Source organism: Pseudomonas aestuarii (genome assembly GCF_027988105.1).
GTDB classification, from domain to species: Bacteria; Pseudomonadota; Gammaproteobacteria; order Pseudomonadales; family Pseudomonadaceae; genus Aquipseudomonas; species Aquipseudomonas aestuarii.
This window is the reverse complement of the sequence record NZ_JAQJZJ010000008.1, coordinates 57,672-112,918: the sequence shown is the minus strand read 5'-3', so window position 1 is coordinate 112,918 and position 55,247 is coordinate 57,672. Positions and strand designations below refer to the sequence as shown.

Here is a 55,247-nt window from a genome sequence, read left to right as displayed (position 1 = left end):
TGCATGCGCTCGCTGAGCTCCGGTGCCAGTTCCTTGTCCATCAGCACGGCCGCCGCTTCGCGGGCGATGCTTACGGCGCTCCAGAGGATGTAGAAGGCAATGCCGATCCCGAACAGCGCATCCAGTTGCGGCCAGCCGAAGCTGGCCAGCAGCAGGGCGAGCAGGATGCTGCTGTTGAGCAGCAAGTCGGAGCGGTAATGCAGCGAGTCCGCGCGGATCGCGGTGGAGCCGGTTTCGCGCACCACATGACTCTGGAACAGCAGCAGGGCGGCGGTCAGTGCCAGCGACAGCAGCATCACCACCACGCCCAGGGTCGCGGCGCCGAGTGGTTGCGGATTGAGCAGGCGATCCACGCCATGCATGCCGACCACGCCCGCACTGATGCCGATAAACAGCGCCTGGCCCAGTCCGGCCAGCGCCTCGGCCTTGCCGTGTCCGTAACGATGGTCTTCGTCCGCCGGGCGCAAGGCATAGTGCACGGCGATCAGGTTGAGCAGCGAGGCGGCGCCATCCAGCAGTGAGTCGGTGAGGCCGGCCAACAGGCTGACCGAGCCGCTCAGCCACCAGGCGAAGGCCTTGGCCAGTGCCAGGGTCAAGGCCACGGCCAGCGCGGCAAAGGTGGCCTGGCGCATCAGGCGGGCATGCTGCGGTGGTATGGTCACAAAAACTTGCTCTCGGTGTCAGGCCTGGCTCAGCGAGCTAGGCCAGGTGTGGTGGGGCGGGTGGGGTGGCAGGCGCTTAAGCCGCCGGCTGCAGGCCATAGGCCGCCAGTTGCTCGGCGCTGGCGCTGCTGTGGCTCAGGCGCGGGTCATCGAGCGGCAGGCTGTGGCCGGTGTGCTGCTCGATCAGGGCCTTGAGCCGGGCGTTATCGATCTTGCCTTCGGCATCCACCGCCTTGTTCAGCTCTTGCGGGTCGACTTGGGCATGTTGTCCGTTTGGCAGGTAGATGGCGCCGGTGGCGAAGTCGATGCCGAAGGCGATCAGGCCGGGGATCACGTAAAACAGGATGCCGACCGCATTCAGTGCCGCCACCACCGGGTCGATCCGGCCTTCGATCTGGCCGCGTCGATCGGGAAAGAACAGGGTGCCGCAGGCACTCAACTGGGTGAGCAGGGTGACGGCGAGAGTGCCGCCGATAACGCGGTATGGGGTGCGCATCGAATACCTCCGGATAGTAAGTGGCGCAACTATAGCAAGCCGGCTGGGGCAAAACTGCGGCGCATTGCTACGACCACGCTAAGACCGACAGAGTCCGCTGGTGGTTCGCCGCTATAATCGCCGGCCAGATTGGAGCCTTCATGAATTCCTTGCCTATCGATGTCCTGCTACCTGCGCTGCGCCAAGCCCTGGCGAGCCGCCATGAGGCCGTTCTGGAGGCCCCGCCCGGCGCCGGCAAGACCACCCGCGTGCCGCTGGCCCTGCTCGACGAACCCTGGCTGGCCGGGCAACGCATCATCATGCTCGAGCCGCGCCGCCTGGCCGCGCGCGCCGCCGCCGAACGCCTGGCCAGCCAGCTGGGCGAGGCGGTTGGCGAGACCGTCGGCTACCGTATCCGCCTGGACAGCAAGGTCGGCCCGCGCACCCGCATCGAGGTGGTCACCGAGGGCATTCTCGCCCGCCGTCTGCAGGACGACCCGGCGCTGGAGGGGGTCGGCCTGGTGATCTTCGATGAATTCCACGAACGCAGCCTGGACGCCGACCTGGCCCTGGCCCTGTGTCTCAACGGTCGCAGCATGTTGCGCGGCGAGGACTCCGGCGAGCCGGCGCTCAAGGTGCTGCTGATGTCGGCCACCCTGGAAGGCGAGAAACTGGCCGCGCTGCTCGACGATGCGCCGGTGCTGCGCAGCGAGGGTCGCATGTTCCCGGTGGAGCAGCGCTGGGGCGCGCCTTATCAACCCGGCGAGTGGCTCGAACCCAGAGTGGTGCAGACGGTGTTGCAGGCCCTGGCCGACGAACAGGGCAGCCTGCTGGTCTTTCTCCCCGGGCAGGCGGAGATTCGCCGGGTCAATGAGCAGTTGGCCGAGGCCTTGGCCGGGCGCAGCGAGATCCTCCTCTGTCCGCTGCACGGCGAGCTCGACCTCAGTGCCCAGCGCGCGGCCATCGAGCCGGCGCCGGCCGGCACGCGCAAGGTGGTGCTGGCGACCAACATCGCCGAGACCAGCCTGACCATCGACGGCGTGCGCGTGGTGGTGGATGCCGGTCTGGCGCGGGTGCCGCGTTTCGATCCGGGCAGCGGCATGACCCGCCTGGACACCCAGCGGATTTCCCGTGCCAGCGCCACCCAGCGTGCCGGTCGCGCCGGGCGCCTGCAGCCGGGGAGCTGTTACCGCCTGTGGTCGCAACACCAGCACGAGCAGCTCGCCGCCTATGCCGCGGCGGAAATCCTCCAGGCCGATCTGGCCGGCCTGGCCCTGCAGTTGGCGCGCTGGGGCGTGACCCCGGCGGAACTGGCCTGGCTCGACCCGCCGCCGGCGGCGGCTTATGCCCAGGCCGTTGATCTGCTGACCCGCCTGGGCGCGCTGGATGAGCGCGGAGTACTGACGCGCCATGGCCAGGCCATGGCCGAACTGCCGGCGCACCCGCGCATCGCCCACCTGCTGCTGCGCGGCCAGGCGTTGGGCTTGGGGGCGCTGGCCTGCGACCTGGCCGCCTTGCTCGGCGAACGCGATATCTTGCGCGGGGCAGGAGCAGACTTGCACAGTCGACTGGCGCTGCTCTGCGGCGCGAGCAAGGCCACGCGTGGAGCCCAAGGCGGAGTGCAGCGGGCCCGCCAGTTGGCCCGGCAGTTCCACGGCTATCTCAAGCGCAGCCCGGTAAGCACGCCGGTGGCCGATCCCGACCATCCGCGCTGGCTCGGCGCCCTGTTGGCGTTCGCCTACCCGGACCGGGTCGCCCAGCAGCGCCGCGCGGGAGGCGGCGAGTACCGTCTGGCCAATGGCCGCGCCGCGCTGTTCGCCGAGGCCGATGCGCTGATGAAGCATGAGTGGCTGGTGCTGGCCGATCTCGGCAGCCGCCAGGGCCAGCGCGAGGAACGCATCTACCTGGCCGCCGACCTCGATCCGCTGCTGTTCGAGACGGTGCTGGCCGAACAGGTCAGCGTGCATGAGGAGCTGGACTGGGACGAGCGCGAAGGCGTGCTGCGCGCCGAACGCCAGCGCAAGGTCGGCGAATTGGTCCTCGAACGCGAGCCCTTGACCGGCCTGGATGAAGCCGCGCGCAGCCGTGCCTTGCTCGGCCTGGTGCGGCGCAAGGGCCTGGCGCTGCTGCCCTGGACCCCGGAGCTGCGCCAGTGGCAGGCGCGGGTGGCCTTGCTGCGCACGCTGGACCTGACCGCCAAGGGCGCCAGCCAGTGGCCGGATGTCAGCGATGCGGCGCTGCTCGCCAGCCTGGAAGACTGGTTGCAACCCTACCTGGGCAAGGTCAAGCGCCTCAGTCATTTCGCCAATCTGGATTTGCCCGGTTTGCTCAAGAACCTGTTGCCCTGGCCGCTGCCGCAGCGCCTCGACGAACTGGCGCCGCGCAGCCTGCAGGTGCCGTCCGGTTCGCGCATCGGCCTGGATTACAGCGAGCAGCCGCCGGTGCTGGCGGTGCGTCTGCAGGAGCTGTTCGGCCTGGCCGATACGCCGCGCATCGCCGGCGGCCGGCAAGTGGTCAAGCTGCACCTGCTGTCGCCGGCACGTCGCCCGGTGCAGGTGACCCAGGACCTGGGCAACTTCTGGCGCAGCACCTACAGCGAGGTGAAGAAGGACCTCAAGGGCCGCTATCCCAAGCACTACTGGCCGGACGACCCGCTGATCGCCGAACCCACCGCGCGGGCCAAGCCGCGCAAGTAACGGGTACAGGCCGGCGCCTTGGGCAGCTGCAGATACTCAGCGGATGCCTGCCCGTGCTCGTAGTTCGGCGCCAGGTGCGTGGCGCGAGACGATCATGCCGCTGCACATGGGCCAGTCCGCCCACGCCCAACCGGCGCCGGCCGCCGTTGCAGCATTCCAGGCCAGGGCAAGGAGTGCCTGGACTATGCTGAAAAAACCAGGAGGCTGGCATGCCACTGCCGGGTGAGGCGCTGTGCCGTCGATCTGGCTGCTGTGGATTCGTATGCTGACCTGAGGAGTGAGCAATGACCGAGCCGCTGATTGCCCAGCGAGGTCCCTTTGCCGTTGAGGTGCAGGCCGGCAAAGACTATTTCTGGTGTCGTTGCGGGCGCAGCGCCAGCCAGCCGTTTTGCGATGGCAGCCATAAAGGCACGGGCATCACGCCGCTGAAATACCATGCCGAACAGCGCGACACCCTGTACTTTTGCGGTTGCAAGCATACCCAGACGCCGCCCTGTTGCGACGGTAGTCATAACAAGCTGTAGTACCAGCAGCCACGCACAGCCGGGGGGCAAACCATGTACCGCAAGGTCTTCGCCAGTAAAATATTCGATCGCAAAGTGGTGTTGATCAGCGGTGGCTGCGCCGGTATCGGCCGCGCCCTGGCCGTGCGCCTGGCCCAGGCCGGCGCGCGCCTGGTGATCCTGGACCTGCAGCAGCCGGCGTTGGACAGCCTGGTGCAACACCTGGCCGATCATCACAACGCCGAGGCCCTGGGGCTGGTCTGCGATGTCGCCGACGCCGAGGCGGTGCAGCGTGCCGTGGCCCTGGCCGTCGAGCGCTTCGGCGGGATCGACGTGCTGGTCAACAACGCCGGCATCACTCACCGCAGCAGCTTCGCCGACACCGAACTGGCGGTGTTCCAGCGGGTCATGGCGGTCAACTATTTCGGCGCCCTGCATTGCACCAAGGCGGCCCTGCCCAGCCTGCTGGCCCGTGGCGGCCAGATCATCGTGCTCAGCTCGCTGTCCGGGTTCTCCCCGTTGCTCTATCGCAGTGCCTACAACGCCAGCAAGCATGCCCTGCATGGCCTGTTCGAGACCCTGCGCTACGAACTGAAGGACAGCGGGGTCGGCGTGATGCTGGTGTGCCCCGGCTTTACCGCCACCGACCTGCGCAAGAACGCCCTGGTCGGCGACGGTTCGGTGGCCGCGCAGCCACCGCTGGCGATGGGCAAGGTCGCCTCGCCGCAGGATGTCGCCGAAGCCATCTACCTGGCGGCGCTCAAGCGCAAGCGCTTGTTGATCCTGAACAACGTCGACTGGCGCGCGCGCATCCTGGCGCGCTTCTTCCCACGGCTGTTCGAGCGGATACTGCTGCCGCGCCTGTCCGGCATGAAGCCGCAAGCCTCGCGCCGTGGTTGAACCGCGGGGGTGAACGATGGCCATCGTGGCGTACCGCTGAACCGTCAGTGCACGGCCTGCGGCGAGCCTTCAGAGATCGCGGGCCGCACCCGCATCTGCGCTGCGCCGCCCGGATTCATTCCACTGACGGCAGGGTGGCGCGCAACATGAACAGGCGGAACAGCACCACGGTGGCGAACAATTGCAGGAAGCCGTTGGCACTGTCGAGCAGCAGGCTGAGCAGCACATCCGCTTGCGCGCCCTCGGCCGGCTGGCTGACCCAGGCCAGCAGCCACAGCGGCAGCATGACGCACAGCACGCAGGTCAGAATCTGCCAGAAGTAGCCGCTGGTTATCTCGAAACTTTCATGCAACGCCTTGATCGGGCTCAGCCCGCGCAGTACCAGCAGGTACTCGGCGAATGCCAGCTTGATCATCAGCCACAAGCCCGGCAGGACGAACAGCGAGGCGCCGAGCATGATCGCCAGGGTGCTCAGGCCAGCCAGCAGGGCAAAGCTCGGCCACAGACGCAGGCTGGCGGCGAGCAGGTCGCGGCTGGCGGGCGCTTCGCCCCGGCTGCGCGCATCGAGGAACAGGATCAGCGCCGCGGTGTACAGCGGATAGAACAGCAGGCCCACCAGAATGCCGTAAACCGCCGCTTCGCTCCCGGTCTGCGCGCTGACCCACTGCTGCACTACAGCTTCGAGTACCACCAGGGGCAAGCACAGGCGGGCGATTGCCAGCAGGTTGTGGCTGAAGAAAAACCAGGCATCGCGCAGGACGTGAAACGCATTCATGGGCAGGGATCGCGATCGAGTGAGCAGGGCGCCACTCTAGCCGATCGCGGCCATGCGCTCCAAATTCAGCGCGCACGGGTTGCGCAGGCGGGCAAGTGAACCGGGTGGATCTGGCATACTGGCCGGCGTTTGTTACCCCAAGAGGATTACCGGTGAAGAAAATCGCCGTATTCGCCGATGTACAGAACCTCTATTACACCGTGCGCCAGGCCTATGGCTGCCACTTCGACTACGCCGCGCTCTGGGCCGACATCAGCCGGCACGGGCAGATCGTCGAGGCCTATGCCTATGCCATCGACCGTGGTGACGCCAAGCAGCAGCAGTTCCAGCAGATCCTGCGCAACCTCGGCTTTACCGTGAAGCTCAAGCCCTATATCCAGCGCAGCGACGGCTCGGCCAAGGGCGACTGGGATGTGGGCATCACCATCGACATCATGGACACCGCGCCGCGGGTCGACGAGGTGGTGCTGGCGTCCGGCGATGGCGATTTCGACCTGCTGCTGGAGAAGATCCGCAGCAGTCACGGGATCGAGGCCGTGGCCTATGGCGTGCCGGGGCTGACGGCGCAATCGCTGGTGCGTGCGGCCAGTCGTTATGTGCCGATTGAAGGCGCGCTGTTGTTGCGAAATTGATAGTCGTTGAGAACCTGATAAATGCTCGAAGCTCCGATAGCCGTCCTCGATTTTGAAACCACTGGCATGTCGCCGGCGCAGCAGGCCCGCGCCACCGAGATCGGCGTGGTCATCGTCGAAGGCGGGCAGATAGTGGCGCGTTACCAGAGTCTGATGAACAGCGGTGCCTGGGTGCCGCCCTTTATCGAACAGCTCACCGGGATCAGCAACGCCATGCTGCGTAACGCCCCGCCGGCGGCGCAGGTGATGAACGAGGTGGCCGATTTCGTCGGCGACATTCCCTTGCTGGCGCATAACGCCTCCTTCGACCAGAAGTTCTGGGATGCCGAGCTGGCGCTGATCCGGCGCACGCGGGTGCAGCCGTTCGCCTGCTCGTTGCTGCTGGCGCGCCGCCTGTTGCCGCAGGCGCCTAATCACAAGCTCGGCACCCTGAATCGCTGGGCGCAACTGCCGGACACCGGCCAGGCGCACCGTGCGCTGGCCGATGCGGAAATGGCGGCCAACCTGACCTGCTTCATGGCTGCGCTATTGCGCGAGCGGCATGGTCTCGCCGGGGTTTCCCATGCGTTGCTGTGCAGCCTGCAGAAGGTCCCCGCGGCCAAGATGATGCAGACGCTACAGCGCTTGCGTGAGGGCTAGCTAGGCTGTTTGTTAGTTCACTTGTCGCTTGAACCGGAACCCGACAGCAACACTTCGAGGGTCTGGCTCGCCTATTAGGTCGAATACAGGGTTAGCAACATGGTGATAGACGAGCTCATTCAACTGGTTGACGACATTGTCCAGACCGCCCGTGCGGCATTTGCCCAGCCGGAGATCTATACGCAAATTGGCATTGTGCTGGCGATCTACCTGGTGGCCTGGGTACTGGCTAATCGCATCAGGAAATATGCCCCCTTCCTCGATGTAAGTCAGGAAGAGGCGGCCGCACATCCGGCGCGTAAATTCATTGGCAAGGTAGGCGGTTTGATTTTTCCGGTACTCGCGATCTTGATGTTGCGAATATCCGTTGAGGTGAGTGAGAGCGTATTGCATCAGGGCTGGCTGGTGCAGTCAGCGCTGACGGTTGCCATCTTGCTGCTGTTTTATTCGGTCATCGGTAACTTTGTGCAGAACCGGGTGGCGGCCGGGGTCTTCAAATGGCTGGGGATGCCGCTGTTGTTTCTGCACCTGCTCGGTGTCCTGGGTGGCTTGATCGCCATACTCGAGTCCATCTCGGTAAACATCGGCAATATTGAAATTTCAGCTTACGGCATTGCCCGCGTTGCCATTTTCGGTTCGCTGCTGTTCTGGCTGGGGCGCATCAGCAGCAAAACCGGGCGAACATTCATCGCCCATCAGGAAAGCCTCGATATACGCACCCGCGAAGTGGCCGCGAAACTGTTCGAGGTGGCGATATTCTTCCTGATCTCCCTGTTGATCCTGCAGGTCATGGGCATCAACCTGACCACGCTCGCGGTGTTTGGCGGGGCGATTGGTGTCGGTATTGGCTTAGGGTTGCAGGCCATTGCGTCCAACTTCATATCCGGGATCATCATCCTGCTGGATCGCTCCGTGTCCATTGGCGACTATGTCGAACTGGATGACGGTCGCACCGGTATTGTGCGCGAGTTGAATATGCGCTCGACCACGCTGGAAACCTTCGATGGCAAAGATATTGTGGTGCCGAACGAAAAGTTCATCGCCGAAATATTTACCAACTGGACGCACAAGGACAAGAGCCAACGTTATCGGGTGGATTTTTCAGTCGCTTATCATTCCGATATCAGGAAGCTGGTCGAGATTATCAAGGCGGTAGTTGCCAGCCACCCGCAGGTGTTTAGCGGCGACGCCGTGCCGTTCGAAGAACGTCCCGATTGTGAGATCGACAGCTTTGGCGATTCCGGCATCAACATGTTCGTCGAGTTCTGGATGGAGGGCATCGACGACGGCAAGAACCGGGTGGGCGGTGACCTGCTGTTGATGATTCTGGAAGCGCTACAAGAACATGGTTATGAAATACCCTTCCCGCAGCGAGAAGTTCGGGTGGTCAATAAAGACTTCTCAATCAATCGCAAGCCGGGCGATTGAACCGTCTCGGATAAAAGAGCGAGCGGTTGATGTATTTAACGCGCGCTCTTTTATCCGAGGCCCGGCAGCAGCGCCTCGATAGCCTGAATGACTCAGGGCAGGATCACCAGATGGTTGGGCAGTTCGTTGCGTTCGTGGGTGGCCGGCACGTGCTGCTTGAGCTGCTCGCCGCAGGCCTGGATGCAGCCGAGAAAACCTTCCAGGGTCTGGCCCTGTTTCACCCGCTGGGTGAAGTCCGCGACTATGGCCTGCCAGGTGGCGTCGGGCAGCCGGCTGGAAATGCCGCGGTCGACCAGGATCTCCACATAGTGTTCGGCCTCCGAAACGAAGATCAGCATGCCGGTCGCCCCGGTCGTGTGGTGCAGGTTGTGCTCGAGAAACTGCCGGCGCGCCAGGTTGGAGGCGCGCCAGTGGCGCACGGCGCGGGGGATCAGGCGGGTGGTCAGCGCCGGAATGCGCAGCAGCAGGCTGACGCCGGCAAAGGTCAGCCACTGCACCAGCAGCAGCTCCTGGGCGTTCATCCAGGCGAGAAAATAATTCAGCGCGCCGGGCAGCAGCAGGGCCACCAGGCAGGCCCAGAGTAGCGGGATGTAGGTGTAGTCGTCTGCCTGGGCCGCCAGCACGGTAATCAGTTCGGCATCGGTCTCGCGCTCGAGTGCGTTGATCGCCTCGGCGACCTGGCGCTGTTCGCTTTCATTCAGTAAAGCCATGGGATCTGTCTACTCGTTGAATTGAATTACCAGCCGCCGGAAGCGCCGCCGCCACCGAAACCACCGCCGCCACCGCCAAAGCCGCCACCGCCGCCGAAGCCGCCGCCGCGCGAACCGCCACTGGCCATGCCGGCAGCCAGCAGTCCGCCGAGCAGTAGTCCGCGCCGGCCGCCGCGTCCGCCACCGAGCAAGGCCATGACGATCAGCAGCAAGACGAAGAAGGGGATCGCCTTGGGCTTTTTCTCCGGCTCGGCACTGGCGGCCAGGGGTTGACCGCCGAGCACCTGGAGGATCGCCGCCACGCCGTCGCTGATGCCCTTGGCGTAATCGCCGGCCTTGAAGGCCGGGGTGATGATCTGATTGATGATCACCGAAGATTGCGCATCGGTCAGGCGGCCCTCGAGGCCGTAACCGACCTCGATGCGCAGCTTGCGTTCGTCGCGGGCGACCAGCAGCAAGGCGCCGTTGTCCTTGCCTTTCTGGCCTATGCCCCAGTGCCGGCCCAGCTGGTAGCCGAAGTCCTCGATGGCAACGCCCTGCAGGTTCGCCAGGGTGACCACCACCACTTGCTCGCTGGTGGCTTGTTCATGCGCCGCCAGCAGTTGGCTCAGGCGCGCTTCGGTTGGCGCATCGAGCAGCTCGGCCTGATCGACCACCCGCCCGCTGAGTGGCGGAAACTCGGGTTCCTGCGCCTGGGCCATCCAGGCCCAGGCGCACAGCAGCAAGAACAGCGGCAGGCGTAGCGTGACTGCCATCAGAATTTCACTTCCGGGGCTTTTTCCGCGTCCGGGGTGGTCGCCTCGAAGTTCTCGCGCAGCGGCATGTCGCTGTACATCAGGCTATGCCAGATGCGTCCGGGAAAGGTGCGGATCTCGGTGTTGTAACGCTCGACCGAGGTGATGAAGTCGCGCCGGGCCACGGCGATGCGGTTTTCCGTGCCTTCCAGCTGGGACTGCAATGCCAGGAAGTTCTGGTTGGACTTCAGGTCCGGGTAACGCTCGGAGACCGCCATCAGCCGGCTCAGGGCGCCGGTCAGCTGTTCCTGGGCCTGCTGGAACTGGCGCATCTTTTCCGGATTGTCCAGGGTGCTGGCATCGACCTGGATGGAGGTGGCCTTGGAACGCGCCTCGATCACCGCGACCAGGGTCTCCTGCTCCTGCTTGGCGAAGCCCTTGACGGTTTCCACCAGGTTGGGGACCAGGTCGGCCCGCCGCTGGTACTGGTTCTCCACCTGGGACCAGGCGGCCTTGACCTGCTCGTCATAGGTGGGAATGTTGTTGATGCCGCAGCCGCTGAGCAGCGTAGCCATGACCAGCAAGGCGGCCACTCGCGCGCTGAATCCGTATCTCGATGTTATCTGCATGGTCCGTTGATTTCCGTTTTCGCTCATAAATAGGGGTTAACCCTACCTGTCCGCCGGCCCATAAGCCAATCGCGACCCGTGCAAGAGAAACGCGATAGCCGATCCCGGGCAGGGTAAACTGCGCGCATTCGCACATTCGTGTCCCACGTTCTGGTTACCCTCATGAGCTTCGTTTCCCTCGGCCTGATCGATCCCCTGCTGCGCACCCTCGATGGCCTCGGCTATGCCACGCCCACCCCGGTGCAGGCCCAGGCCATCCCGCCGATCCTCAAGGGTCAAGACCTGATGGCCGCGGCGCAGACCGGCACCGGCAAGACCGCCGGCTTCGCCCTGCCGCTGTTGCAGCGCTTGATGATGGAAGGGCCTGTGGTTGCCAGCAACTCGGTGCGCGCCCTGGTGCTGGTGCCGACCCGCGAACTGGCCGAGCAGGTGCAGCAGAGCTTTCTGACCTACGGCCAGAACCTGCCGCTGCGCAGCTATGCGGTGTACGGCGGGGTCAGCATCAACCCGCAGATGATGAAGCTGCGCAAAGGCCTCGACGTGCTGGTCGCCACCCCTGGGCGGCTGCTCGACCTGTACCGGCAGAACGCGGTGAAGTTCAACCAGCTGCAGGTGCTGGTGCTGGACGAGGCCGACCGCATGCTCGACCTGGGTTTTGCCCGCGAGCTGCAGGACGTATTCGCCGCGCTGCCGAAGAAGCGCCAGACCCTGCTGTTTTCCGCAACCTTCTCCGACGCCATTCGTGACATGGCCAGCGAGATGCTGCACGAGCCGCTGAGTATCTCGGTCAGCCCGCGCAACGCCGCGGCCAAGTCGGTCAAGCAGTGGCTGACGCCGGTGGACAAGAAGCGCAAGAGCGAGCTGTTCCTGCACCTGTACCAGAGCAAGCGCTGGAGCCAGGCGCTGGTGTTCGTCAAAACCCGCAAGGGCGTCGATGAGCTGGAAGGGGAATTGCAGCGCCATGGCATCAGCGCCGATGCGATCCACGGTGACAAGCCGCAGGCCACCCGCCAGCGCGCCCTGCAACGCTTCAAGGATGGCGAGGTCAAGGTGCTGGTGGCCACCGACGTGGCGGCCCGCGGCCTGGATATCGACGACATGCCGCTGGTGGTCAACTTCGACTTGCCGACCGTCGCCGAAGACTACGTGCACCGCATCGGCCGCACCGGTCGCGCCGGTGCCACGGGCCAGGCGGTGTCGCTGGTCTGCGCCGACGAGGTGGAGCTGTTGGCGGCCATCGAGACCCTCACCCAGCAGGTGCTGCAACGCCTCGACGAGCCGGGTTTCATTCCCGACCACCGCGTGCCGCAGACCCTGGCCGGCGGCCAGGTGGTGAAGAAGCCGAAGAAAGCCAAGAAGCCGAAGGTAGTTGGCGGCGGCAAATCCGCCAGCCTTGGCCGCTGGCTGGAAAGCGACGAGTCAGCCGCGCCGGCGGTCAAGGCCGTGCGCAAGGTACCGAGCTTCGGCGGCAAACCGGCCAAGGGCGGGCGCAAAACGTAGGGCCGACGAGGAACGTGCGCTCCGTAGGGTGTCATTCGCCGCAGGCAGTGCAGCGATGGTTCACCCGCGCGGAGCAACGCTGGCGGGCTGTCGCTGCGCTCCGAACGGTTCGCCGCCCGAGCCGCCCTACGGACAGACCACAGAGTCAGGGACAATCCGCAACCAGTAGGGTGTCACTCGCCGTAGGCAGTGCACCATGGTTCATTGGCACGACACAAAGCTGGCAGGCTATTGCTGTGCTCCGAACGGATCGTCGCCCGGACCGCCGTCCGTAGGGCGTTATTCGGTTTGTAACCACTCCAGCATGCCCAACCCTGCCGCCCGGCCGCTGGCGAAGCAGGCGGTGAGCAGGTAGCCGCCGGTCGGCGCCTCCCAGTCGAGCATCTCGCCGGCGCAGAACACCCCGGGCAGTTGCCTGAGCATCAAGCCGGGGTCCAGCGCCTCGAAGGGCACGCCGCCGGCCGTGCTGATCGCCTCGTCCAGCGGCCGTGGCCTGACCAGGGTCAGCGGCAGTGCCTTGAGCGCAGCCGCCAGGCGGGCGGGGTCGGCGAAGCTGTCGGCGGTTGCCAGTTCGCGCAACAGCGCAGCCTTGACCCCGTCGATGCCGACCTGGCGGTGCAGGTGCTTGGCCAGCGAATGCGAGCCGCGCGGCTTGCCCAGCGCGGTTTGCAGCGTGGCCAGCGGACGCTGCGGCAGCAGGTCGAGATAGACCGTGGCACTGCCCTGCTGGTTGATGCGTTCGCGGATACGCGCCGACAGGGCATACACCAGGCTGCCTTCGACGCCGCCGGCGGTGAGGACGAACTCGCCCTGGCGCGGCGCTTCGTCGTCCAGGCGCAGGCTGACGTTCTTCAGCGGCGCGCCGGCGAACTTGTCGCGCAGCAACGCACTCCAGCCCGTTACCTCGAAGCCGCAGTTGCTCGCCTGCAGTGGCGCGATTTCAATCCCGCGCGCCTGCAGCAATGGCGCCCAGGCGCCGTCCGAACCCAGCCGCGCCCAGCTGGCGCCGCCCAGCGCCAGCAGGGTGGCATCGGCCTGCACCGCGGTTTCGCCGGCGGGCGTGGCGAGGCGCAACGCGCCGTCGGCCGTCCAGCCCAGCCAGCGCTGGCGGGTGTGGATCTGCACGCCCAGTTCGCGCAGGCGCTTGAGCCAGGCGCGCAGCAAGGGCGCGGCCTTCATGTCGCTGGGGAATACCCGGCCGGAGGTGCCGACGAAGGTGTCGATGCCCAGCTCGTGAATCCAGGCGCGCAGGGCGTCGGCGTCGAACTCGGTGAGCAGCCGGGCGATCTCTCCCTGACGCGCGCCATAGCGGCCGAGGAAGGCCGGCTTGGCTTCGGAATGGGTGATGTTCATCCCGCCGACCCCGGCCAGCAGGAACTTGCGCCCCACCGAGGGCATGGCGTCGTACAGCTCGACCCGCACCCCGCTGCGGGCCAGCACCTCGGCGGCCATCAGTCCGGCGGGACCGCCGCCGATGATGGCGGCGCGGGGAGGGGTGCGGGGAGCTGAGTGGGTCATGGGGCGATCGCTTGGTCGGGGCGCAAGGCGCACATTCTACCCCAGAGCGACGGCCCGGCTCGGCTCTGGCCGGCCAAACAGCGGGCCGGGATCATGGCGCCGTGGGGGCGTCTCAGAACCAGCGGTCGTTGCGTTTGCGTCCGCGGGTCAGGGTCGGCAGGATCAGCCCGACCAGCAGGCCGGCGCCGGCGATGCTGCCGCCGTAGACCAGATACAGCATCAGCAGCCGCTGGTTCTCCTCACCCAGGCGCGCCTGGGTGGTGCGCAGCTCCGACTGGGACGCGGTCAATTGCGCGTCGAGGGCCTTGCGGCTCGCCTCCAGCTCTTCGATCAGCGCCTTGCGCGAGTCCAGCGTCTCCTGCATGCCCTGGACCCGGGTCTTCCAGTTGTCGTCGATGCTCTTGAGCTGGGCGCCGAGTTCGGCCACCTGCTGCTCCAGTTGCGGCAGGCGCTCGGCCTGGCCGGGCATCTCCTGCAGATCCCGGCTGGGAATCCACACGCTGTCGCCCGACTCGCCGCGAATCTGGCTGTAGTCGCCGCGGGTACCGAGCAGCTCGACTTTCTGCCCCGACTGGAGGCTGCCGACGATCCGATAACCGTCGGTCGGTCCGCTGCGCACATAGGTGCTCAGGCTGTCGCTGACCCAGCGCTCGTTGCCGGCGGCCTGGGCCTGGACCGTGGCGAGCAGGGCGAGCAGCACGCTGCCGAGGGCATGGCGCAGGAGGCAGGCGGGGGCGGGGAGCAGGGCGCATAGCTGACGAGATGGAAGATGGCGATCTTCACATTAAAGAGAAAAAACAAAGGTCCGCTGGCCGAACCGGTGAACGACGGGATGGCGGCCCATGCAAGCCTGCGAGGATGGCTCCAGCAGGGCGGCGAGCTCGACGTGGGGGCGTTCTGGCCGTCAGTCCGGAGCCGTTGATTCGCGGCGCCGTCCGGCAGCCCTCCAGCTGACAGACAGTTCATGGGCGCCTGGGTTCACTGCCGGCGTTGCATCGGCGTGCGCTCGGGCCTTGCCGGCGGCGCCGGCGTGTGGGATCAGGACGGCTTCAGGCTGAACTGCGGATCTTCGATTTCCCGGGCGACCAGGTGCTGCACCTGCCACAGGTTGCGATCCCGAATGCCGTGCTCCTCCAGCATGCTGACGGTGCGCAGCAGGTACTGGGCGGCGGAGCCCCAGTGCCCGGCCGCGCGCGCCAGCACCCAGGCCACTTCGGTCAGCGGCAGCTTGCCGGCATAGGCCATGCCGTCGGGGGCCGCGACAAAGGCCAGGGCGCGCAGGACGCCGGACTCGGTCTTGACCGAGATCCAGCGCGGCACGTTGGTCGCCGGGTTGGCATCGATTTCCCGCCGCATCAGCAACCCGAGCTGCTGCTCATGCTCCTGCGCCGGCAGCCGGTAGACCAGGCCCTGGCAGCTGCCGCCGCGGTCGAGGGCCAGCATCAGCGCGGGCAACTCGCGGGTGCCGCGCCAGCGCGTGAGCTTCAGGCAGAACGCGCGGTGCCAGCCGAAGGCCTTGGCGCGGCGGGTTTCCAGCACCTCGAACTCGGGATTCCAGATCAGCGAGCCATAGGCGAACACCCAGAGTTCGGTCGGCCGGTGTTGCGCCAGCAGCTCGTCGACCAGCGTGTCGAACTCGGCGTCGCTGTGCTCGCTGGTGCCGGGTTCCGGTCCGGGGTCCGCCTCGAAGCGCTCGACGCGCGCCACCAGTTCCGTTGTCAGCCGGGCTTGCCGGGCCCCGCCGGGTCTAGTTGTGGTCATCGCAAGCGCTCCGTAGCGGCATCCGACAACTATAGCCGCTGGGTGCGGGGCGGTGCTGCTGGCCAGCATTGCGCAGCGGCTCAATGCACGCTGCGCTGACCGCCAAGCAGCTGTCGTTCCCTTTCCAGGGCGGTGGCCAGACTGGCCTGGCTACCGTGTCTGGCCGCCACCAGCAGCGTCTGGTCGAGCAGGTCGCGCTGGGCATGACTGCCGCCGAAGCCATGTGCCCGGTTGCGGATGCTGCGCAGCAGCTCGACGCAGCGGTCGTAGCGGCCGGCCGTGAAGGCCAGCAGCGCGTCTATGGCCGGCGCGCCTATGGTGCGGGTCATCCACGCATTGTCGTCGTCGCGCCGCAAGGCACCGGCCTGGGCCTGGCGCACACGCTCGAGCAGGTCGTCGCGGCCGGCGCCGGCGAAAGCCATGCAGGCGTGCAGATCGTTGAAGGCGTAGTGGCCTTCGTCGGCCAGTGGTTCCCAGCGTGCGGCCAGGCTCTGCCAGCGCTCCTGCACATCTACCCCACGTAGTTGCAGGCGCCAGAGCAGGGCGCTGCCGTCCACCAGCTCCAGGGCGATCTGCGGATGGTGGCCGTCGATTGCCGTGTCGAACAGTTCCAACACGCTGGCGGTATCGCCCAGCTCCAGGTGGTACAGCGCCAGGTGCCACCAGTTGTGCACGGCGAGCATGTTGTCCTGCTGCCAGGCCTGGTTACCACGCATCCAGGCGATGCCTTCCTCGCGGCGGTTCTGCATCTCCAGCACGTGCGCCACCGCATGCTGGGCCCAGGCGTCGGCGGGCTCGAGAGCCACGGCCTGGCGGCCGAGACGTTCGGCCAGGCGGTAGTCGCCGCACTCCTCCAGGCCGAAGGCGTACATGCCAAGCAGCGCGTGGTAGCCCGGCACCTCCGCCGACCAGGCCGGAAATACCCGGGCGATGCGGTCGCGCAGCATGCGTGCGTCGCCGGTGAGGAAGTCCAGCTGGTGGCCGACCTGCAGGGCCAGCAGGTCGTGCGGATACTCGATGCTGAGGTCTTCCAGGCTGCGTGCGGCCAGCAGCAACTGGCCGTCCATCAGCTGCGCGATCGCCTGCAGATGGCGCGCCTCGCGGTCGTTGTGCGGCAGGACGCGAGCCCGCTCGAGGCCGGCGCCGACCTCGGGCAGGGCGCGGCCTTCGCAGCTCATGAGGTACAGCCAGGCGCGCAGCACATGGCCCATCACCAGTTCGGGCGAGGCCTCGAGTGCCGCATCGACGCTGGCCAGTGGATCGTTGCGAAAGCAGCGCAACTGCGTCAGGCCGCGCTCGAGCAGGGTCAGGGCCTGGCTGTTGCAGCCGGTCAGTTGATAGCCGTGTGCATCTTTCATTGTTCTATGCTCCAAGGGTCGGGTTCGCTGGCTCGTGCCAACGCCTTCATCTTTGGTGCGCCGGGCGAACCGCACCATGGTCATACAGGTCAGAAAATGGGCATTTCCGCCATGACTTGTCCGGATGGCGCGAGTAGCGCCCAGGCCCTGACCGTCGCCTTGCTCGCCCTGCCGGATACCACCGCCTCGACGCTGTTCGGTCTCTTCGACCTGCTGCAGGGCACTTGTCGTGACTGGCATATGCTGATGCATCAGACCGAAGTCGCCTCGCCGTTCCGACCGCTGATCGTCAGCCGCGACGGCCTGCCGTTGCACGCGGCCAATGGTGTACTGATCCAGCCGCACGCAGGCCTGGCGGATGCGCCCCCGACCGATGTGGTGATCGTCAGCGACCTGGCGGTAAGCCCGTGGCAGCCGCTGGGCGAGCGCTACGACGTCGAGGTGCAGTGGTTGCGCGAGCGCCATGCGGCCGGCGCGACCCTGGCCTCGGCCTGCTCCGGCGCGCTGCTGCTGGCGCGCACCGGCCTGCTGGATGGCTACGAGGGCACTTCGCACTGGGGCTACTGCGAGAACCTGCAGCTCGAACACCCGCGCGTGCGCTGGCAGCCGGACAAGTCCCTGGTCATATCGGGCGAGGGCCAGCGCATGGTGATGGCTGGCAGCGGCACCAGCTGGCACGCCCTGGCGCTGTACCTGATCGCCCGTTTCGTCGGCGCCGAGGAGGCGATGCAGATGGCGCGGATCAACCTGCTCGACTGGAGCTCCACCAGTCCGCTGGCCTACGCCGCCATGATGCGCACCGGGCAGCAGAACGATCCGGTGATCGCGCGCTGCCAGGAATGGGCCGCGTTGCACTACGAGAGCGAGGCGCCGGTGGCGGCCATGGTGCAGATGAGTGGGCTGGCCGAGCGCACCTTTCTGCGTCGTTTCTCCCAGGCCACCGGCATGTCGCCGCTGGATTACGTGCACACCCTGCGTCTGGAGGACGCCAAGCAGATGCTCGAGGCGGGTGAACTGCCGGTGGAGGCCATCGCCCTGGAGGTGGGCTATCAGGACGCCGGCTTCTTCGGCCGCTTGTTCCGGCGCAAGGTCGGCCTGACCCCGGCGCAGTACCGACGCCGCTTCGGGGTGTTGGCGCGGCGCCTGAGCGGGGTGGCTAGCGAGGACTGAGCGCTCGACTCGCCCGCCGGCCGCTCGTCGCCTTGGCCTTGCCCGGCTGGCGCTTGCGCTTCCACGGCGTCTTCGCGGGCGCGGCCGCGCCGCTGATGCTCAGGTGCAGGCCGCTGCAGCGTGCGACCTGCTTGCTCATCCAGGCCGACTGCTTGGCGATGAAATCCTCCAGGCTCATCTCGCCGCTCTGCAGCATGTCCAGCGCCTGTTCCCAGATCACCATGGTGCCGCGAGCGGCGCTGCGGCTCCAGCCGCCGCTGCAACTCGGCCAGCGCCGGATCGGCCCGTCCCAGGGCGGTGAGGATCGCCGGCGCCTCGCCGTGCTGGCTCAGCGGCAGGTAGCCGCAGTCGCTGCGTGGGTAGGTGATGGCCTTGTGCGTCTCGTACAGCGCCTGCCCGATGACAATGATAGTGCCTTCGCGCCAGACGCCGTCGGCGTCCTGACTCAGTGGTTGGCCGAGAGCCTTTACCTTCATGCCGGGAACTCTGCCGTCGGCGGCGGCCGCCAGCAGCGCGCAGAGGCAGGCATCGAGTTGGTCGTGGTTAGGCCGCTCGGGCAGCTGGGTCACGCCCAGTAGCTCCAGCACGGCCTTGCGGCTCGTACGCCCGGCGCGAAGGTGCTTCTTCGGCAGCCATGGTGCCAGTTGCCGCCAGACCGCGCCCTGGTAGGTCTCGGCCATGCCGCCGACCCGCTCCGCTCGGCCAATGGCTATGCCGGCCTCGGCACAGCCCGCGCGCGTGCCAGACCCGGGCGGCGCTGTGGTGGAGGATGCCGTGGCGGCGAGCCAGGGCGGCGCGGTCCTGGTCGTAGCCGCCGCTGATCAGGCCGACCAGCGGGATGCGCGGCCCAGGCAGTGGTAGAGCACCGCCAGGTCGCGGGCGATCACCGCCAGGTCATTGAAGTTGCAGAAACCGCCCGGGTGGACGTGATGGGGGCCTCCGGCCAGGTGGCAGGCCAGGCCATGCTGCAAGGCCTGCTCGGCAGCCAATAGCGAGCCACCCACCCCGTGTACGGTGCGTTGCACCAAGGCCGCCCTACCCGCAGGCAGTGCTCCATGGTTCCTGGCGCGTTACAACAGCTGGCGGATTTCCTTGCGCTGACAACTCAGAGCGGTTGGTCTTTCGGCTTCTTGGTCTCGCCCGGCGGCTCGATGCCCCAGTCGCCGAACAGGTACCAGTCCTCGCCGAGCATCTCGGCCGGGTGCATGGTGCGCTCGGAACCGTTGCCGCATTCCAGCGAGCCCGCCGGGCAATAGCGGTCGCAGCCCCAGCAGATGCGCTCGGGGTGGGGTGGCTGTAACGGGAATTTCTTGGCCATTTTCGCTCCTGCTGATGCGGCAGTCGTGCCAAGGCTACTCCGCTCGGGCCAATAAGCGCTTGATCACGCGCAAGAAGTTCAAGCGCCGCGACATGGCCATTTCTACGACTGAAGTAGCGCCTTACCTGCCGGCAAGTCGCATGGCGCTCGGCTGCACGCCGGATAGCATGGCTGCAGGGACAATACCGACGAGGCGCGCCATGCCATCCTGCTTCAGCCGCTTTGCCTGCCTGCGGGTGCTGGTGCTGGTGTGCATGCTGTTCAGCCAGCCGCTGGCCGCCGAGGCGCTGCAGGAGGAGATCCTCCAGCTGTTCCCGAAGGCCACGCGGATCGAGCCCAAGCAGGAGGCCCCGCCGGTCTACAGCGTCTACCAGCTCGACGAGCTGCTCGGCTACGCCTTCGAATCCAGCGACTACTCGAGCCTCCAAGGCTTCTCCGGCAAGCCCATCCGCCTGCTCATCGGCATGGACCTGCAGGGCGTGCTGGCCGGGGTGCGGGTGCTTGAACACCACGAGCCGGTGTTTCTCTATGGCCTGGGGGTGCAGCCGCTGCTGGACTTCGTCGATCAGTACCGGCAACAACCCATAAGCCGGCCGATCATCGTCGGCGGCCGCCGCTCGGACAGCGCGGACGGCGAATCGACCACCCAGTTCGATGGCGTCAGCAAGGCCACGGTGTCGGTGGTGATCCTCAATGAAACCGTGCTGCAGGCCGCCATGAGTGTCGCCCGGCAACTGCTCGAGGGCTTCGCCAGCGGTCCGCTGGCCACGGCGAAAAGCGATCTCTACCAGCCGATGGACTGGCAGCGCCTGCTGGATAGCGGCTACGTGCAGCGTTGGACGCTGGGCCGCGAGGAGGTCGAAGCGGAGCTGGGGCATCCGTTGAGCGATTTCCCCGCGTTCGAGCAGGCGGACGACAGCGTGCCCTTCAGCGAGCTGCATTTCGCCTACCTCAACGCCCCGAGCATTGGCCGCAACCTGCTCGGCGAGGCCGGCTGGCAGCAGCTCAACGAGGAGTTGCTGCCCGGCGAACAGGCGCTGCTGGTCATGTCCAGCGGCCTGTACCGGCATGTCCCTGCCGATTTCACCCCGGCCACTGCCACCAGCCGCCTGGTGCTGATGCAACACGGCCAGGCCATCGAGTTGTACGACATGAACTTCAATAATGGCGAGGTGCTGGCGACGCTCGCCACGCCGCTGCAGGCGGTCGACGCGCATATCTTGCGCATCAAGACCCACGCCGCCTTCAACCCGGCGCAGCCCGCCGCCCTGCAACTGAACGTCAGCCTGCGGCGCAATCATCTGGTGGAGAGCCACAGCCACTTCAGCCGGGCGTTCCAGCTCGACCTGCAGCTGTTCGATATCCAGCAGGCCGTCGCCACGGCCGAGCCGCTGCCCATCTGGCTGCGCATGTGGCAGCAACGCATATGGCAGATCGGCCTGCTGGTCGGGGCGCTGATCCTGTTGAGCGGCGTGTTCATCTTCCAGCAGCGCATCAGCGCCCACAGTCGCGGTTTTCACCTGTTCCGCGCCGGCTTCCTGCTGTTCACCCTGGGGTTTATCGGGCTCTACGCCCAGGGCCAGCTGTCGGTGGTGAATATCTTCACCCTGCTGCTGACCCTGGGGCATGATTTCGATATCCGCGTGTTCCTGATGGACCCGCTGATCTTCATCCTCTGGAGCTTCACCTTCGTCAGCCTGTTTCTCTGGGGCCGCGGCCTGTTCTGCGGCTGGCTCTGCCCCTTCGGCGCCCTGCAGGAAATGCTCGGCTGGGTGGCCAAGCGCCTGCGGATCAGGCAGTGGAAAGTGTCCGAGCGCCGCCACCAGCGCCTGCAAAAGCTCAAATATGTCATCCTGCTCGGCCTGCTGCTCGCGGCCTTCTACTCCCTGAGCCTGGCCGAACGCCTGGCCGAGGTGGAACCCTTCAAGACCTCGATCACCCTGTTCTTCGTGCGCAGCTGGCCGTTCGTGCTCTACGCCGTGATCCTGCTCGGCCTGGGCCTGTTCGTGCACAAGTTCTATTGCCGCTACGTCTGCCCGCTCGGCGCCGGCCTGGCCATGCTCGGCAAGTTCCACCTGTTCGCCTGGCTCAAGCGCATCGACGCCTGCGGCCAGCCCTGCCAGCACTGCAAGAACCACTGCGAAATCGGCGCCATCGAGCGCGACGGCCGCATCGACTACGACGAGTGCATCCAGTGCCTGGAATGCATCGTGATCCTCAACAACGACGACCAATGCGTGGCCAGCATCAGCGCGCGCAAGCAGGCGGAAAGAGCCGGCCGGCAGCAAGGCCGAGCAGGCATCATCGTCAGCGACTGGCAGCCGGAACACGCAGGCTAGGGCAGGGCGGGTAGGCCTCGGCTCTTGACCCGGGAGTGGCGAGTGGGGCCCCGCTTCTTACCTCGGCCAGCGCCGTGCGCCGGCAGGGTTGAGCCCGTCAGGCGCGGTCAGGTCGGGAGTCGTTACGGCGCTGCTGGGGCCGCGATGCGCAACTCGGGATCGCCCAGTGGGTGGCTGAGCGCATCGAAGAAGCGCAGTTCCACCTGCTGTGCGGCGAACAGGCTGGTGTAGTGCTGCTTCTGCTGGGCGATAAACAGCGGGTTGTGCGGGTAGATCGAGATGGCCAGGGTCTGCAACCCGGCCTGCTGCAAGGCCTGGATCAGGTGCTGATCCTGCGCCGCCAGGCTGTGACCGAAGATGCACAGCCGGTCCTTGGCTTGCGCCAGCTGGCTGTAGCAGAACGACAGGTAGTCGGAACTGCGGATGGCCTTGAGCTTGTCGGCGCTGCTGCCTTCGTTGACGAACAGCGGGATATCGCCCAGCCGGTTGATGGCGAAGCTGGCCAGCAGGGTGCTTTCCGAGGAATTGAGGAGGCGTGTGCTGCCATCGCTGTTTTTCACCAGGTGCATGCCGCCATGCAGGTACAGCATGCGCGTGGCCGTGCCCTGGCGCTGGCAATTATCGGGGGCGAAGGTCGAGTCCGCGCCGCGGAACAGGTCTTCAAACGCCGCCGGCGCCTGCATGATGGCCCAGTAGTTGAGCAGGTCGTAATTGCCGGAATAGACCGTCTGGTATTGGCTGAGCGCGCGGTTGATCCGCTCCAGGCCGCTGGCTTGCATCAGGCTCCAGGGGATATGCACCGAGCGCACGGCGTGGATCAGTGCTTCCTTGATGGCGAAGTAGCGATGGCGCGGCGACGACGAGTTGATGGTCAGCGCGGCATTGACCCGGATGCTGTTTTTCAGGGCGCTGAGCACCTGCTCGAAGTTGCTGGTATCCAGGGCCCGGAACACGCTGAGCTCGGTCGCGCTAAGGGGACGGTTGCGGGTGGTCTGGGCTTCGTCGAACAGTGAGGAATAGGCGAACTTGCGCCATACCGCCTGGCTCGCGCCGTTGCCGATCAGCAGCTCGGCAAAGCCGATGCTGCTGTTGAGGGTGCTCCAGTCTTCCAGTTCGCCAGTAAATGCCGGGAATTCCATAATGGTTATTTGTCGCCTTGGGCCGTGATTGCGCAAGGCGCGACTTTAGCATGGGGCGCAGCAACTGCCGGCGTGGCCGGTGCGGTTGCCGTGCCGCTGCCCGAAGACAGCGCCTGCGGGCCCGCCAGCGCGTCACCGTGCAAGAGCGGTCTGGACGCAATGCTCCAGCGCCGCAACGCCGGCTACCCCTTCAGCGCCGCCTCGATCGCGGCGATGTCGATCTTTCGCATCGCCATCATGGCGTCGAACGCGCGCTTGGCCGCTGCTCGGTCAGGATCGGCTATCGCGGCCATCAGAGCGCGTGGGGTGATCTGCCACGACAGTCCCCACTTGTCCTTGCACCAGCCGCAGGCGCTTTCCTCGCCGCCGTTGCCGACAATCGCGTTCCACAAACGGTCGGTTTCGGCTTGGTCGTCGGTCGCAATCTGGAACGAGAACGCCTCGCTGTGCTTGAACGCCGGCCCCCCGTTGAGCCCTAGACATGGGATGCCCGCCACCCTGAACTCGACCGTCAGGACATCGTCCTGCTTGCCCGCCGGATAGTCGCCAGGCGCGCGATGGACTGCGCCTACCGCGCTGTCCGGGAAGGTCTCGGCGTAGAAGGTTGCAGCGTCCAAGGCGCCGCCGTCGTACCAGAGACAAATCGTATTTTTGCTGATCATCTTGGTTCTCCACGATTGCGCTTGGCACCGATACGTGAATTTTAGCAGCGCAGGCCGGCGGAACCCGTGTCGGCAAGGTGCGTACCGCGCTTTCACGGTTGCCACGCCGCGGTTCGAGCCGATGCGGGGGTTTGGAGCAGGAAAATAAATCCCCTTTGGCCGACGAACCCAGCCAAGACTCAATACAATGTGCGCACGATTATCCCGGGCCATGCAGATGGCTGCACCGGACAAGGAACTCGCCTCCATGGCTTCTCCAGATAAACAGCAAAAACGCGCCCAGCGGGCCAAGGCCAAGGCCAAGCAGAACCGTTCGGGCAAGTCCAAGGCCACTGTCGTGCATCCGCTCCTGGCCAATCCGCTGATCAACGAGCCGTTCGATGATGTCGAAATCGACCTGAGCACCTTCGACTTCAAAGACATCGAAGAGAACGGTTTCGACCCGGCGCACTTCGACGACCTGTTCCAGGCGATGAAAGTCGGCGAAGGCATCAGCCTGCTGGCGATGTGCGTGGTGTTCCTGCAATACCCGGTGTTGGAGTTGGTGGTCGCTGAGGAAGCAGAAGACGCGGCGACCGACTTCATGATGGGTCTGCTGATCACCTATCGGGCGATTTTCCACGATGAAGACGAAGACACGGCAGTGAATTGGATCGGCGGCGACGCCTTCCAGAATGCCTACAACGAAGCGTCGCTGATCCTGCAGAAGAAGAACGCTCGCGGCACCCCAGGCGCCCGTGCTTGAAGAGGAAAATGCGCAAAGGGGGCTGATTTATCTATAGGCCGCAAGCGGCCCATGCCAGGGTTTTCCGTGGGCCGATCCCAGTGCCACAGGTACAGGGCGAAGCGTGGTCCGGCCCGCAGGAATTTGCCATGCGCGGCGTTGCTTGGCAGAATCCCGCGCCGATCCGGCCCGACGTGCCGGACGCGCGTGGTGAAAGGGGCTGAAGTTGAACGAACGGACATTGTCCATGCGCCTGGAGCGCGTCGCAGCCCATGTCCCGGCAGGTGCGCGGCTGGCCGATATCGGCTCAGATCACGGCTACCTGCCGGTGGCGTTGATGTGCCGCGGCGTCATCGCGGCGGCGGTGGCCGGCGAGGTGGCCTTGACGCCGTTTCATGCGGCGGAACGTACCGTGCGCGACAACGACCTGAGCCAGCGAATCACCGTGCGCCTAGCCAATGGGCTGGCGGCAATCGAGCCGGGCGACGGGATCACGGCGATCAGCCTCTGTGGCATGGGCGGCGAGAAGATCCGCGATATCCTCGACAGCGGCAAGGCCCGCCTGAGCGGTGATGAGCGCCTGATCCTCCAGCCCAATGGCGGCGAGCAACCACTGCGCCAATGGCTGATGGACAATGGCTACCGCATCCTCTGCGAGGAAGTGCTGCGGGAAAACCGCTTCGACTACGAAGTCATCGTCGCCGAGCGCATCGGACCGGTGATCTACACCACTGAGCAACTGTACTTCGGCCCACTGCAGCTGCAGCAACGCAGCCCGGCGTTCCTGGCCAAGTGGCAGCGAGCGTTGCGCCTGAAGCAGCAGACCCTGGCCAACTTCGCCCGGGCGCGGCAGGCCGTGGCCGAGGAAAAGGTGCAAGAGGTTGCCCAACACGTCCGCTGGATTACAGAACTGCTGGCTTGAGCTCTAGCCCTGGCGAGTACTGATTTCGGGGGGATTACCCTGGGCCTCGCCGGCCTGCCCAGGGCCCTGGATAAAATCCGCCTTGCCGCGCCCGCAGGCTCGCCCCTGTTATTCGTGCCGTTGTCCCAGTGGTTGCCAGGCTCCGGCGAAAAACACTTATCATTCAGCCATCTACATCATGCTCAGGGTGGTAATCGTCGAATGCTGTCTGCCGTCGGGCGTTACAAGTTGCTCCTCTCCGGTGCCTTGGCGCGTTATTTCCCGCGAACCACGGACTATCTGCGCGCCGAGCGCGAGGCGGGGTTGCCGCAGAACAAGCCGCGTTCCCGGACCAAGAAGGCCGGCGCGGCGACTGGCAAGGGCAAGAGCAAGGCGGGCGCTGGGAAGAAGCCGGCCAGGTCGCGAGCCAAACCAGGCCCGCCGGCTAGCACGGCGATTTACGGTCCGGCGTTGCTGGCGGTCGAGGCGGCGCAGGTCGAGGCCATGCGCGAGCGGGTCGCCCAGGCGGTGGCTGCGGGGGTGATCAGTGCGCCGTCGGACGAGCAGTGGGCGATGATCCTCGGTCGTCATCCGCTCACCCGCATCTTCGCCGGGGCGGGCTCGGGCAAGTCCACCACCCTGGTGCTGCGCGTGGTGTTCATGCTCTGTCATCTGGGTATCGAGCCGGGGCGGCTGACGGTGATCTCCTTCACCAATGCCTCCTGCGCCGAGTTGCGTGCGCAACTGCTCAGGGTGCTGGGCTTCTGGCGGTACCCATTCGACGCCGGCCAGGCCCGCCAGTGCGTGCGCACCTTCCATTCGGCCATGGGCGTGCTGGCCAAGCAGGCGTTGAGCAATCCGCGCTGGTTCGAGCAACTGGATGATGCGCCCGGCGCGCCCCGTGAGCTGGATAACCCGCTGACGTCCGCGCGCCTGCGTCCGGCCCAGCAGCGCCTGCTCAAGCAGGCCTACCAGCAGTGCTACGCCGAGGAACCGGTGTTTCGCCAGTTGGTGCACAGCCTGCTGGGGTTGCCGGCACCACCGGCTGAGACCGCCGAAGGCAAGCGGCCGCGGGTGGCCAAGGCGCCGCTGGATGGCTTCAAGCTGGCGGGGGAGTTCACCGCGTTGCCGCTGTTCGAGGCCTTCTATGTGCAGGCCGGCTTTATCCAGAGCATCGGCATCCGCCCCGAGCGGATAGATGTCCAGGCGCTGTCCTGCTGCGCTCGCGAGCGCAGTTTTGTCGAGGCCCTGGTGTTGTTCTGCAAGGCCTTCCAGGGCTGCCTGCAGGCGCAGGGCTTGATGACCTTCGATGGCGCCTTCCAGTCCCTCGGCGAGCGGCTGGCGGGAAATGCGCCGGGGATCTCGGCCGAGGCGCTGGCGCCGTTCAATCACCTGCTGATCGATGAGTTCCAGGACATCTCGCCGCAGATCGTCCAGTGGCTGCAGGCGGTCCACCGCGCGCTGGCGCGCCAGGGCACGGCGGTCAGCCTGATGGCGATCGGCGACGACTGGCAGTCGATCTATGGCTGGCGCGGCAGCTCCCCGGAACTGTTCATGGACTTCGACAGGCACTTCCCGGGCAAGGGCAAGGCGAAGAGCAGTGCGCTGCTGATGCTGGCCACCAACTACCGCTCGATCGAGCCGGTGATCCGCGACGGCGAGGCGGTGCTCGCGGGCGTCGCCTGCAAGCAAGCCAAGACCAGCAAGGCGTTCAAGGCCATGCAGCCGGGGGATCACGGGGTCAAGCTGGTGCAGGGCTTCGATATCAAGGCGCGTCTGCCGGAGTTGCTGAAGGCTATCAAGGCCGAGTGCGCCCACGTGGCCAGCCGCCCGGTGGCTGACCGCACGGCGGTGCTGCTGCTCAGTCGGCGCAACGCACCCTTGCAGGCGATTCAGGCCCAGTTGGACAAGAAACTGCCGGTCAAGGCCTACACCATTCACCGCGCCAAGGGCCTGCAGGCCGAAGTGGCGATCATTGTCGACGATTGCCCGGCCACGGAACCGCATCCGCTGCGCAATGCGCTCTACGCCTACTCGGGCTTCTTCCGCAACAGCTACGACCAGGCGATGAGCGATGAAGGCCTGCGCCTGGCCTATGTGGCCATCACCCGGGGCGTGAGCCGGGTGTTCTGGTACACCCGCAAGGCCCAGGGCGCGGGCCTGGTGCTGGCGGGGCGCGCGGGGCGGCGCAGTGCTCCCCTTTGAGCCCATTGCGGGCCGGCTTCGAGCCCGCCACCCGGCTACTTAGGCGGATGCCGATGCCCAAGGTGAACGACGGGGCCTGACCGCCCTCATTTTTCGCGTCACCCACCTGCCGCGAATGGTCGCAGACCGACTCGCGCCGATGCGGGCTATTTTCACAGCCTCTGATCGCCGCGCGGGCGAGAGCATCGGCGCTACGATTTCTTTGGATAATCGAGTGCCACCGTCGCGACAGGGCAGGCGCCGATCTCCGCCCACGACTTCGCCGCGAAGCCGAACTCGGCGACGGCGCCGCTCGGCAGGTGCTCGATCTCACCGCACAGGCGCTGGGCGAGTTCGCTCAATTCGGGGTTGTGGCCGACGATCATCACGCACTGCAGGTGATCGTCGAGTGCGTGGATGATCTCGAGCAGCTCATCGGCCTCGGCGGCATACAGCCGCTCATCGACGCCGATGTGCTTGCGCATGTAAGCGAGCTTGCCGGCGATGATCTTCGCCGTCGTCAGCGCCCGCACGGCTGGACTCGACAGGATCAAGTCGGGCTTGATCTCGCGCCTGGCCAGGCGATCGCCGATCTTCGGTGCGTCGCGTTTGCCGCGCTCGTTCAGGGGGCGGTCGCGGTCGGCCAGCGCGGCGTCAGCCCAACTCGACTTGGCATGACGAATGAGAAATAGCCTTTTCATGCCACACCTCGCTGCCCCCGATCGATAGCCGCGGGGCCAAACCTGGCGGCCTGGCCGTTACTCTGAGGGTGTGGACATGGCGCACGCCGTGGCAGGCGAGAGTTTGTTCGCGCCCTCTCAAAGCTTGTAGCCGATCTGGCGCAACAGGTTCTTGCGCCAGAGGATGTCGTCGTCGCCTTCGAGGTCATGGGCGCAGTAGCCGTCAACCACGCCGAGCACGGCACGACCCTGCTGGGTTTCGGCGAGCACCACTTCGGTCGGATTGGCGGTGGCGCAGAAGATCCGGCAGACCTCGGCCACCAGCTTGATGCTGTTCAGCACGCTCAGCGGGTAGAAGCCCGCGCCAAGGAAGATGATGAAGCAGTGGCCGGCGCCAATGGCCTGGGCATTGCGCTGGGCCAGTTCGATCATCGCGCTATCGGTGCCCGACCAGCGCACCAGGCATTTGCCCGAGGCCTCGCAGAAGGCCAGGCCGAACTTGATCCCGGGCACGGCCGTGACCAGCGCCTCGTGGATGTCCTCGACGGACTTGATGAAGTGGGTCTGGCCGAAGATGAAGTTGATCTCTTGCGGCTTGTCGATGTTCACCGTGGTCAGTTGCATGCCGCAGGCCTCCTTGGCCGTGGCGGCTCCCCAGCCTGGAAAATTCCGGGCGGGAAAACGCCTTCGGCACAGGCATAAGCATAGCCATGGATGGGCCAGGGTTCTGGCCGTGGTCTGCGGATATTCGCTGTCGGACTGCCGCTTATTGCGCCGGCATAACCCGACAACGGCCGTGCGGTTGTGGACGCTGCGTTGGGTGACGCAGTGCTCGGCCATCGCGCCGTTGGCAAGTGCACGCTCCGCGCCGCTAACCCAACCTGCGGCCTAACCCGCGGCTGGCCCAGACCCTGGCCGCGCTGTGATGGAGGATGCCGTGGCGGCGGGCCAGGGCGTGGCGGTCCTTGTCGTAGCCGCCGCCGATCAGGCCGACCACCGGGATGTCGCGGCCCAGGCAGTGGTCGAGCACCGCCTGGTCGCGGGCGGCGAGGCCGGCGTCGGTAAGTTGCAGGTAGCCGAGGGCATCGTCCTGGTGCACATCGACGCCGGCGTCGTAGAGGACGATGTCCGGCTGGTACAGCGGCAGCAGGTAGTTCAGCGCGTCGTCCACCACCTTCAGGTAGGCGGCGTCGCCCATGCCCATCGGCAGGGGAATGTCCCAGTCGCTGGCGGCCTTGCGTGCCGGGAAGTTGTTTTCGCAGTGCAGCGACACGGTGATCGCCTCCGGGACATCGGCCAGCAGGCGGGCGCTGCCGTCGCCCTGGTGCACGTCGCAGTCGAAGATCAGCACCCGCTGCGCCTTGCCGGCTTCGAGCAGGTAGCGGGCGATCACCGCCAGGTCATTGAAGATGCAGAAGCCTGAGGGGAAGTCGTAATGGGCGTGATGGGTGCCGCCGGCCAGGTGGCAGGCCAGGCCATGCTGCAAGGCCTGCTCGGCAGCCAATAGCGAGCCGCCCACCGCGCGCACGGTGCGCTGCGCCAGGGCCGCGCTCCAGGGCAGGCCGAGGCGGCGCTGGTCTGCATGGGACAGTTCGCCGCTGATGTAGCGCTCGATATAGGCGGGGCAGTGGGCCAGGGCCAGCACCTGCGGCGGACACAGCTCGGGGCGCAGCAACTCGGCGTCCGAGGTCAGGCCGCTGGCCACCAGGTGATCGCGCAGCAGGCGGAATTTCTCCATGGGGAAACGATGGCCGGCCGGAAGGGGCGGGCTGTAGTCGTCGTGAAAGACCAGTGGCAGACGCATACAATGACACTCTTTAACGCAGCGCCTGAGTATGGCGGCGGGCCTGGACCGACTCAAGTGGAGCCCTAATGACCGAGCAGGACGCCGTGCGCGCCTATCACCAGCTGAGCAAGCACCAGCCGCAGCGCTTCGCCCCCGGGCCCGGGCAGCTGGACTGGGCGACCCAGCCCGTCGCCTTCCGGCGTTACCGTGGCGCGCGCCTGATCGAGCTGTGGCAGCGGCCGCTGCAGGAGTCGCCCGACTACGACGCGGTGTTCGCCGCGCCGCTGGGCACGCCGGCGCCGCTGAACCGGGCCAGTCTGTCGCAGCTGCTGTACGACAGCCTGGCGTTGTCGGCCTGGAAGGAGGCGGGCGGCAGCCGCTGGGCGCTGCGGGTCAACCCGTCGTCGGGCAATCTGCACCCGACCGAGGCCTATCTGTTGCTGCCGGCCGGCGGCCTGCAGGACGAGGCCTTGCTGGTCCATTACACGGCCGACGCCCATGCCCTGGAGGTGCGTGGCGAACTGCCGGCGGCGCTGGCCGCGCCACTGGCCCAGGCGTTGCCGGCGGGGGGCTGCCTGCTGGCGCTGGCCAGCATCCCCTGGCGCGAGGCGTGGAAGTATGGCGAGCGCGCCTACCGCTACTGCCAGCATGATCTGGGCCATGCCCTGGCTGCTCTGGCGCTTGCCGCCAGCGCGTTGGGCTGGCAGGTGCGCCTGCTGCGCGGGGTGGCCGAGGCGCGGCTGGACGGCGTTTTCGGCCTGGATCGCCAAGGTTTTGCCGAGGCCGAGCATGTCGACTGCCTGCTCTGGATAGGCCCGGCCCAGGCCTGCGAGTTCGCCCTGCCGGACAGCTTGCTGCAAGGCCTGGCGGCACTGGAGCTGCAGGGCGCGCCCAATCGCCTGTCGCGCCAGTACCACGAGTGGCCGGAGCTGGCGCGGGTGCAGGCGCTGTGTCGGGCGCCGGCCATGGCTGCGCCGCCCTGGCTAGCCGAAGCCGGCCGCGCCCAGGCGGACAATCCCGGCCTGGCGCTGCGGCCGATCCTGCATCGCCGCCGTAGCGCGCAAGCCATGGACGGCAAGAGCGGGATTCACGCCGAGCTGCTGTGCGCCTGGTTGCAGCGGCTGATGCCGGCCAATTCGCCGGTGCCTTTCGCCTTGACCGGGGAGGCGGCCCAGGTCGATCTGCTGCTGTTCGTCCACCGCGTGCAGGATCTGGATCCTGGTTTGTACTGGTTGGCGCGGGTCGATGGCCAGGCGCAACCTGGATTGCGCGAGGATTTTCTCTGGCAGCGGGTACACGACCACTTGCCGCTGTACCGCCTGCTGGCTGGCGATGCCCGCGGCCTGGCGGAGTTTCTCTCCTGCGGTCAGGACATCGCCAGCGATGGTTGCGTCGCCCTGGCCATGCTCAGTCGCTTCGACACGGCGCTGCAGGCCGGCGCCTGGCGCTACCCGCGGTTGTACTGGGAGTGTGGGCAAATCGGCCAGTTGCTCTATCTGGAAGCCGAGGCGGCGGGGTTGTCCGCCACCGGAATAGGCTGTTATTTCGACGATTCGCTGCATGAATTGCTGGGACTTGCCGACAGCCGCTGGCAAAGTCTTTACCATTTCACTATTGGCCGGGCCGTGTGGGATGAGCGCTTGAGCTCCCTGCCGGCCTACCCCGAATTACGTTTACCGCGCTCGTAGCGGTTACTGGAGAACAAGCATGAGTCAGGTACTGGACGAATTGGTCGCCCTGTTGAGCCTGGAGGCCATCGAAGAGAACCTCTTTCGCGGCGTCAGCCAGGATCTGGGGTTTCGTCAGCTGTTCGGTGGTCAGGTGCTTGGTCAGTGCGTGTCGGCGGCCAGCCAGACGGTTGAGGAGGCGCGCCATGTGCACTCGCTGCACGGCTACTTCCTGCGTCCGGGCGATGCCAGTCTGCCGGTGGTCTACCAGGTCGAACGGGTGCGCGACGGCGGCAGTTTCAGCACCCGCCGGGTCACGGCTATCCAGAAGGGCAAGCCGATCTTTACCTGCAGCGCCTCCTTCCAGTACGACGAAGAAGGCTCCCACCATCAGATCCCGATGCCGGAGGTGCCCGGGCCGGAAACGCTGAAGTCGGAAACCGAACTGGCCCGGCTGGTCGCCGACTCGCTGCCTGAGCGCATGCGCGCGCGGGCGGTGAGCGACAAGCCGATCGAGATCCGCCCGGTGACCGTCGACAACCCTTTTGCCCCGCAGCCGAGCGAACCGGTCAAGTACGTGTGGTTCCGCGCCGCCGGCGAACTGCCGGACGACCCGCAGCTGCACAAGTACCTGCTCGGCTACGCCAGCGACTTCAACCTGCTGACCACCTCGATGCTGCCCCACGGGGTGTCGGTCTGGCAGAAGTTCATGCAGGTCGCCAGCCTCGACCATTCGCTGTGGTTCCACAGCAACCTGCGCATGGACGACTGGCTACTCTACGCCATGGACAGCCCCTGGGCCGGCAACGCCCGCGGCTTCTCCCGCGGCAGCATCTTCAACCGTCAGGGCCAACTGGTCGCCTCGGTGGCCCAGGAAGGCCTGACCCGAATCCGTGAGGATTGGAAGTGAGCCGCGAGGACTGGACATGAGGCTGCACGAAGCGCGCCACTGGGTGTTCGACATGGACGGCACCCTGACCCTGGCGGTGCATGACTTCGAGGCGATCAAGCGGTCGCTGGATATTCCCCTGGAGCACGACATCCTCCATCACCTGGCGGCCTTGCCCGAGGAGGTCGCGGCGGCCAAGTACGCCTGGCTGCTGGAGCACGAGCGCGAGTTGGCGCTGAGCGCCGAACCGGCGCCGGGGGCCATCGACCTGGTGCGCGCGCTGAAAGATCGCGACTGCCGGCTCGGGATCCTCACGCGCAACGCCCATGAACTGGCGCTGGTGACCCTGCAGGCGATCGGCCTGGGCGATTGTTTCGCCAGCGCCGACATTCTCGGTCGCGACGAGGCGCCGCCCAAGCCCCATCCCGGCGGTTTGCTGCACCTGGCCGAGCGCTGGCAGGTGGCGCCGGACGAACTGGTGATGGTCGGTGACTACCGCTTCGACCTGGAATGCGCCCGCGCCGCCGGCGCCTGCAGCGTGCTGGTCAACCTGACGCAGAATCCCTGGCCGGAACTGGCCGATCACTTCGCCGAGGATTGCGCGGCGTTGCGGAGTTCGCTCGTGCCCTAGGGCAGTCCGTTCGGAGCGCAGCGACAACCCGCCAGCTTTTGTGCCGGGCCGATCAACCATGGTGCACTGCCTGCGGCGAGTGACACCCTACAGGTTGCTGGTCGGGTGGTTGCCGCCGCCGGACTCCAGATCCTTGAGGATCGGGCAGTCGGGGCGGTCGTCGCCCTGGCAGTGCTGCATCAGGTCCTGCAGGGTGTCGCGCAGGCTGCTGAGTTCGGCGATCTTGCGATTGAGTTCGCCGATGTGCCCGGCGGCCAGGGCCTTGACGTCGGCGCTGGCGCGCTGGCGGTCCTGCCACAGGGTCAGCAGCTGGGCCACCTCGGCCAGGGAAAACCCCAGGTCCCGCGCGCGCTTGATAAAGGCCAGGCGGTGCAGGTCCTGGGCGCCGTACTGGCGGTAGCCGCTGTCGCTGCGCCCGGCGGCCGGCAGCAGGTCGATCGACTCGTAGTAGCGGATCATCTTGGCGCTGAGGCCGGTTTTCTGCGCGGCTTGGCCGATGTTCATCGGTCGCTCTCCAGTTGCGGCGTGGGACTACATGCAGGCTAGCTGTGATCCTTGGGTTTCCAGGTCTTCAGCAACAACGCATTGCTCACCACGCTGAGGCTGGACAGCGCCATGGCGCCGCCGGCGAGCATCGGGTTGAGCAGGCCGGCGGCGGCCAGGGGGATGCCGACCAGGTTGTAGATGAAGGCCCAGAACAGGTTCTGCCGGATCTTGTTGTAGGTGCGCCGGCTGATATCCAGCGCCGCCGGCACCAGGCGCGGGTCGCCGCGCATCAGGGTGATGCCGGCGGCATGCATGGCCACGTCGGTGCCGCTGCCCATGGCGATGCCGACATCCGCGGCCGCCAGCGCCGGGGCGTCGTTGATGCCGTCGCCGACCATCGCCACCACCCCGGTATTTCTCAGTTCGCCGATGATCGCCGCCTTGTCTGCCGGCAGCACTTCGGCATGCGCCGCGTCGATGCCCAGGGCGCTGGCCACCGCATGGACGCTGCCGCGATTGTCGCCGCTGATCAGGTGGCTGCTGATGCCTTGCGCCTTGAGCTGGGCGATGGCCTCGGCGGCACCGGCCTTGAGCGTGTCGCCGAAGGCAAACAGTCCCAGCACCTGGGCCGTCGGTGCCTGTTCGATCAGCCAGGACAGGGTGCGGCCCTCGGCTTCCCAGGCCAGGGCCTCGGCGGCCAGGGTAGGGTCGTGTAGCCAGCCCTCCTCGAGCAGGCGCTTGTTGCCCAGGGCCAGTTGGCGTTCGCCGATCCGCCCGGTAATCCCGCGTCCGGCCAGGGCCTGGCTGTCGACCACCGCGGCCAGCGGCAACTGCCGGGCGGTGCATTCATCCAGCACCGCCTTGGCCAGCGGGTGTTCGCTGCCACGTTGCAGGGCGCCGGCCAGTTGCAGCAGGGTCGTGGTGTCGCCATCGAGCGCGCTCATGTGGGCGATGCGTGGCGTGCCGGAGGTCAGGGTGCCGGTCTTGTCGAACGCCACGGCGGTGACGCCATGGGCCACTTCCAGCGCCTCGGCGTCCTTGATCAGGATGCCGTGGCGCGCGGCCACTCCGGTGCCGGCCATGATCGCCGTCGGCGTGGCCAGGCCGAGGGCGCAGGGGCAGGCGATCACCAGCACGGCGACGGCATTGAGCAGCGCGGTTTGCAGGGGCGCGCCCAGCAGCAGCCAGCCCAGCAGGGTGGCCAGGGCGAGCAGCAGCACGGTCGGCACGAAGACCCGACTGACCTTGTCCACCAGTTTCTGGATTGGTGCCTTGGCCGCCTGGGCGTCCTCGACCAGGCGGATGATCTTGGCCAGCACGGTTTCCGCGCCCAGGGCGGTGGTCTCGATCAACAGGCGGCCTTCGCCGTTGATCGCCCCGGCGGTGACCTTGTCGCCCGGCTGCTTGGGCTGCGGCAGGCTCTCGCCGCTGATCAAGGCTTCGTCGGCATGGCTCTGGCCTTGCCGCACCTGGCCGTCGACCGGGAAGCGCTCGCCGGGCTTGACCACCACCTGATCGCCCAGGACCAGGGCGCTGAGTGCCACCCACTGCTCGACGCCATCGCGCAGACGCAGGGCCTGATCCGGGCGCAGTGCCTGCAGGGCCCGAATGGCGCTGGTGGTCTGCCGTTTGGCGCGGCTTTCCAGGTATTTGCCGAGCAGGATCAGGCTGATGATCACCGCCGAGGCTTCGAAGTACAGGTGCGGCAGGGTGCCGCTCGGGGTGATCGACCATTGATAGAGGCTCAGGCCATAGGCGGCGCTGGTGCCCAGGGCGACCAGTTGATCCATGTTGCCGGCACCGGCGCGCAGGGCCAGCCAGGCGGCGCGGTAGAAGCGCGCGCCGAGGACGAACTGGACCGGCGTGGCCAGGGCGAACTGCAGCCAGGCCGGCAGCATCCAGTGGGCGCCAAACGGCTGCGCCAGCATCGGAATCAGCAGGGGAGTGGTGAGCAGCAAGGCCAGTGCCAGGGCCCAGCGCTCGCGCTGCAAATGACGTTCGGCCAGGGGCTTGGCGGGCGTGTCGCTGTCCACCAGGGTGGCCGTGTAGCCGGCTTTGGCGACTGCCTGCAACAGGGTTTGTGGGTCGAGACCCGCCGTGACCTGCAGCAGCGCCTGCTCGGTGGCCAGGTTGACGCTGACCGTGAGCACGCCGGGCAGTGGCGCCAGGGCGCGCTCGACGCGGCCGACGCAGCTGGCGCAGGTCATGCCGCCGATGGCCAGCTCCAGGCGTTCGCTGGGCACGGCATAGCCGGCACTTGCAACAGCGCTGAGCAACTGCTCCAGGCTGTCCACGGGTGCCTCGATACGCGCCTGTTCGCTGGCCAGGTTGACGTTGGCGCTGGCGACGTTGGGCACTTTGCGCAAGGCGCGCTCGACGCGGCCGGCGCAGCTGGCGCAGGTCATGCCGCTGATAGGCAGGTCGAAAGTGGTCAGGCTGGGCATGCAGGAGCCTCCGTTGAGTTCCGCTACAGGATCAACCTTGACCTATGGGTAAGGTCAAGTTTTGTTTTATACCTTGACCTTACCCATGGGGGAGGGCCGAAACTGAGCGCCGCCCGCAAAGGGGTCAGACATTCAATCAGGAGATTACAGATGCAAGCATCAAAGGTTCACATACTCAGAATCGAAGGCATGACCTGCGAGCATTGCGTGAAGACGATCACCGAGGCCTTGCAGGCGCGTGATCCGGCTGCCGATGTAAAGGTGAAGTTACAGGGCGGTGAGGCGCGCGTGGTCAGCAGCCTGTCGAGCGATGAGCTGATCATCGCGATTGCCGAAGCGGGTTATGGGGCAGGCCTGGGTAACAATTGATGCGGTCATGCTCCCACGGCTGTTGAGCCGGGAGGAATAGGTCCGGCTGCAACCTGGGGGCAGGTGGCCATGCGCTTGCCCGGGATTCATTGGGCTACGAGAGCGGGCAGGGAGATGACGCTGCATCCATCCACGCACTAGCGGGCTGGATAAAAAAGCCTCATTCCCCCTCTACTGCCGCTCCTGGCCTCCAGTCGCGCACCAGGCCACGAAAACAGGCGTCGATCATCGGCGCGCTGTCGCTCAGTGGGTCGAACAGTGTCGGGTCGCGCAGCCAGTCGCTGAACAGGCCGATGATCATCGCATGCAGGGTGCGGGCCGCCAGACGTGGGCTCATGCCTGGCTGCAGGCGCGGTTTGATGGCGGGCTGCTCGAACTGGTGTTCGACCAGGGCGATGAACTGATTGATAAAGGTGGCGTGGCGTTGCTCCGCCTCGCGCAACTCGTCGGTGAATTCGCAGCGGCGCAGGAGGATGGTGAAGATGCGTTGCTTCTGCGGGTCGCGGGCCAAGTTCTCGATGGCCTCGATACACAGCGCGCGCAACGCCAGCAGGGGATCGCGCTCGGCGCAGGCGCTCAGGCGCACGGCCATTTGCTCGGGCGGCAGGCGCACCTGGCTGAGCAGTTCGTGAAACAGGTGGGCCTTGTTCTCGAAATGCCAATACACCGCACCACGGGTGACGCCAGCGTGGCGGGCGATGTGTTCCAGGCTGGTGTGGGCCACGCCTTTTTCCAGGAATAGCGTCTCGGCAGCGGCGAGGATGGCGCTGCGGGTTTGTTCGGCTTGTTCTTTGGTTCGGCGCATGACGGTCGGCTGAATTCTGTCTAGGCTCTGCTTTGGGGAACAGAGTGTACTGAGTTTTGACGCGATGGTTTGTTTACAAACAGTAGTGAATGTAATTAGCATCGTCTCCTGTTTGTCGTGCGCATCGTGTTGCTCCGGAGAGCCTTATGTTTTTTGTCCGTCACCTCGTGCTTGTTTTCGGGGGGTTAGCCTATTGCGCGCTGGCACCCATGACCCAGGCCGCCGATGCACCGCCTGCGCCCGAGGTGCTGGTGGAGACCGTCAACGTTGGCCCGCTGCCGCTGGTATTCGAGTATTCCGCCCGTACCGCGGGCTTTCGCGAGGTGCAGGTGCGCGCCCAGGTCAGCGGCATCCTCCAGGAGCGCACCTACCTCGAGGGCAGCGCGGTCAAGCAGGGCCAGGTGATGTTCCGCATCGATCCGCGCACCTACCAGGCCGCCCTGGCTCGGGCCAAGGGCGCACTGGCTCAGGAGCAGGCGCGTTACCGGCAGACCGAACGCGACCTCAAGCGTATCCGCGAGCTGCAGAAGAAGGGCTATGCCAGCGAGAGTGAGCTGGACAACGCGATCTCCAACTTCGAGCAGAGCAAGGCCAACATCCAGGCGGCCGAGGCCGAGGTGCAGTCCAAGCAGATCGATCTCGATTACTGCACGGTGACGGCGCCGATCTCCGGCATTACCAGCAAGGAAACCGTGTCCGAGGGCAGCCTGATGGTGGCCGGCGACCCGAATGCCAGCCTGCTGAGCAATATCACCCAGCTCGACCCGATCTACGTCAACTTCGCCGCCCCGGATAGCGACGTGGAGAGCGTGCGCAGCGGCCTGCAAAGTGGCGCGCTGGTGCTGGAGGGCGAGCAGATGAGTGTCGAGATCCTGTACGGCGATGGTTCCCGCTACCCGCTAGAAGGCAAGGTGGATTTCACCGGCAGCCTGGTCGACCGTGGCACCGGCACCGTCAGTGCCCGCGCGGTGGTGCCCAACCCCGAGCAGAAATTGCTGCCCGGTCAATTCGTGCGGGTATTGGTCAAGGGCATCTCCCTGCCCAATGCGATCACCGTGCCGGAGCGTGCGATCGCCCAGGGGCCACGCGGCACCTTCGTCTATGTGGTCGATGAACAGGGGATCGCGCGCATGCGCGAGGTCAGCACCGGACGCACCTCGGCCGGTCGCTGGGTGGTCGAGTCGGGCATCAGCGCTGGCGACCGGGTGATCATCGAGGGGCTGCCCAAGGTGCGCCCGGATGCCCCGGTGAAGGTCGCCGAAGCCGCTTCCAGCGCTGCCCCAGCAGCGGCCAAGCAACCCTAAGGAGCGTTACCGGTGATCTCACGCTTCTTTATCGACCGGCCGGTGTTCGCCGCGGTCATCTCCATCATTATCGTGCTGGCCGGCCTGATGGCCATGCGCGAATTGCCCATCGCCCAGTACCCGCAGATCCTGCCGCCGCAGGTGTCGGTCAGCGCCAGCTATTCCGGCGCCAGCGCCCAGGTGATCGCCGAGACCGTGGCGGCGCCGCTGGAACAGTCGATCAACGGCGTCGAGGGGATGATCTACCAGCAGTCCAACTCCGGCGGCAACAGCATGAGCCTGTCGGTGTATTTCCAGGTCGGCACCGATCCGGACCAGGCCACCATCGACGTCAATAACCGGGTCCAGGCCGCCCTGGCCAAGCTGCCGGAGGAAGTCCGTCGGCAGGGGGTCAAGGTCGAGAAGAAGTCCTCGGACATCCTCCAGGTAGTCACGCTGTTTTCCCCGGACGGCTCGCGTGATCCGGTGTACATCAGCAACTACGCACTGATCAACGTGATGGACGAACTCAAGCGTCTGCCCGGCGTCGGCGATGCCCGCCAGTTCGGCTCCAAGGATTACTCCATGCGCATCTGGCTGCGCCCGGACAAGCTGGCGCAGTACAACCTGACCCCGAGTGACGTGGTCGCGGCAATCCGCGAGCAGAACTCGCAGTTCGCCGCCGGCAGCTTCGGCCAGCAGCCGCTGCAGCAGGCCCAGGATTTCACCTACACGGTGACCACCCAGGGCCGCTTCACCGACCCGGTCGAGTTCGAGAACGTGATCCTGCGCTCTGATGAAACCGGCGCCAGCCTGCTGCTCAAGGATGTCGCGCGGGTCGAGCTGGGCGCCCAGGACTACTCGCTGATGACCTCGCTCAACGGTCAGCAGAACGCCGCCTTCGGCATCTACCTGCAGCCGGGCGCCAATGCCCTGGACACCGCTGCCGCGGTACAGGACACCCTGGCGCGGCTGTCGAAGAACTTCCCCGAGGGCATCACCTACAAGATTCCCTACGACACCACCAAGTTCGTCCGGGTGTCGATCAAGGAGGTGCTGCACACCTTCGTCGAGGCCCTGGTGCTGGTGATGCTGGTGGTCTTCATCTTCCTGCAGAACTGGCGCGCTACCCTGATCCCGGTGCTGGCGATTCCGGTGTCGCTGATCGGCACCTTCGCCGGTATGTACCTGCTGGGCTTCTCGATCAACCTGCTGACTCTGTTCGGCATGGTCCTGGCGATCGGCATTGTGGTGGACGATGCCATCGTGGTGATCGAGAACGTCGAGCGGGTGATGAACAGCGAGAAGATCGGCCCGCGCGAGGCGACGATCAAGGCCATGGAGGAAGTCACCGGGCCGATCGTCGCCATCGTCCTGGTGCTCTGCGCGGTATTCGTGCCGGTGGGCTTTCTCGGCGGCCTGGCCGGAGAAATGTACAAACAGTTCGCCATCACCATCGCCGTGTCGGTGGTGATCTCCGGCATAGTCGCGCTGACCCTGAGCCCGGCGCTCTGTGCCCTGCTGCTCAAGCCGGGGCATCAGGAGCCGGCGGCAGTGTTTCGCTGGTTCAATCGCGGTTTTGACCGCCTCACCGCCGGCTATACCAGTGGCGTGCAGTTTTTCCTCAAGCGTTCGGCCGTGGGCTTGCTGCTGTTCGGTGCGATGATCGCGCTGATGGTCGTACTGTTCGGCCGGGTGCCCAGCTCCTTGGTGCCCAACGAGGACCAGGGCTATGTGCTCAACGCCTACTTCCTGCCGCCAGCGGCCTCGCTGACCCGCACCGAAAAACTCACCAGCGAAGTGACCGAGCAGCTGATGCAGCACCCGGCGGTCGAGGACGTGGTGACCTTTGCCGGTTTCGACATCCTCACCTTCGGCACCCGCAGCAACGCCGGGGTGTCCTTCGTGCCGCTGAAGGACTGGAGCGAGCGCACCACGCCGGAGCTGGATGCGCGCAACCTGACCCGCGAGTTCATGGCCATGGGCGCGACGCAGAAGGATGGCGTGGTGATGACCTTCAACCCGCCGCCGATCACCGGCATGAGCACCACCGGCGGTTTCGAGGGCTATATCCAGGACCGCAGCGGCGGCAGCACCGCGCAGCTGGCGGAACGGGTCGGCGCCTTCCTCGCCGCGGCGCGCCAGCGCCCGGAACTGGCCGGGGTGCAGAGTACCTTCAGCGCCAACGTGCCGCAGTACTACATCAATCTGGATCGGACCAAGGCGCGTGCCCTGGGCGTGTCGATCAGCGACGTGTTCACCGCCATGCAGGCGACCTTCGGCAGCTACTACGTCAACGACTTCAGCCTGTACGGGCGTACCTTCCAGGTCAGCCTGCAGTCCGAGTCGGAGTTCAGGCGCAAGCCGGAGGACCTGGCCCAGGTCTATGTGCGCTCAAGCGGCGGCGAGCTGGTGTCCTTGTCGACTCTGGTCAAGGTCGAGCGCATCCTCGGCCCGGACAGCTATGCGCGTTTCAACGTCTACCCGGCGGCGAAGATCCTCGGTGGCCCGGCGCCGGGCTTCAGCTCGGGCGAGGCCCTGGCGGCTGTGCAGGAGGTGGCCAGCGAGGTGCTGGGCAGCGACTACAGCATCGGCTGGACCGGCTCGGCCTTCCAGGAACTGGCGACCCAGGGTTCGGGCAGCAGCGCCTTCATCTTCGGCCTGATCATGGTGTTCCTCATCCTGGCCGCCCAGTACGAGCGCTGGACCCTGCCGCTGGCAGTGGTCACCGCGGTGCCCTTCGCGGTATTCGGGGCGATTCTCGCGGTGTGGCTGCGCGGCATCGACAACGACCTGTACTTCCAGGTCGGCCTGATCACCCTGATCGGCCTGGCGGCGAAGAACGCCATCCTCATCGTCGAGTTCGCCGTGATCTGCCGGCAGCAGGGCATGGGCATCCTCGAGTCGGCGCTGGAGGCCTCGCGCCTGCGCTTTCGGCCGATCATCATGACCTCGCTGGCGTTCATCCTCGGCGTAGTGCCGTTGGCCATCAGTAGCGGTGCCGGTTCGGCCAGCCGCCACTCGATCGGCACCGGGGTGATCGGCGGCATGCTCGCCGCGACCCTGCTGGCGATCTTCCTGATTCCGATGTTCTACCTGCTGGTGGAGTCCTGGGCGGCCAAGCTGGGCGGCGGCCGGAAGAAGGCCGCGGAGGCGGCTGTCGAGTCGAAGGGTTGAGGGAAGCCGGGTAGGTCGGGGTAGGCCGGGTTAGCGGCCTGCCCCGATCGCCGATCCAGCACGGCCAGCGAAGGCCGGGTAACCCGGTAGCGTCAGCGGAAATCCCGGAAATGGTGGGTTACGCGGCACACAGGTCGTGGATTGACCTTGAGCGCAGCTTGCCGCTAACCCAGCCGATGCCCTGGTCATGCTGCCAGGCCAACACTTACCTGATTTGTCCTGGAACCCCATGCCATTCCGTCTTCTGCTGATCCTCGGCGCCTTGAGCGCTTTTGGCCCCCTGGCCATCGACTTCTACCTGCCGAGTTTCCCCACCCTGGCGCGGGTCTTCGCCACCGACGTCGAGCATGTGCAGTTGTCGCTGGCCGCCTATTTCATTGGCCTGGCCCTGGGGCAACTGATCTACGGGCCGTTGGCCGACCGTTACGGTCGACGCAAGCCGCTGCTCGCCGGGGTGCTGCTGTTCAGCCTGGCCTCGCTGGCCTGTGCGCTGGCGCCGAGTCTGGAATGGCTGATCGCCGCGCGGTTCGTCCAGGCCCTCGGCGGCTGCGCCGGCATGGTGGTGAACCGCGCCGTGGTGCGCGACCTGTGCGACCCGATCACCTCGGCCAAGGTGTTTTCCCAGCTGATGCTGGTCATGGGCGTGGCGCCGATCCTCGCGCCGCTGGCTGGTGGCGTGCTCTTGAGTTGGCTCGGCTGGCAGTCGATCTTCGTCTGCCTGTTTGCCTTCGGCGTGCTCAGTTGGCTCGGTGTGGCGCTGTGGTTGCCGGAAACCCTGTCGGCTACAGCGCCCAGGGCGCCGTTGCGCGGCGCGCTGGGCGAGTACCGGCGGTTGCTCGGCGACTTGCCGTTTCTCGGCCATGCGCTGACCGGCGGCTTGGCCGTTGCCGGAATGTTCGCCTATATCGCCGGTTCGCCCTTCGTCTTCATCGAATTGTACGGCGTGCCGGCCGAGCACTATGGCTGGCTGTTCGGCAGCAATGCCCTGGGCTTTATCCTGGTGGCGCAACTCAATGCCTGGCTGGTGGCGCGGCATGGGCCGGGCTATTGGCTGCGGCGCACGGTGTGGTTCTATCTGGCCTGCGCGCTGGTGTTGCTGACGGTCGCGGTCTCGCGCACGGCGGCGCTGTGGCCGCTGCTGATTCCCCTGTTCGGCTGCATCGCCTGCCTCGGCATCCTCCTGCCGAACGCCTCGGCCTGCGCCATGGCCGGCCAGGGCACGCATGCCGGCAGCGCCTCGGCATTGCTCGGTTGCTTGCAGTTCGGCATAGCCGCCAGCGCCGCGGCGCTGGTCGGCGCGCTGCATGACGGCAGTGCCTGGCCGATGGCGCTGGTGATCTGCGGGTGCGCCACGCTGGCCGTGCTCTGCTCGCGCTTCACCCGCTGGGCGGAACGACGGAGCGGCCATCCGGGCTGGTAAGAAACGCCCGGCTGCTGCGCTAGTCTGCCAACAGCCTGGGCCATGAGCTCGTACACCCCGCGGCCCTGGGCGGTCACTCGCCGCAGGCCGTGCACTGCAGGCTTGTCCGTGCGGCACAAACCCTGGCGGGCTGTCCGATCGGAAAGCCGCCCAGGCCGTCCTGCGTTCCGCGGCTCAGTTGGCGGCGCGCTGCATGTGGCTCGACAATGGATGCGGGGCCTGCAGGCGTGCTTCGAGGGTGGCGACGAATTGACGGGCTTCGGTTTCGCTGCGAAAGCTCACGCTATGGCTGGCGAAGCGGACTTGCCAGCAGGTCCCTTCGGCTTTGTGCAGTGGCTGGATACAGATGTTCATGAGCGGCATCTCCACGGGTTAGGTGGCCGAGTCTAGTTGCGGCAGATGAACTATTTCTGACATGGGTCAAATGGACGGCTGCTGGTCGTCGGCATGCAGCATGCGTCGCTGCAGCTGCAGCTGTTGCACGGCCAGGCTGGCCAGGCGGGTGAACTCGGTGACCAGGGCTATATCGGCCTGGCTCGGCCGCTTGGGTTGGTCGTAGTAGATGCCGAAGGTGCCGAGTACCCGAGCGTTCTCATCCTTGAACGGCAGCGACCAGCAGGCATGTAAGCCGGCGGCCAGGGCCTGGGTGCGAAACGCCTGCCAGTAGGGATGAGTCGCGAGGTCTGGCGCGATCACCAGTTCGCCGCTGCACGCAGCGTGGCCGCATGAACCGAGTTCGAGCTGCGCCGGCAGGCCGTCGATGGCCTGCCGGTACGGCTCGGGCAGGCTGGGTGCGGCGAGCAGATGCAGGCACTGGCGCTGCTCGTCCAGCAGCATGATCGACACCCGCATGTGCGGATTGAGATCCTGTAAGCGCCGGCTGATGCCCTCGAGGATATGCGCCAGGGGGCGGCGGGCGAGCAGCTCATCGAGCACCGCGTTGCGTGCGTGCTGCAGTTGCTGCAGTTGGTGGCGGTCATGGATGTCTTGCAGGCTGCCGTTGAGCAGGTTGTTCGATGGGCTGTGGCTTAACTGAATGTCTATCCAGCGCAGTTGGCCCTGGCGGGTGAGCAGACGGAACTCGCCACGCAGGTCGGCCTGCTGGCCGTTGTCGATAGCGCTGAGCTGCTGGTTGAAGCTCGCGGCACCGGCGCTGTCGAGAAACTGTGCCAACGGTCGGCCGAGGCATTCATAGCCGGCATAGCCACTGAGCTTTTCCCAGGCCGGGTTGAGAAAAACAAGCTGCCCACTGGTGTCCGTCTGCACGATCACATTGCTCAGCTGTTCGACCAGTTCGCGGTAACGCTCCTCGCTGGACTGCAGTTCGAGATTGGTTTGCTGCTGTTCGCTGAGATCGATGTCGACGCGGTACAACTCCAGCTGGTCGCGGCTGTTGTTGAGCATCGAGTGGGAGGAATACACCCACACCTTGCCGCCGTCCTTGCGCTGCAATTGCATCTCGGCGGCGGCAATCGGCGGGCCACCGAGCAGCCAGCGGTTGAATGCGCTGACGACCTTGCTGCGCGCGGCTGGCGGGATGATCAGCTCTTCCAGGCGCTGGCCCATGGCTTCCTGCAGGCTATAGCCATAGAGCTGGGCGCTGGCCGGGTTCCAGTAGATGACCCGGCGCTCGCGGTCGTAACCCTGTACGGCAATCCGCGGGGTTTGCTCGAACAGTTGGCGGAAACGCTGTTCGCTTTCACGCAGGGCGATTTCGTCGCGCTTCTGGCTACTGATGTCCTGCACGGTGCCGAGGATCTGACCATCGGCATCCGCCTCGCCGCGCAGCATCAGCCAGGCGGTCTGTCGCTTTTCAGGTCGCTGCAGGCGTGCACTGACCGCCATCGGTTTGTGCTGTTCGAGCAGCGCTTGCAAGGAGCGCTGCAGGGCCGGTCGCTCGGCCGGGTAGAGCCAGCTGAGTAATTGCTCGGTGCCACTGTGTGCACTGCCTGGGTCGCGCCCAAGCAGGGACAGGGCTTCGCTGCTCCAGTGGAAATGGCCGTCATATTCCCAGCTGCCGAGTCGGGCAGTGCGCTGGGTTTGTTGCAACAGGCGGGTGTTGTGCGTCAGGGCGTTGAGCAGCACACGCTGGGCGCGGCGATCACGCAAGTTGAGGTAGAAGATCAGCAGGCTGCTGAGCAGTACGAAGAGCATGCCTTTGACGGTTTGCAGCTGGCTGCTCAGGGCTTTGTCGTTGACCACGGCCATCAGCAGGGCGTCGCTGGCAAGAATCCAGGTGCTGCTGAACAGGATGTAGGCACCGGCCAGACGCAACGGGACTATTAGATCGGAACGCATCCTTACCACCGATGAGTCGCAGGTTGGCGAGAGGCCGCTGGGCATGCCATACCTGGGTGGCATGCCCTTGAGCGTAATGGCAGTCTAGCCGGTTCTCGCTCGATTGTTGGGAACAGTGCGGTCAGCGCTGACGGTGCGCATGCGGCCGGTAACAGCCGTCACTCAGAAACCTTCGAGGACGACCTTGCCTTTGGCCTTGCCGCTTTCCAGCAGGGCATGGGCGCGGCGCAGATTGGCCGCATTGATGCTGCCGAAGTGCTCGCCGAGGGTGGTTTTCAGCACGCCGGCATCAATCAGTTCGGCGACCCGCTCGAGCAGGCGATGCTGCTCGATCATGTCTGCGGTCGCGAACAGCGAGCGGGTGAACATCAGCTCCCAATGCAGTGACAGGCTCTTGCGCTTGAGCTTCATCACATCCAGTGGTTGCCGCGGATCGTCGATCAGTGCCAGGCGGCCCTGCGGCGCCAGGCAGTCGATCAGTTGATCGAAGTGCTGGTCGGTCTGGGTCAGGCTGGCGACGTGGGTCACCTGGTTGATGCCGATGCGCCTGAGTTCTTCGTGCAACGGCCGGCTGTGGTCGATCACATGGTGGGCGCCGAGCTCGCGCACCCAGGCCTGGGTTTGCGGGCGCGAGGCGCTGCCGATCACGGTCAGGCCGGTGAGCTGGCGGGCCAGTTGGGTGAGGATCGAGCCGACCCCGCCAGCGGCGCCGACGATCAGCAGGCTCTGGCCCAAGTCGCTGGAACCCTCGGCGATCTGCAGGCGCTCGAACAGCAGCTCCCAGGCGGTGATCGCGGTCAGCGGCAGCGCCGCGGCCTCGGCGAACGTCAGGCTGCCGGGCATGTGGCCGACGATGCGTTCGTCCACCACATGCAACTCGCTGTTGGCGCCGGCGCGGTTGATCGCGCCGGCATAGAACACCCGGTCGCCGGGCTGGAACAGGGTCACCTCGCTACCCACGGCCTGGACGATGCCGCTGGCATCCCAGCCGAGTACCTTGGCTTCGCCGTTTTCCGGGGCGACCGTGCTGCGGATCTTGGTGTCCACCGGATTGACCGAGATGGCGTTGACCTGCACCAGCAGGTCGCGCGGACCGGGGCTGGGTTGCGCCAGCTGGATGTCCTGCAGGGCTTCGGGATGTTCGGCGGGCAGGGAGTGGTAGTAGGCGATGGCTTTCATGGCAGCTCTGAGGTGTGGGGCGACTGTAGGCGCGGGTCCTGGCCGCGAGCATTCGCGGCCAGGGTCCTCTGGCCCGGTGATGGCCATACTCGGCTATTTCATATGGCTGAAAAACAGGGTAGGAATAGAGTCTCTTTCAATATTTATTTGAAAATGCCGGGGTTTCCATGCTGAATTTTGCTGACCTGCAGGTGTTCGTGCGCACCGCCGAACTCGGCAGCCTGTCCGCCGCTGCGCGACTGCTGGACATCTCGCCGGCGGTGGCCAGCGCCGCGCTCAAGCGCCTGGAGCAGCACCTGCAGGCGCATCTGCTGGTGCGCTCCACGCGCAGCCTGCGCCTGACCCCGGAGGGCGAAGCCTTCCTGGTACACGCCCGCCTGGCCCTGCAAAGCCTGGACGATGGCCGGCAACAACTGGCGGGTAGCAAGGTTGGCATCAGCGGCTTGCTGCAACTGTCGGCACCGTCGGATTTCGGCCGCAACATCTTGCTGCCCTGGCTCGATGAGTTCCAACTGGCGCACCCGCAGTTGCAGTTGCGCCTGCTGCTTGGCGACCGGGTGACCGATCTGTTTCGCGAGCCGGTGGACATCGCCCTGCGCTATGGCGCGCCTGAGGACTCCAGCCTGGTCGCCTTGCCGGTGGCAGCGGGCAACCGCCGGGTACTCTGCGCCGCGCCGGACTACCTGGCGCGTCACGGTGAACCGCGGAGCGTCGAGGCGCTGGCCGAGCACAACTGCCTGCTCTACATGCTCGGCGGGCGGGTGCACGAGCGCTGGCGCTTTCAGGCCGGCAAGCGCGAGCAGAGCCTGACGGTCGGCGGCGATCGGGTCAGCGACGATGCCGATGTGGTCCACCGTTGGGCAGTGGCGGGCGCCGGGCTGGTATACAAGTCCTGGCTGGACGTGGCGGGCGATGTCCAGGCCGGGCGGCTCAAGGTGCTGCTGCCCGAGTGGCGGGGCGAGGCAACCCCGCTCAACCTGATCTGCGCCCACCGTGCACAACTGAGCAAGCCGGTGCATCTGCTGCGCGAATTTGTCCAGAGCCGTTGCGCCGCTCTGCTGGCGCGGGCACCCTGGCATGCCTAAGCTTGGCCGCAGTTGGGCTGCGGCAATCGACCACGCTGCGCCGCTGTTACCAGATTGGACTAACTGCTAGAGTCGCGCTCCATGAAACTGGCCCGCACCGACCGCTCGCTGATTGCCTGGATGCTGTATTTCAGCGTCCTCTTCAGTGCGTTCGCCTGCAGCATCGGCCATGGCCAGATGGCCGGCCTGCAGCTCAGCGGCCTGGATGGCCAGTACTGCTCCTTCGAGGGCAATTTTGCTGCCGGGGTCGATCTGACTGGCTCCGGGATCCCCGCGGTCAACCCGGCCAGCGGTCCGGGCTGCTCCCTCTGCTCCACCTTCAGCGCGCTGATCCTGGCGGCGTTCTTCGGCCTGCTCGGCCTGCTTGGCGCCAGTCGCCAACCGCGGGCGGCGCCGCTGCTGGCGGGGCGCCCCGTCCGCTATCTCTGGCCCTCGGCCAATCCCCGCGCCTCCCCGTTGCTCGCCTGAGTTCGCTCTGCGTCGCGGTGCCTGTGCGGTGCCGCGGCTATGTCGTCACAGCAATTTGTGAGTGAACGCCTGCCGGGATGATCGCCGTCGCTTGCCGCGCGGTGGCTCCCTGGCAGCACTTGAGTTTCAGGGGAGACATCCATGTATCACCAACTCGCCCTTAGCCTGCTTGCGCCGATGGGCGGCCCGGGTCATGCCGGCCTCGGTTGCCTGCTGAACGCAATACTTCGCGACCAGCAGATCTCATCTCGAGGGGCTCGGCAATGAAACCGCCAACCCCATCGTTCTACAGCCTGGCCTGGCGCTGGCATTTCTACGCCGGGCTGTTGGTTATTCCGTTCCTGATCCTGCTGTCGCTGACCGGGATCATCTACCTGTTCAAACCGCAGTTGGATCAGCTGATGTATGCCGACCTGCTGCAGGTACCGGTGGCCGAGCAGCGCTTGAGCGCCGATCAGCAACTGGCGGTGGTCAAACAGGCCTACCCCCAGGCGACCATCCAGCAGTACCTGCCGCCCACCGAGGCGGGGCGCAGCGCGCAGTTTGTCGTCGACCACGCCGGGCAGGGCCTCAATCTGTTCGTCGACCCTTACCGGGGCACCTTGCTCGGCAGTCAGGATGCGCAGAGCAACCTGCAGGCGATCGCCCGCGCCCTGCACGGCGAGCTGATGATCGGCACGCTCGGCGATCGGCTGATCGAGCTGGCCGCCGGTTGGAGCATCGTCCTGCTGGTGTCGGGGGTGTATCTGTGGTGGCCGCGCGGCAGTGCTGGCGCCGGCGTGCTATGGCCGCGCCTGGCCAGCCGTGGGCGGCTGTTCTGGCGTGACCTGCATGCGGTGAGCGGATTCTGGGGCGCGTTGTTGCTCTTGTTCATGCTGCTCACCGGGATGACCTGGACCGGCTTCTGGGGCGCGCAGTTCGCGGGTGCCTGGAACCACTTCCCGGTGGCCATGTGGGACGCGGTGCCGAAGTCCGAACAGCTGGCTGGCAGCCTCAACAGCAGCACCCGGCAGACCGTGGCCTGGGCGGTGGAAACCACGCCACTGCCGCTGTCCGATCCACACGCCGCGCATAACGGCCAAGTCATGCCGGACACCTCCCCTGTTACTGCCGCCCAGGCCAGCTTGCAGCAGGTGGTCGATACGGCTGCCGCGCGTGGCGTGCTGCCGGGTTACAGCATCACCCTGCCCAAAGGCGAGCAAGGCGTGTACACGGTGGCGCTGTTCGCCGATGACCCACGCAATGACGCCACCCTGCATCTCGACCAATACAGCGGTGCGGTGTTGGCCGATGTGCGCTGGAAGGATTACGGCGCAGTGGCGAAAACCGTGGAAACCGGGGTGATGCTGCACGAAGGCAAGTTGTTCGGCCTGGCCAACCAGTTGCTGATGCTGGCGGTCTGCCTGCTGGTGCTGCTCAGCGCCGTCAGCGGGTTGATCATGTGGTGGACACGTCGCCCACAAGGCCGCTTTGGCGTGCCCCCGCTGCGCCATGACTTGCCGCGCTGGAAAACCGCCATCGTCATCATGCTGCTGCTTGGCGCGGCATTTCCCCTGGTGGGTGCGTCGCTGTTGTTGATCTGGGCACTGGACTGGCTGCTGGTGCGCGTCGGTACGGTGCGCGGCCTGGTCCGAGGGTAAACATTTTTTACTGGAGCGACGACATGCTCAGCGTGTGTCGTCTGACTGAAAACGGACACTGAGTCCGTCACTGGAGAATGACCATGTTGCTGAATAAAACCCTGCTCCTGGCCGCACTGCTGAGCCTGAGCCCGTTTGTCGCGGCCCACGACTACCAGGTCGGCGAACTGCAGATCGAGCACCCCTGGTCGCGGGCGATGCCGCCGGTGGCGCCGACCGCCGCGGCTTACTTCGTGGTGCACAACCAGGGCCCGGAGGCCGACCGCCTGCTCGGCGTGCAGACCCCGCTGGCCGCCAAGGCCGAGATGCATGAGCACGTGCATGCCGATGGGGTGATGAAGATGCAGCAGGTACAGAGCGTGGCAATCCCCGCCGGTGGCGCGGTCAGGTTCGAGCCCATGGGCTACCACGTGATGCTGTTCGGCCTGAAACAGCAGGCCAAGGTGGGTGAGCGCTTCCCCTTGACCCTGACCTTCGAGAAGGCCGGCCAGGTCGAGGTGGAGGTGGCGGTGCAAGCCGAGGCGTCCGCAGTCAAGGCTGAGCCCGCCACCCAGAACGCCGCCCATCAGCACTGATGGTCGCGGTCTTGACCGGGGACAAGGAGCGTCCTGCCGCGCCTGGCAATAATCGCGGCAGGACTCACGGGCGTTGATCGATGCAGGCACCAGCACAGCTAGTTAACCGTCGCAGGGGGCTGAGGCCGGCATTGCTGGCCATGCTGTTGCTCTGTGTCGGCCCGCTGTTGTCGCAGTGGCTGGTGCCTGCACCAGCGGCCGGGCACGCCGGGCTGGGTTGCAGCGAGCACCCGGCCAGTCAGGTAGCGGGCGCTGAGCAGCATCGCGGGCATGCTCCGCTGTGGGCCAAATGCGGCTACTGCACCCTGTTGTTCAGCAGCCCGGCGCTGGCCAGTCCGGCGCTGCTGCTCGGCTCGGCGGTATTCGCTACGGCCTTTGTCCCTCCTGGTGGCTCGCAACAGTTTCCCGCTTCGCCGGTCTTTCCCGGTTCGCGCAGTCGCGCGCCGCCCATGCTTTCCTGATCGTTTTTGCTGCTCTCACGCGCCAGCATCCGCTGTAGGACGGTTGTTGCCGGCGCGCTGGATTGTCTCGATCTTGGAAAAATCATGTCTGTCCTTATCTGTGCCCGTTTTTCCGGCGCCTTGCGCCTGTCTGCCCCATTTCGCCTGGCGCCGCTGTGCGCTGTCATGCTGTGCAGCCCGCTGGCGCTGGCGCTGGCCGATGACGCGGTCAGCGAACTGCCTCCGCTGGTGATCACCGGCGCCAGTCACCGCTCGCCGCTGACCGTGGTAACCGACCCCAAGCAACCGCGCCAGCCGGTACCGGCTGCCGATGGTGCCGACTACCTGAAGACCATTCCGGGCTTCAATGCCATTCGCAACGGGGGCGCCAATGGTGATCCAGTGTTTCGTGGCATGTTCGGTTCGCGTCTGAACATCCTCATGGACGGCGGGCAGATGCTCGGTGCCTGCCCCAATCGCATGGATGCGCCGACCGCCTACCTGGCGCCGGAAAACTTCGACCAGCTAACCGTGATCAAGGGGCCGCAAAGCGTGCTCTGGGGGCCGGGCGGTTCGGCCGCGACCATTCTCTTCGAGCGCGACACCGAGCCCTTCAACGAGCTGGGCGGGCGCGTCGATGGCAGCATCCTGGGCGGCTCCAACGGCCGCTTCGACCGCCGTATCGACGCCACTGCCGGAAGCCGCCAGGGTTACCTGCGGGTGCTGGCGAACCAGGCCCAGGCCGACGACTACCGGGATGGCAACGGCGCTACCGTGCCGTCGCGCTGGGCCAAGTGGAACAGCGATGTGCTGCTCGGCTGGACCCCGGACGACGACAGCCTGATCGAGCTGAGTGGCGGCCGTGGCGATGGCCAGGCGCGCTACGCCGGGCGGGGTATGGACGGCAGTCAGTTCCTGCGCGAGAGCCTGGGGCTGCGCTTCAGGAAGGACAACATCGGCGAGCTGTTCAGTGCGCTGGAAGGGCAGGTGTATTACAACTATGCCGACCACGTGATGGACAACTTCAGCCTGCGTACCCCCTCGGGCAGCGGCATGATGGCCAATCCCATGGCCAGCAACGTCGATCGCCGCACCCTGGGCGCACGCCTGGTCGGCACCTGGACCTGGCAGCAGGTCGAGCTGAAGGCCGGTGTGGACGGACAAAGCAACGAACACCGCAAGCGCGCGTCCAGCTTCAACATGATGAGCAGCACCTATACCGACTACGACCAGTTCGCCTGGGACAAGGACGCGGTGTTCCACAACTATGGCCTGTTCGGCGAACTCGGCTGGACAGTCAGCCGCCGTCAGCGCTGGATTGCCGGGGCGCGGCTGGATCGCGCCTCGGTCAAGGATTACCGCCAGACCCTGGGCAGCGGCATGACCCTGCGGGCCAACCCGACGGCCGACGACACCCGCAGCGATACCCTGCCCAGCGGCTTTGTGCGCTATGAGCAGGATCTCGCCGGCGTGCCTGCGACTGTCTATGCCGGCCTTGGTCACAGCCAGCGCTTTCCCGATTACTGGGAGTTGTTCTCCGCCAGCCCCGGCCCGGTCGGGTTTGTCCAACCGATGCAAAGCCTTGCCCCGGAGAAGACCACCCAGCTCGATTTCGGCGCGCACTACCGGCGCGCCAAGCTGGATGCCTGGGCGTCGGCCTACGTCGGCCAGGTGCGTGACTACATCCTGTTCAGCTACGGTCCCGGGGTGATGCCGGGGCATACCCGCTCGCAAGCCAGCAATATCGATGCACGGATCATGGGCGGTGAGCTGGGCGCCAGTTACCGCCTGGACAGCAACTGGAAAACCGATGCCAGCCTGGCCTATGCCTGGGGCAAGAACAGCTCGGACGACCGCCCGCTGGCGCAGACCCCGCCGCTGGAAGCCCGCTTCGGCCTGGGCTACGAGCAAAGCGACTGGAGTGCCGCTGCACTGTGGCGGGTGGTTGCCGCGCAGAATCGGGTGGATGAGGGCAAGGGCAACGTGGTCGGCAAGGACTTCGGCAGCAGCAGCGGGTTTGCCCTGTTCTCGCTCAACGCGGCTTACCGGTTGACGCCTGAGGTCAAGCTCAGCGCCGGGGTCGACAACCTGTTCGATCGCCACTACAGCGAGCACCTGAACCTGGCGGGCAACGCCGGTTTCGGCTTCTCCATGGACGACCCGCAAGCGGTCAACGAACCGGGCCGTATCCTCTGGAGCAAGCTCGACTTCAGCTTCTGAGTGCGCCTAGCGGCCGCGATGCTTGCCGCCCAGACCGGCGATCATCGCGGCTGGGCCGGTGTTGGAGGATGTCGGCCGCGTAGGTCTGAGCGCAGCGCTACCCCTCGGCGATTAAGCTCTCATGCGTCGGCTAATGCTCCGCTTTGTCGTCCATCAGCCGCGTCAGCAGCCCTTCGCGCTTGAGGCCGTCGAACGCCGCGCGGCTGCGCGAGAGTGTCTCGTCGTCCGTCGAATTGCTGTAGGCCATATAGAGGTCGCTGCTGAGTGCGTCCAGGGTGTAGACCTGCTCCAGGCTGGCATAGTCGACCCCGGCCTCTGCGCTCAAGAGCATGGCGTCGCGCTCCGGCATGGGCACCAGCTGAACCTGCCGATTGAGCAGGCGCCTGAAGTTGTCGCGGTTGCCTGCGGCGACCACCAGCTTGGTGAAACCCTCGGCCTGCAGGTACTTCTGGCGCACGTCGTCGCGCAATACGCCGATGCTGAAGTGCTTGGCGTCTGCCAGTGAGTGCACCTGCACGTCCGGCTGCTCGCGCAGCTTGTAGAGGTGGTAGTCGATGCGCATGATCTCGCCCACCCACTTGAATAGCGGCTCGCGCTCCGGCGTGCGGGCGATCAGGTAGATCAGCACATTGGGTTGCTGCAACGCCATGTCGTAGGCGCGTGCCCAGGGGTACAGGGTCAGGCTGTAGTCGTTGAGTCCGGCGCGCTGCAGCATGGCCTCGACCACCCGAGTCGCCGGGCCGGCGACTCGGCCGTCCTGCAGGTAGCTGTAGGCGGTGTCTTCGGTGACGGCCCTGATGCTGTCGGCGTGACTGCTGGCGCAGGTCGTTACCAGCAGCAGGGCGAACCAGATGGTTGGGCGCAATCTCATGAGGGGCCTCGGTGTGGTTATCAAACGGCGATTCGATCGCGGCCAAGATGCTTGGCCCGGTACAGGGCCTGGTCGGCGCGCAGCATGAGCAAATCGAAATGATCCATCGTCTCCGGCTCGAACTGGGCGACACCGATGCTCAGCGTCACATAGGCGGACACCGGCGAGCTGCTGTGTTCGATCGCCAGCACCGCCAGCTCCTGACGCAGCCACTCTGCGGCCGTGCGTGCGGCAAGCGCATCGGCGCCCGGCAGCAATACGGCGAATTCTTCGCCGCCGATCCGCGCCGCCAGTTCGCCGGCGCGGGCGAACACCCGGTTCAGGGTGTTGGCCACCGCTTGCAGGCATTGATCGCCGAGGGCGTGGCCGTAGGTGTCGTTGTACAGCTTGAAGCAATCCAGATCGCACATCAGCACCGACAGCGGATGGCCCAGGCGCAAGGCCCGGCGAAACTCGATGTCCTTGAGTTCGTCGAAATGCCGACGGTTGGCCAGCCCGGTCAATGGGTCGCTGCGTGACAGCTCCTCCAGACGCCTATTGGCCGTGCTCAGCTCGGCCGTGCGCGCCTCGACCAGTTCGGCCAGGTGGTCGCGGTGCACCGCCAGGTCGTTTTCGTCCTGGCGCTGCCGCTCGAGGTAGGTCGACAGCTTGTCTTGCAGGCCGTTGACGCCCACCTCCAGCAGGCTCAGTTCATCGTGGTGCGCCATTGGGCGGGCGAGGCGCAGAGTCTGCCTGAGGTTGGCGGGGGACAGCTGGTTCAGGTGGCGGGCGATGTGCTGCACGTGCACGGTGACCGAACGGTTGAACATCCACATGATCAGCCCCGCCAGCAGCAGCGACTGGATGACCTGGGTCACGACGATGCTGGCCACTTCCCTTTGCAGGCGCTGCCACAGCAGCTGCTCATCGCCTTCGAGGGTCAGTTCGCCGACCGTCTCGCTGGCACCGGGGTAGGGGGCGTAGATCAGCATGTGCTGCAGCGTGGGCGCCAGGGCCGAGGTCGAGCGTAGGCTGTGCTGCTTCTCGAGTATTTCGGCCGGACGCCCGGCGCGCAGAATGCGCAGTTCCACCCGGCCTACCGGGGCCGCCTGGGCGACGCTGTCGAGTTGGGTCTGCAAGGATTCGCGATCGACTTCCCAGAGCGCCTTGGCCAACGTGCGCTGGAACACCTGGTCGATCAGGGTCAGTTCGCTGGTCATCGCGGCCAGGTTGGCATGCCAGGCCGACCAGGTGCGTACGGCGACCGTGATCAGGGTGAAGACCAGGCAAAATGCCAGGGTCGCCAGCACCAGCCGGCGGCCAAGCGAGCCCACGGGCCGGGGGTGGGGCGCCGCGCTGGCAGACAGGCCAAACACGCTACAGCCACTTCCTGGCGATGGCGGCGTAGGTGCCGTTGCGGCGGATGGTTTGCAGGCCCTGGCGGAAGCGCTCGACCACGGCGTCCGGGGTCTGCAGGCTGAAGGCCATGTTCAGGCCG

The 55,247-nt window shown here is 66.1% G+C and carries 50 protein-coding genes and 2 pseudogenes (2 of these 52 cut by a window edge); 25 read left to right on the top strand and 27 right to left on the bottom strand.

Going from position 1 to position 55,247, the window contains the following annotated elements; translation table 11 throughout:
* Both PH586_RS16935 and PH586_RS16930 read right to left on the bottom strand, forming a co-directional pair.
* Positions 1–632, bottom strand: partial view of a cation diffusion facilitator family transporter gene (locus tag PH586_RS16935; RefSeq protein WP_408636983.1) — the 5' portion only. 223 nt of this gene lie to the left of the window's left edge; the window shows 632 of its 855 coding nt (coding positions 1–632); the start codon lies at positions 630–632; its stop codon lies off the left edge, out of view.
* 106 nt (positions 633–738) lie between these two features.
* Complete coding sequence (locus PH586_RS16930; RefSeq protein ID WP_271348943.1) at positions 739–1,158, bottom strand: polyribonucleotide nucleotidyltransferase; 420 nt, start codon at positions 1,156–1,158, stop codon at positions 739–741.
* Positions 1,159–1,298: 140 nt separating this feature from the next.
* Here PH586_RS16930 and hrpB point away from each other — a divergent pair, with 140 nt between their 5' ends.
* From hrpB to PH586_RS16915, 3 genes are all read left to right on the top strand, one after another.
* Entirely contained in the window at positions 1,299–3,833 is a 2,535-nt protein-coding gene (gene hrpB, locus PH586_RS16925; RefSeq protein ID WP_271348942.1) for an ATP-dependent helicase HrpB, read from the top strand.
* 284 nt (positions 3,834–4,117) lie between these two features.
* A complete protein-coding gene (locus PH586_RS16920) occupies positions 4,118–4,357 on the top strand; it encodes a CDGSH iron-sulfur domain-containing protein (RefSeq protein WP_271348941.1) in 240 nt (79 codons plus the stop codon).
* Between the two features lie 33 nt (positions 4,358–4,390).
* Positions 4,391–5,236, top strand: a complete 846-nt coding sequence (locus PH586_RS16915) for an SDR family oxidoreductase (protein WP_271348940.1) — start codon at positions 4,391–4,393, stop codon at positions 5,234–5,236.
* Between the two features lie 115 nt (positions 5,237–5,351).
* Here PH586_RS16915 and PH586_RS16910 read toward each other — a convergent pair whose 3' ends face one another.
* Positions 5,352–6,011, bottom strand: a complete 660-nt coding sequence (locus PH586_RS16910) for a YciC family protein (protein ID WP_271348939.1) — start codon at positions 6,009–6,011, stop codon at positions 5,352–5,354.
* Between the two features lie 152 nt (positions 6,012–6,163).
* Between PH586_RS16910 and PH586_RS16905 the strand changes: the two genes are divergently transcribed.
* From PH586_RS16905 to PH586_RS16895, 3 genes are all read left to right on the top strand, one after another.
* Complete coding sequence (locus PH586_RS16905; RefSeq protein ID WP_271348938.1) at positions 6,164–6,643, top strand: LabA-like NYN domain-containing protein; 480 nt, start codon at positions 6,164–6,166, stop codon at positions 6,641–6,643.
* A 21-nt stretch (positions 6,644–6,664) separates the two neighbouring features.
* Entirely contained in the window at positions 6,665–7,282 is a 618-nt protein-coding gene (locus PH586_RS16900) for a 3'-5' exonuclease (protein WP_271348937.1), read from the top strand.
* A 99-nt stretch (positions 7,283–7,381) separates the two neighbouring features.
* Positions 7,382–8,710 carry a mechanosensitive ion channel family protein gene (locus tag PH586_RS16895; protein ID WP_271348936.1) on the top strand — a complete coding sequence of 443 codons (1,329 nt, stop codon included), beginning with the start codon at positions 7,382–7,384 and terminating at the stop codon, positions 8,708–8,710.
* A gap of 92 nt (positions 8,711–8,802) precedes the next feature.
* Here the strand turns inward: PH586_RS16895 and PH586_RS16890 are convergent, their stop codons facing one another.
* The 3 genes from PH586_RS16890 to PH586_RS16880 are packed head-to-tail and all read right to left on the bottom strand — an operon-like array spanning position 8,803 to position 10,783.
* Positions 8,803–9,420 (bottom strand): TPM domain-containing protein, encoded by a 618-nt coding sequence (locus tag PH586_RS16890; protein WP_271348935.1) that lies wholly within the window; start codon positions 9,418–9,420, stop codon positions 8,803–8,805.
* Between the two features lie 26 nt (positions 9,421–9,446).
* Complete coding sequence (locus tag PH586_RS16885) at positions 9,447–10,175, bottom strand: TPM domain-containing protein (RefSeq protein WP_271348934.1); 729 nt, start codon at positions 10,173–10,175, stop codon at positions 9,447–9,449.
* Positions 10,175–10,783 (bottom strand): LemA family protein, encoded by a 609-nt coding sequence (locus PH586_RS16880; RefSeq protein ID WP_271348933.1) that lies wholly within the window; start codon positions 10,781–10,783, stop codon positions 10,175–10,177. The genes PH586_RS16885 and PH586_RS16880 overlap by 1 nt, the downstream gene beginning before the upstream one ends.
* Positions 10,784–10,945: 162 nt before the next feature.
* Between PH586_RS16880 and PH586_RS16875 the strand changes: the two genes are divergently transcribed.
* A complete protein-coding gene (locus tag PH586_RS16875; RefSeq protein WP_271348932.1) occupies positions 10,946–12,283 on the top strand; it encodes a DEAD/DEAH box helicase in 1,338 nt (445 codons plus the stop codon).
* A gap of 279 nt (positions 12,284–12,562) precedes the next feature.
* On the opposite strand, the gene PH586_RS16870 is transcribed toward PH586_RS16875, so the two are convergent.
* The 4 genes from PH586_RS16870 to PH586_RS16855 form a co-directional block, all read right to left on the bottom strand.
* Complete coding sequence (locus PH586_RS16870; protein ID WP_271348931.1) at positions 12,563–13,801, bottom strand: TIGR03862 family flavoprotein; 1,239 nt, start codon at positions 13,799–13,801, stop codon at positions 12,563–12,565.
* Between the two features lie 112 nt (positions 13,802–13,913).
* Positions 13,914–14,522 carry a TIGR04211 family SH3 domain-containing protein gene (locus tag PH586_RS16865; RefSeq protein ID WP_408636982.1) on the bottom strand — a complete coding sequence of 203 codons (609 nt, stop codon included), beginning with the start codon at positions 14,520–14,522 and terminating at the stop codon, positions 13,914–13,916.
* A 317-nt stretch (positions 14,523–14,839) separates the two neighbouring features.
* Positions 14,840–15,562 carry a gamma-glutamylcyclotransferase gene (locus PH586_RS16860; protein WP_271348929.1) on the bottom strand — a complete coding sequence of 241 codons (723 nt, stop codon included), beginning with the start codon at positions 15,560–15,562 and terminating at the stop codon, positions 14,840–14,842.
* 80 nt (positions 15,563–15,642) lie between these two features.
* The gene (locus PH586_RS16855) at positions 15,643–16,920 is read right to left on the bottom strand and encodes a tetratricopeptide repeat protein (protein ID WP_271348928.1); all 1,278 of its coding nucleotides are present in this window, start codon (positions 16,918–16,920) and stop codon (positions 15,643–15,645) included.
* A 111-nt stretch (positions 16,921–17,031) separates the two neighbouring features.
* Here PH586_RS16855 and PH586_RS16850 point away from each other — a divergent pair, with 111 nt between their 5' ends.
* Positions 17,032–18,090, top strand: coding sequence for a GlxA family transcriptional regulator (locus PH586_RS16850; RefSeq protein ID WP_271348927.1), 1,059 nt, complete (start codon positions 17,032–17,034; stop codon positions 18,088–18,090).
* On the opposite strand, the pseudogene PH586_RS23800 reads toward PH586_RS16850, so the two are convergent.
* The 3 genes and pseudogenes from PH586_RS23800 to PH586_RS16830 form a co-directional block, all read right to left on the bottom strand.
* Positions 18,077–18,319: pseudogene (locus PH586_RS23800) on the bottom strand (DNA topoisomerase III); the annotation flags it as partial. The gene PH586_RS16850 and the pseudogene PH586_RS23800 sit on opposite strands and share 14 nt — an antisense overlap.
* Positions 18,320–18,819: 500 nt before the next feature.
* Positions 18,820–19,121: pseudogene (locus PH586_RS16835) on the bottom strand (hypothetical protein); the annotation flags it as partial.
* A 74-nt stretch (positions 19,122–19,195) separates the two neighbouring features.
* Positions 19,196–19,408 carry a DUF3079 domain-containing protein gene (locus PH586_RS16830; RefSeq protein ID WP_271348926.1) on the bottom strand — a complete coding sequence of 71 codons (213 nt, stop codon included), beginning with the start codon at positions 19,406–19,408 and terminating at the stop codon, positions 19,196–19,198.
* Between the two features lie 200 nt (positions 19,409–19,608).
* Here PH586_RS16830 and PH586_RS16825 point away from each other — a divergent pair, with 200 nt between their 5' ends.
* Entirely contained in the window at positions 19,609–21,747 is a 2,139-nt protein-coding gene (locus tag PH586_RS16825) for a NosR/NirI family protein (RefSeq protein WP_271348925.1), read from the top strand.
* Positions 21,748–21,869: 122 nt separating this feature from the next.
* On the opposite strand, the gene PH586_RS16820 is transcribed toward PH586_RS16825, so the two are convergent.
* Together PH586_RS16820 and PH586_RS16815 are read right to left on the bottom strand one after the other, a co-directional pair.
* Positions 21,870–22,886, bottom strand: coding sequence for a DUF4917 family protein (locus tag PH586_RS16820; RefSeq protein WP_271348924.1), 1,017 nt, complete (start codon positions 22,884–22,886; stop codon positions 21,870–21,872).
* Positions 22,887–23,068: 182 nt separating this feature from the next.
* Positions 23,069–23,548 (bottom strand): VOC family protein, encoded by a 480-nt coding sequence (locus PH586_RS16815; RefSeq protein ID WP_271348923.1) that lies wholly within the window; start codon positions 23,546–23,548, stop codon positions 23,069–23,071.
* A 247-nt stretch (positions 23,549–23,795) separates the two neighbouring features.
* On the opposite strand from PH586_RS16815, the gene PH586_RS16810 reads away from it, so the two are divergent.
* The 3 genes from PH586_RS16810 (at position 23,796) to PH586_RS16800 (ending at position 27,378) form a co-directional block, all read left to right on the top strand.
* Complete coding sequence (locus tag PH586_RS16810) at positions 23,796–24,293, top strand: hypothetical protein (protein WP_271348922.1); 498 nt, start codon at positions 23,796–23,798, stop codon at positions 24,291–24,293.
* A gap of 205 nt (positions 24,294–24,498) precedes the next feature.
* The gene (locus PH586_RS16805; RefSeq protein ID WP_333908331.1) at positions 24,499–25,194 is read left to right on the top strand and encodes a tRNA (adenine(22)-N(1))-methyltransferase; all 696 of its coding nucleotides are present in this window, start codon (positions 24,499–24,501) and stop codon (positions 25,192–25,194) included.
* A 201-nt stretch (positions 25,195–25,395) separates the two neighbouring features.
* Entirely contained in the window at positions 25,396–27,378 is a 1,983-nt protein-coding gene (locus PH586_RS16800; protein ID WP_271348920.1) for a DEAD/DEAH box helicase, read from the top strand.
* A gap of 191 nt (positions 27,379–27,569) precedes the next feature.
* Here PH586_RS16800 and PH586_RS16795 read toward each other — a convergent pair whose 3' ends face one another.
* The 3 genes from PH586_RS16795 to PH586_RS16785 all read right to left on the bottom strand — a co-directional run bounded on the left by PH586_RS16795 (position 27,570) and on the right by PH586_RS16785 (position 29,841).
* The gene (locus PH586_RS16795; protein ID WP_271348919.1) at positions 27,570–28,058 is read right to left on the bottom strand and encodes a SixA phosphatase family protein; all 489 of its coding nucleotides are present in this window, start codon (positions 28,056–28,058) and stop codon (positions 27,570–27,572) included.
* Between the two features lie 117 nt (positions 28,059–28,175).
* The gene (locus tag PH586_RS16790; RefSeq protein WP_271348918.1) at positions 28,176–28,661 is read right to left on the bottom strand and encodes an adenosine-specific kinase; all 486 of its coding nucleotides are present in this window, start codon (positions 28,659–28,661) and stop codon (positions 28,176–28,178) included.
* Between the two features lie 247 nt (positions 28,662–28,908).
* The gene (locus PH586_RS16785) at positions 28,909–29,841 is read right to left on the bottom strand and encodes a histone deacetylase family protein (RefSeq protein ID WP_271348917.1); all 933 of its coding nucleotides are present in this window, start codon (positions 29,839–29,841) and stop codon (positions 28,909–28,911) included.
* Positions 29,842–29,909: 68 nt separating this feature from the next.
* Here PH586_RS16785 and PH586_RS16780 point away from each other — a divergent pair, with 68 nt between their 5' ends.
* The 3 genes from PH586_RS16780 to PH586_RS16770 are packed head-to-tail and all read left to right on the top strand — an operon-like array spanning position 29,910 to position 33,010.
* Positions 29,910–31,511, top strand: a complete 1,602-nt coding sequence (locus PH586_RS16780; protein WP_271348916.1) for a SagB/ThcOx family dehydrogenase — start codon at positions 29,910–29,912, stop codon at positions 31,509–31,511.
* 19 nt (positions 31,512–31,530) lie between these two features.
* The gene (gene tesB, locus PH586_RS16775; protein ID WP_271348915.1) at positions 31,531–32,400 is read left to right on the top strand and encodes an acyl-CoA thioesterase II; all 870 of its coding nucleotides are present in this window, start codon (positions 31,531–31,533) and stop codon (positions 32,398–32,400) included.
* A 16-nt stretch (positions 32,401–32,416) separates the two neighbouring features.
* Entirely contained in the window at positions 32,417–33,010 is a 594-nt protein-coding gene (locus PH586_RS16770; RefSeq protein WP_271348914.1) for an HAD family hydrolase, read from the top strand.
* A gap of 87 nt (positions 33,011–33,097) precedes the next feature.
* On the opposite strand, the gene cueR is transcribed toward PH586_RS16770, so the two are convergent.
* On the bottom strand, positions 33,098–33,514 hold the full coding sequence (cueR, locus tag PH586_RS16765; protein ID WP_271348913.1) for a Cu(I)-responsive transcriptional regulator: 417 nt from the start codon (positions 33,512–33,514) through the stop codon (positions 33,098–33,100).
* Between the two features lie 38 nt (positions 33,515–33,552).
* Complete coding sequence (locus tag PH586_RS16760; RefSeq protein WP_271348912.1) at positions 33,553–35,940, bottom strand: heavy metal translocating P-type ATPase; 2,388 nt, start codon at positions 35,938–35,940, stop codon at positions 33,553–33,555.
* 150 nt (positions 35,941–36,090) lie between these two features.
* Between PH586_RS16760 and PH586_RS16755 the strand changes: the two genes are divergently transcribed.
* Positions 36,091–36,309: a heavy-metal-associated domain-containing protein gene (locus PH586_RS16755; protein WP_238042520.1), complete on the top strand. Its 219-nt coding sequence runs from the start codon at positions 36,091–36,093 to the stop codon at positions 36,307–36,309.
* A gap of 160 nt (positions 36,310–36,469) precedes the next feature.
* Here the strand turns inward: PH586_RS16755 and PH586_RS16750 are convergent, their stop codons facing one another.
* Positions 36,470–37,114 carry a TetR family transcriptional regulator gene (locus PH586_RS16750; protein WP_271348911.1) on the bottom strand — a complete coding sequence of 215 codons (645 nt, stop codon included), beginning with the start codon at positions 37,112–37,114 and terminating at the stop codon, positions 36,470–36,472.
* A gap of 146 nt (positions 37,115–37,260) precedes the next feature.
* Here PH586_RS16750 and PH586_RS16745 point away from each other — a divergent pair, with 146 nt between their 5' ends.
* From PH586_RS16745 to PH586_RS16735, 3 genes are all read left to right on the top strand, one after another.
* Positions 37,261–38,418: an efflux RND transporter periplasmic adaptor subunit gene (locus PH586_RS16745; RefSeq protein WP_408636971.1), complete on the top strand. Its 1,158-nt coding sequence runs from the start codon at positions 37,261–37,263 to the stop codon at positions 38,416–38,418.
* A 12-nt stretch (positions 38,419–38,430) separates the two neighbouring features.
* Positions 38,431–41,574, top strand: a complete 3,144-nt coding sequence (locus PH586_RS16740; RefSeq protein ID WP_271348909.1) for an efflux RND transporter permease subunit — start codon at positions 38,431–38,433, stop codon at positions 41,572–41,574.
* Between the two features lie 229 nt (positions 41,575–41,803).
* Positions 41,804–42,994: a Bcr/CflA family multidrug efflux MFS transporter gene (locus PH586_RS16735; RefSeq protein ID WP_271348908.1), complete on the top strand. Its 1,191-nt coding sequence runs from the start codon at positions 41,804–41,806 to the stop codon at positions 42,992–42,994.
* Between the two features lie 174 nt (positions 42,995–43,168).
* Here the strand turns inward: PH586_RS16735 and PH586_RS16730 are convergent, their stop codons facing one another.
* The 3 genes from PH586_RS16730 to PH586_RS16720 form a co-directional block, all read right to left on the bottom strand.
* The gene (locus PH586_RS16730) at positions 43,169–43,348 is read right to left on the bottom strand and encodes a hypothetical protein (RefSeq protein WP_271348907.1); all 180 of its coding nucleotides are present in this window, start codon (positions 43,346–43,348) and stop codon (positions 43,169–43,171) included.
* A gap of 66 nt (positions 43,349–43,414) precedes the next feature.
* Complete coding sequence (locus tag PH586_RS16725) at positions 43,415–45,292, bottom strand: bifunctional diguanylate cyclase/phosphodiesterase (RefSeq protein WP_271348906.1); 1,878 nt, start codon at positions 45,290–45,292, stop codon at positions 43,415–43,417.
* Between the two features lie 162 nt (positions 45,293–45,454).
* Positions 45,455–46,471, bottom strand: coding sequence for a zinc-binding alcohol dehydrogenase family protein (locus PH586_RS16720; RefSeq protein WP_271348905.1), 1,017 nt, complete (start codon positions 46,469–46,471; stop codon positions 45,455–45,457).
* Between the two features lie 167 nt (positions 46,472–46,638).
* On the opposite strand from PH586_RS16720, the gene PH586_RS16715 reads away from it, so the two are divergent.
* The 6 genes from PH586_RS16715 to PH586_RS16690 all read left to right on the top strand — a co-directional run bounded on the left by PH586_RS16715 (position 46,639) and on the right by PH586_RS16690 (position 52,899).
* The gene (locus PH586_RS16715; protein ID WP_271348904.1) at positions 46,639–47,556 is read left to right on the top strand and encodes a LysR family transcriptional regulator; all 918 of its coding nucleotides are present in this window, start codon (positions 46,639–46,641) and stop codon (positions 47,554–47,556) included.
* Positions 47,557–47,637: 81 nt separating this feature from the next.
* Positions 47,638–48,024, top strand: a complete 387-nt coding sequence (locus PH586_RS16710; protein ID WP_271348903.1) for a DUF2946 domain-containing protein — start codon at positions 47,638–47,640, stop codon at positions 48,022–48,024.
* Between the two features lie 263 nt (positions 48,025–48,287).
* Complete coding sequence (locus tag PH586_RS16705; protein ID WP_271348902.1) at positions 48,288–49,664, top strand: PepSY-associated TM helix domain-containing protein; 1,377 nt, start codon at positions 48,288–48,290, stop codon at positions 49,662–49,664.
* Between the two features lie 83 nt (positions 49,665–49,747).
* A complete protein-coding gene (locus PH586_RS16700) occupies positions 49,748–50,239 on the top strand; it encodes a copper chaperone PCu(A)C (protein ID WP_271348901.1) in 492 nt (163 codons plus the stop codon).
* Between the two features lie 140 nt (positions 50,240–50,379).
* Positions 50,380–50,700, top strand: coding sequence for a DUF2946 domain-containing protein (locus PH586_RS16695; protein ID WP_271348900.1), 321 nt, complete (start codon positions 50,380–50,382; stop codon positions 50,698–50,700).
* A gap of 84 nt (positions 50,701–50,784) precedes the next feature.
* Entirely contained in the window at positions 50,785–52,899 is a 2,115-nt protein-coding gene (locus PH586_RS16690) for a TonB-dependent copper receptor (RefSeq protein ID WP_271348899.1), read from the top strand.
* A gap of 130 nt (positions 52,900–53,029) precedes the next feature.
* Here PH586_RS16690 and PH586_RS16685 read toward each other — a convergent pair whose 3' ends face one another.
* The 3 genes in view from PH586_RS16685 to PH586_RS16675 are tightly spaced (at most 20 nt apart) and all read right to left on the bottom strand, a layout consistent with a single transcriptional unit that may run on beyond the window.
* Positions 53,030–53,770, bottom strand: coding sequence for a substrate-binding periplasmic protein (locus PH586_RS16685; protein ID WP_271348898.1), 741 nt, complete (start codon positions 53,768–53,770; stop codon positions 53,030–53,032).
* A gap of 20 nt (positions 53,771–53,790) precedes the next feature.
* Entirely contained in the window at positions 53,791–55,125 is a 1,335-nt protein-coding gene (locus PH586_RS16680) for a GGDEF domain-containing protein (protein ID WP_271348897.1), read from the bottom strand.
* A 1-nt stretch (position 55,126) separates the two neighbouring features.
* Positions 55,127–55,247, bottom strand: the end of a protein-coding gene (locus PH586_RS16675) for a substrate-binding periplasmic protein (protein WP_271348896.1). It continues 638 nt past the right edge of the window; only the last 121 of its 759 coding nucleotides appear in the window; the start codon falls outside the window, past its right edge; its stop codon occupies positions 55,127–55,129.

Bases quoted from the DNA above. Each gene is read 5' to 3' on its own strand.
- PH586_RS16930 (WP_271348943.1), bottom strand. From the start codon at position 1,158: ATGCGCACCCCATACCGCGTTATCGGCGGCACTCTCGCCGTCACCCTG.
- hrpB (WP_271348942.1), top strand. From the start codon at position 1,299: ATGAATTCCTTGCCTATCGATGTCCTGCTACCTGCGCTGCGCCAAGCC.
- PH586_RS16920 (WP_271348941.1), top strand. From the start codon at position 4,118: ATGACCGAGCCGCTGATTGCCCAGCGAGGTCCCTTTGCCGTTGAGGTG.
- PH586_RS16915 (WP_271348940.1), top strand. From the start codon at position 4,391: ATGTACCGCAAGGTCTTCGCCAGTAAAATATTCGATCGCAAAGTGGTG.
- PH586_RS16910 (WP_271348939.1), bottom strand. From the start codon at position 6,011: ATGAATGCGTTTCACGTCCTGCGCGATGCCTGGTTTTTCTTCAGCCAC.
- PH586_RS16900 (WP_271348937.1), top strand. From the start codon at position 6,665: ATGCTCGAAGCTCCGATAGCCGTCCTCGATTTTGAAACCACTGGCATG.
- PH586_RS16895 (WP_271348936.1), top strand. From the start codon at position 7,382: ATGGTGATAGACGAGCTCATTCAACTGGTTGACGACATTGTCCAGACC.
- PH586_RS16890 (WP_271348935.1), bottom strand. From the start codon at position 9,420: ATGGCTTTACTGAATGAAAGCGAACAGCGCCAGGTCGCCGAGGCGATC.
- PH586_RS16885 (WP_271348934.1), bottom strand. From the start codon at position 10,175: ATGGCAGTCACGCTACGCCTGCCGCTGTTCTTGCTGCTGTGCGCCTGG.
- PH586_RS16880 (WP_271348933.1), bottom strand. From the start codon at position 10,783: ATGCAGATAACATCGAGATACGGATTCAGCGCGCGAGTGGCCGCCTTG.
- PH586_RS16875 (WP_271348932.1), top strand. From the start codon at position 10,946: ATGAGCTTCGTTTCCCTCGGCCTGATCGATCCCCTGCTGCGCACCCTC.
- PH586_RS16870 (WP_271348931.1), bottom strand. From the start codon at position 13,801: ATGACCCACTCAGCTCCCCGCACCCCTCCCCGCGCCGCCATCATCGGC.
- PH586_RS16860 (WP_271348929.1), bottom strand. From the start codon at position 15,562: ATGACCACAACTAGACCCGGCGGGGCCCGGCAAGCCCGGCTGACAACG.
- PH586_RS16855 (WP_271348928.1), bottom strand. From the start codon at position 16,920: ATGAAAGATGCACACGGCTATCAACTGACCGGCTGCAACAGCCAGGCC.
- PH586_RS16850 (WP_271348927.1), top strand. From the start codon at position 17,032: ATGACTTGTCCGGATGGCGCGAGTAGCGCCCAGGCCCTGACCGTCGCC.
- PH586_RS16830 (WP_271348926.1), bottom strand. From the start codon at position 19,408: ATGGCCAAGAAATTCCCGTTACAGCCACCCCACCCCGAGCGCATCTGC.
- PH586_RS16825 (WP_271348925.1), top strand. From the start codon at position 19,609: ATGCCATCCTGCTTCAGCCGCTTTGCCTGCCTGCGGGTGCTGGTGCTG.
- PH586_RS16820 (WP_271348924.1), bottom strand. From the start codon at position 22,886: ATGGAATTCCCGGCATTTACTGGCGAACTGGAAGACTGGAGCACCCTC.
- PH586_RS16815 (WP_271348923.1), bottom strand. From the start codon at position 23,548: ATGATCAGCAAAAATACGATTTGTCTCTGGTACGACGGCGGCGCCTTG.
- PH586_RS16810 (WP_271348922.1), top strand. From the start codon at position 23,796: ATGGCTTCTCCAGATAAACAGCAAAAACGCGCCCAGCGGGCCAAGGCC.
- PH586_RS16800 (WP_271348920.1), top strand. From the start codon at position 25,396: ATGCTGTCTGCCGTCGGGCGTTACAAGTTGCTCCTCTCCGGTGCCTTG.
- PH586_RS16795 (WP_271348919.1), bottom strand. From the start codon at position 28,058: ATGAAAAGGCTATTTCTCATTCGTCATGCCAAGTCGAGTTGGGCTGAC.
- PH586_RS16790 (WP_271348918.1), bottom strand. From the start codon at position 28,661: ATGCAACTGACCACGGTGAACATCGACAAGCCGCAAGAGATCAACTTC.
- PH586_RS16785 (WP_271348917.1), bottom strand. From the start codon at position 29,841: ATGCGTCTGCCACTGGTCTTTCACGACGACTACAGCCCGCCCCTTCCG.
- PH586_RS16780 (WP_271348916.1), top strand. From the start codon at position 29,910: ATGACCGAGCAGGACGCCGTGCGCGCCTATCACCAGCTGAGCAAGCAC.
- tesB (WP_271348915.1), top strand. From the start codon at position 31,531: ATGAGTCAGGTACTGGACGAATTGGTCGCCCTGTTGAGCCTGGAGGCC.
- PH586_RS16770 (WP_271348914.1), top strand. From the start codon at position 32,417: ATGAGGCTGCACGAAGCGCGCCACTGGGTGTTCGACATGGACGGCACC.
- cueR (WP_271348913.1), bottom strand. From the start codon at position 33,514: ATGAACATCGGCCAAGCCGCGCAGAAAACCGGCCTCAGCGCCAAGATG.
- PH586_RS16760 (WP_271348912.1), bottom strand. From the start codon at position 35,940: ATGCCCAGCCTGACCACTTTCGACCTGCCTATCAGCGGCATGACCTGC.
- PH586_RS16755 (WP_238042520.1), top strand. From the start codon at position 36,091: ATGCAAGCATCAAAGGTTCACATACTCAGAATCGAAGGCATGACCTGC.
- PH586_RS16750 (WP_271348911.1), bottom strand. From the start codon at position 37,114: ATGCGCCGAACCAAAGAACAAGCCGAACAAACCCGCAGCGCCATCCTC.
- PH586_RS16745 (WP_408636971.1), top strand. From the start codon at position 37,261: ATGTTTTTTGTCCGTCACCTCGTGCTTGTTTTCGGGGGGTTAGCCTAT.
- PH586_RS16735 (WP_271348908.1), top strand. From the start codon at position 41,804: ATGCCATTCCGTCTTCTGCTGATCCTCGGCGCCTTGAGCGCTTTTGGC.
- PH586_RS16730 (WP_271348907.1), bottom strand. From the start codon at position 43,348: ATGAACATCTGTATCCAGCCACTGCACAAAGCCGAAGGGACCTGCTGG.
- PH586_RS16725 (WP_271348906.1), bottom strand. From the start codon at position 45,292: ATGCGTTCCGATCTAATAGTCCCGTTGCGTCTGGCCGGTGCCTACATC.
- PH586_RS16720 (WP_271348905.1), bottom strand. From the start codon at position 46,471: ATGAAAGCCATCGCCTACTACCACTCCCTGCCCGCCGAACATCCCGAA.
- PH586_RS16715 (WP_271348904.1), top strand. From the start codon at position 46,639: ATGCTGAATTTTGCTGACCTGCAGGTGTTCGTGCGCACCGCCGAACTC.
- PH586_RS16710 (WP_271348903.1), top strand. From the start codon at position 47,638: ATGAAACTGGCCCGCACCGACCGCTCGCTGATTGCCTGGATGCTGTAT.
- PH586_RS16705 (WP_271348902.1), top strand. From the start codon at position 48,288: ATGAAACCGCCAACCCCATCGTTCTACAGCCTGGCCTGGCGCTGGCAT.
- PH586_RS16700 (WP_271348901.1), top strand. From the start codon at position 49,748: ATGTTGCTGAATAAAACCCTGCTCCTGGCCGCACTGCTGAGCCTGAGC.
- PH586_RS16695 (WP_271348900.1), top strand. From the start codon at position 50,380: ATGCTGTTGCTCTGTGTCGGCCCGCTGTTGTCGCAGTGGCTGGTGCCT.
- PH586_RS16690 (WP_271348899.1), top strand. From the start codon at position 50,785: ATGTCTGTCCTTATCTGTGCCCGTTTTTCCGGCGCCTTGCGCCTGTCT.
- PH586_RS16685 (WP_271348898.1), bottom strand. From the start codon at position 53,770: ATGAGATTGCGCCCAACCATCTGGTTCGCCCTGCTGCTGGTAACGACC.